At 68.6% G+C, this 54,917-nt stretch carries 53 protein-coding genes and 3 pseudogenes; 24 read left to right on the top strand and 32 right to left on the bottom strand.

Features of this window, described 5'->3' with window-relative positions:
- The 4 genes from C1I89_RS00850 to C1I89_RS00835 form a co-directional block, all read left to right on the top strand.
- On the top strand, positions 1 to 159 hold a 159-nt coding region (locus C1I89_RS00850; RefSeq protein WP_146196868.1), incomplete at its 5' end, for a flagellar protein FliT.
- A complete protein-coding gene (gene fliK / locus C1I89_RS00845; RefSeq protein ID WP_102770927.1) occupies positions 156 to 1,463 on the top strand; it encodes a flagellar hook-length control protein FliK in 1,308 nt (435 codons plus the stop codon). The genes C1I89_RS00850 and fliK, both read left to right, overlap by 4 nt.
- Positions 1,463 to 1,783: an EscU/YscU/HrcU family type III secretion system export apparatus switch protein gene (locus tag C1I89_RS00840; RefSeq protein ID WP_102770926.1), complete on the top strand. Its 321-nt coding sequence runs from the start codon at positions 1,463 to 1,465 to the stop codon at positions 1,781 to 1,783. Before fliK ends, C1I89_RS00840 begins: the two co-directional genes overlap by 1 nt.
- A gap of 23 nt (positions 1,784 to 1,806) precedes the next feature.
- Positions 1,807 to 2,604: a flagellar brake protein gene (locus C1I89_RS00835; protein WP_258231298.1), complete on the top strand. Its 798-nt coding sequence runs from the start codon at positions 1,807 to 1,809 to the stop codon at positions 2,602 to 2,604.
- A 26-nt stretch (positions 2,605 to 2,630) separates the two neighbouring features.
- Here C1I89_RS00835 and fliE read toward each other — a convergent pair whose 3' ends face one another.
- On the bottom strand, positions 2,631 to 2,963 hold the full coding sequence (gene fliE / locus C1I89_RS00830; protein ID WP_102770924.1) for a flagellar hook-basal body complex protein FliE: 333 nt from the start codon (positions 2,961 to 2,963) through the stop codon (positions 2,631 to 2,633).
- Between the two features lie 329 nt (positions 2,964 to 3,292).
- Here fliE and fliF point away from each other — a divergent pair, with 329 nt between their 5' ends.
- The 16 genes and pseudogenes from fliF to fliR all read left to right on the top strand — a co-directional run bounded on the left by fliF (position 3,293) and on the right by fliR (position 16,694).
- A complete protein-coding gene (fliF, locus tag C1I89_RS00825) occupies positions 3,293 to 4,969 on the top strand; it encodes a flagellar basal-body MS-ring/collar protein FliF (RefSeq protein WP_102770923.1) in 1,677 nt (558 codons plus the stop codon).
- The gene (gene fliG / locus C1I89_RS00820) at positions 4,959 to 5,969 is read left to right on the top strand and encodes a flagellar motor switch protein FliG (RefSeq protein WP_102770922.1); all 1,011 of its coding nucleotides are present in this window, start codon (positions 4,959 to 4,961) and stop codon (positions 5,967 to 5,969) included. The genes fliF and fliG overlap by 11 nt, the downstream gene beginning before the upstream one ends.
- Entirely contained in the window at positions 5,962 to 6,705 is a 744-nt protein-coding gene (gene fliH / locus C1I89_RS00815; protein WP_102770921.1) for a flagellar assembly protein FliH, read from the top strand. The genes fliG and fliH overlap by 8 nt, the downstream gene beginning before the upstream one ends.
- Positions 6,702 to 8,180: a flagellar protein export ATPase FliI gene (gene fliI, locus C1I89_RS00810; RefSeq protein WP_102770920.1), complete on the top strand. Its 1,479-nt coding sequence runs from the start codon at positions 6,702 to 6,704 to the stop codon at positions 8,178 to 8,180. Before fliH ends, fliI begins: the two co-directional genes overlap by 4 nt.
- Positions 8,173 to 8,622, top strand: coding sequence for a flagellar export protein FliJ (gene fliJ / locus C1I89_RS00805; RefSeq protein ID WP_102770919.1), 450 nt, complete (start codon positions 8,173 to 8,175; stop codon positions 8,620 to 8,622). The genes fliI and fliJ (C1I89_RS00805) overlap by 8 nt, the downstream gene beginning before the upstream one ends.
- A 24-nt stretch (positions 8,623 to 8,646) precedes the next feature.
- Positions 8,647 to 9,495, top strand: a pseudogene (locus C1I89_RS35705) (flagellar hook-length control protein FliK); the annotation flags it as partial.
- A 64-nt stretch (positions 9,496 to 9,559) separates the two neighbouring features.
- Positions 9,560 to 10,252 (top strand): annotated as a pseudogene (locus C1I89_RS00795) (flagellum-specific ATP synthase FliI); the annotation flags it as partial.
- On the top strand, positions 10,245 to 10,694 hold the full coding sequence (gene fliJ / locus C1I89_RS00790; protein WP_102770919.1) for a flagellar export protein FliJ: 450 nt from the start codon (positions 10,245 to 10,247) through the stop codon (positions 10,692 to 10,694). The pseudogene C1I89_RS00795 and the gene fliJ (C1I89_RS00790), both read left to right, overlap by 8 nt.
- Before the next feature lie 24 nt (positions 10,695 to 10,718).
- Positions 10,719 to 12,080: a flagellar hook-length control protein FliK gene (locus C1I89_RS00785; RefSeq protein WP_102770918.1), complete on the top strand. Its 1,362-nt coding sequence runs from the start codon at positions 10,719 to 10,721 to the stop codon at positions 12,078 to 12,080.
- 170 nt (positions 12,081 to 12,250) lie between these two features.
- The gene (fliL, locus tag C1I89_RS00780; protein ID WP_168202123.1) at positions 12,251 to 12,877 is read left to right on the top strand and encodes a flagellar basal body-associated protein FliL; all 627 of its coding nucleotides are present in this window, start codon (positions 12,251 to 12,253) and stop codon (positions 12,875 to 12,877) included.
- A 2-nt stretch (positions 12,878 to 12,879) separates the two neighbouring features.
- Positions 12,880 to 13,887: a flagellar motor switch protein FliM gene (fliM, locus tag C1I89_RS00775; RefSeq protein WP_102770916.1), complete on the top strand. Its 1,008-nt coding sequence runs from the start codon at positions 12,880 to 12,882 to the stop codon at positions 13,885 to 13,887.
- On the top strand, positions 13,880 to 14,425 hold the full coding sequence (fliN, locus tag C1I89_RS00770; RefSeq protein ID WP_102770915.1) for a flagellar motor switch protein FliN: 546 nt from the start codon (positions 13,880 to 13,882) through the stop codon (positions 14,423 to 14,425). The genes fliM and fliN overlap by 8 nt, the downstream gene beginning before the upstream one ends.
- Positions 14,426 to 14,435: 10 nt before the next feature.
- The gene (gene fliO / locus C1I89_RS00765; RefSeq protein ID WP_102770914.1) at positions 14,436 to 14,759 is read left to right on the top strand and encodes a flagellar biosynthetic protein FliO; all 324 of its coding nucleotides are present in this window, start codon (positions 14,436 to 14,438) and stop codon (positions 14,757 to 14,759) included.
- 66 nt (positions 14,760 to 14,825) lie between these two features.
- Complete coding sequence (gene fliP / locus C1I89_RS00760; protein WP_102770913.1) at positions 14,826 to 15,578, top strand: flagellar type III secretion system pore protein FliP; 753 nt, start codon at positions 14,826 to 14,828, stop codon at positions 15,576 to 15,578.
- Positions 15,579 to 15,595: 17 nt separating this feature from the next.
- Positions 15,596 to 15,865 carry a flagellar biosynthesis protein FliQ gene (fliQ, locus tag C1I89_RS00755; RefSeq protein ID WP_008163193.1) on the top strand — a complete coding sequence of 90 codons (270 nt, stop codon included), beginning with the start codon at positions 15,596 to 15,598 and terminating at the stop codon, positions 15,863 to 15,865.
- Between the two features lie 40 nt (positions 15,866 to 15,905).
- Positions 15,906 to 16,694 carry a flagellar biosynthetic protein FliR gene (gene fliR / locus C1I89_RS00750; protein ID WP_102770912.1) on the top strand — a complete coding sequence of 263 codons (789 nt, stop codon included), beginning with the start codon at positions 15,906 to 15,908 and terminating at the stop codon, positions 16,692 to 16,694.
- Positions 16,695 to 16,755: 61 nt separating this feature from the next.
- Here fliR and C1I89_RS00745 read toward each other — a convergent pair whose 3' ends face one another.
- The 16 genes and pseudogenes from C1I89_RS00745 to flgB all read right to left on the bottom strand — a co-directional run bounded on the left by C1I89_RS00745 (position 16,756) and on the right by flgB (position 35,658).
- On the bottom strand, positions 16,756 to 18,351 hold the full coding sequence (locus tag C1I89_RS00745; protein WP_102770911.1) for a methyl-accepting chemotaxis protein: 1,596 nt from the start codon (positions 18,349 to 18,351) through the stop codon (positions 16,756 to 16,758).
- 274 nt (positions 18,352 to 18,625) lie between these two features.
- On the bottom strand, positions 18,626 to 20,353 hold the full coding sequence (locus C1I89_RS00740) for a methyl-accepting chemotaxis protein (protein WP_146196857.1): 1,728 nt from the start codon (positions 20,351 to 20,353) through the stop codon (positions 18,626 to 18,628).
- 136 nt (positions 20,354 to 20,489) lie between these two features.
- Entirely contained in the window at positions 20,490 to 20,957 is a 468-nt protein-coding gene (locus C1I89_RS35055; protein ID WP_111825286.1) for a hypothetical protein, read from the bottom strand.
- Positions 20,958 to 20,966: 9 nt separating this feature from the next.
- Positions 20,967 to 22,791: pseudogene (locus C1I89_RS00735) on the bottom strand (methyl-accepting chemotaxis protein).
- 87 nt (positions 22,792 to 22,878) lie between these two features.
- Positions 22,879 to 24,756 carry a methyl-accepting chemotaxis protein gene (locus C1I89_RS00730; RefSeq protein ID WP_102770910.1) on the bottom strand — a complete coding sequence of 626 codons (1,878 nt, stop codon included), beginning with the start codon at positions 24,754 to 24,756 and terminating at the stop codon, positions 22,879 to 22,881.
- 138 nt (positions 24,757 to 24,894) lie between these two features.
- Positions 24,895 to 26,139, bottom strand: coding sequence for a flagellar hook-associated protein FlgL (gene flgL, locus C1I89_RS00725; protein ID WP_102770909.1), 1,245 nt, complete (start codon positions 26,137 to 26,139; stop codon positions 24,895 to 24,897).
- Between the two features lie 42 nt (positions 26,140 to 26,181).
- The gene (flgK, locus tag C1I89_RS00720; protein ID WP_102770908.1) at positions 26,182 to 27,849 is read right to left on the bottom strand and encodes a flagellar hook-associated protein FlgK; all 1,668 of its coding nucleotides are present in this window, start codon (positions 27,847 to 27,849) and stop codon (positions 26,182 to 26,184) included.
- Between the two features lie 73 nt (positions 27,850 to 27,922).
- Complete coding sequence (gene flgJ / locus C1I89_RS00715; protein ID WP_102770907.1) at positions 27,923 to 28,900, bottom strand: flagellar assembly peptidoglycan hydrolase FlgJ; 978 nt, start codon at positions 28,898 to 28,900, stop codon at positions 27,923 to 27,925.
- 5 nt (positions 28,901 to 28,905) lie between these two features.
- On the bottom strand, positions 28,906 to 30,030 hold the full coding sequence (locus C1I89_RS00710) for a flagellar basal body P-ring protein FlgI (protein ID WP_102770906.1): 1,125 nt from the start codon (positions 30,028 to 30,030) through the stop codon (positions 28,906 to 28,908).
- A 32-nt stretch (positions 30,031 to 30,062) separates the two neighbouring features.
- Positions 30,063 to 30,752: a flagellar basal body L-ring protein FlgH gene (locus tag C1I89_RS00705; RefSeq protein WP_102770905.1), complete on the bottom strand. Its 690-nt coding sequence runs from the start codon at positions 30,750 to 30,752 to the stop codon at positions 30,063 to 30,065.
- A complete protein-coding gene (gene flgG / locus C1I89_RS00700; RefSeq protein ID WP_102770904.1) occupies positions 30,752 to 31,537 on the bottom strand; it encodes a flagellar basal-body rod protein FlgG in 786 nt (261 codons plus the stop codon). The genes C1I89_RS00705 and flgG overlap by 1 nt, the downstream gene beginning before the upstream one ends.
- Positions 31,538 to 31,607: 70 nt before the next feature.
- Entirely contained in the window at positions 31,608 to 32,372 is a 765-nt protein-coding gene (locus C1I89_RS00695; RefSeq protein WP_102770903.1) for a flagellar basal body rod protein FlgF, read from the bottom strand.
- Between the two features lie 162 nt (positions 32,373 to 32,534).
- The gene (locus C1I89_RS00690; RefSeq protein ID WP_102770902.1) at positions 32,535 to 34,019 is read right to left on the bottom strand and encodes a flagellar hook-basal body complex protein; all 1,485 of its coding nucleotides are present in this window, start codon (positions 34,017 to 34,019) and stop codon (positions 32,535 to 32,537) included.
- 72 nt (positions 34,020 to 34,091) lie between these two features.
- Positions 34,092 to 34,790, bottom strand: a complete 699-nt coding sequence (locus tag C1I89_RS00685) for a flagellar hook capping FlgD N-terminal domain-containing protein (protein ID WP_102770901.1) — start codon at positions 34,788 to 34,790, stop codon at positions 34,092 to 34,094.
- A gap of 18 nt (positions 34,791 to 34,808) precedes the next feature.
- Positions 34,809 to 35,228: a flagellar basal body rod protein FlgC gene (gene flgC / locus C1I89_RS00680; RefSeq protein WP_102770900.1), complete on the bottom strand. Its 420-nt coding sequence runs from the start codon at positions 35,226 to 35,228 to the stop codon at positions 34,809 to 34,811.
- 22 nt (positions 35,229 to 35,250) lie between these two features.
- Positions 35,251 to 35,658, bottom strand: coding sequence for a flagellar basal body rod protein FlgB (gene flgB, locus C1I89_RS00675; RefSeq protein WP_102771803.1), 408 nt, complete (start codon positions 35,656 to 35,658; stop codon positions 35,251 to 35,253).
- Between the two features lie 176 nt (positions 35,659 to 35,834).
- Here flgB and flgA point away from each other — a divergent pair, with 176 nt between their 5' ends.
- From flgA to C1I89_RS00660, 3 genes are all read left to right on the top strand, one after another.
- Complete coding sequence (flgA, locus tag C1I89_RS00670) at positions 35,835 to 36,554, top strand: flagellar basal body P-ring formation chaperone FlgA (protein ID WP_102771802.1); 720 nt, start codon at positions 35,835 to 35,837, stop codon at positions 36,552 to 36,554.
- Positions 36,555 to 36,665: 111 nt separating this feature from the next.
- Positions 36,666 to 36,959 (top strand): flagellar biosynthesis anti-sigma factor FlgM, encoded by a 294-nt coding sequence (gene flgM / locus C1I89_RS00665; protein ID WP_102770899.1) that lies wholly within the window; start codon positions 36,666 to 36,668, stop codon positions 36,957 to 36,959.
- 35 nt (positions 36,960 to 36,994) lie between these two features.
- Positions 36,995 to 37,477, top strand: a complete 483-nt coding sequence (locus C1I89_RS00660) for a flagella synthesis protein FlgN (RefSeq protein WP_102770898.1) — start codon at positions 36,995 to 36,997, stop codon at positions 37,475 to 37,477.
- A gap of 280 nt (positions 37,478 to 37,757) precedes the next feature.
- On the opposite strand, the gene flhF is transcribed toward C1I89_RS00660, so the two are convergent.
- The 15 genes from flhF to flhD form a co-directional block, all read right to left on the bottom strand.
- A complete protein-coding gene (gene flhF, locus C1I89_RS00655; RefSeq protein WP_102770897.1) occupies positions 37,758 to 40,268 on the bottom strand; it encodes a flagellar biosynthesis protein FlhF in 2,511 nt (836 codons plus the stop codon).
- Complete coding sequence (flhA, locus tag C1I89_RS00650; RefSeq protein WP_102770896.1) at positions 40,265 to 42,385, bottom strand: flagellar biosynthesis protein FlhA; 2,121 nt, start codon at positions 42,383 to 42,385, stop codon at positions 40,265 to 40,267. The genes flhF and flhA overlap by 4 nt, the downstream gene beginning before the upstream one ends.
- Before the next feature lie 3 nt (positions 42,386 to 42,388).
- On the bottom strand, positions 42,389 to 43,543 hold the full coding sequence (flhB, locus tag C1I89_RS00645) for a flagellar biosynthesis protein FlhB (RefSeq protein WP_102770895.1): 1,155 nt from the start codon (positions 43,541 to 43,543) through the stop codon (positions 42,389 to 42,391).
- Between the two features lie 159 nt (positions 43,544 to 43,702).
- Positions 43,703 to 44,332, bottom strand: a complete 630-nt coding sequence (gene cheZ, locus C1I89_RS00640; protein WP_102770894.1) for a protein phosphatase CheZ — start codon at positions 44,330 to 44,332, stop codon at positions 43,703 to 43,705.
- Positions 44,333 to 44,340: 8 nt separating this feature from the next.
- Complete coding sequence (gene cheY, locus C1I89_RS00635; protein WP_054425971.1) at positions 44,341 to 44,730, bottom strand: chemotaxis response regulator CheY; 390 nt, start codon at positions 44,728 to 44,730, stop codon at positions 44,341 to 44,343.
- A gap of 45 nt (positions 44,731 to 44,775) precedes the next feature.
- The gene (locus C1I89_RS00630) at positions 44,776 to 45,834 is read right to left on the bottom strand and encodes a protein-glutamate methylesterase/protein-glutamine glutaminase (RefSeq protein WP_102770893.1); all 1,059 of its coding nucleotides are present in this window, start codon (positions 45,832 to 45,834) and stop codon (positions 44,776 to 44,778) included.
- A gap of 14 nt (positions 45,835 to 45,848) precedes the next feature.
- A complete protein-coding gene (locus C1I89_RS00625; RefSeq protein WP_102770892.1) occupies positions 45,849 to 46,709 on the bottom strand; it encodes a CheR family methyltransferase in 861 nt (286 codons plus the stop codon).
- A gap of 2 nt (positions 46,710 to 46,711) precedes the next feature.
- Complete coding sequence (locus C1I89_RS00620; RefSeq protein ID WP_102770891.1) at positions 46,712 to 48,415, bottom strand: methyl-accepting chemotaxis protein; 1,704 nt, start codon at positions 48,413 to 48,415, stop codon at positions 46,712 to 46,714.
- Between the two features lie 103 nt (positions 48,416 to 48,518).
- Complete coding sequence (gene cheW, locus C1I89_RS00615) at positions 48,519 to 49,019, bottom strand: chemotaxis protein CheW (protein WP_102770890.1); 501 nt, start codon at positions 49,017 to 49,019, stop codon at positions 48,519 to 48,521.
- A 15-nt stretch (positions 49,020 to 49,034) separates the two neighbouring features.
- The gene (gene cheA, locus C1I89_RS00610; protein WP_102770889.1) at positions 49,035 to 51,128 is read right to left on the bottom strand and encodes a chemotaxis protein CheA; all 2,094 of its coding nucleotides are present in this window, start codon (positions 51,126 to 51,128) and stop codon (positions 49,035 to 49,037) included.
- 66 nt (positions 51,129 to 51,194) lie between these two features.
- Entirely contained in the window at positions 51,195 to 51,575 is a 381-nt protein-coding gene (locus C1I89_RS00605) for a response regulator (RefSeq protein ID WP_102770888.1), read from the bottom strand.
- Between the two features lie 2 nt (positions 51,576 to 51,577).
- On the bottom strand, positions 51,578 to 52,567 hold the full coding sequence (gene motB, locus C1I89_RS00600; protein ID WP_102770887.1) for a flagellar motor protein MotB: 990 nt from the start codon (positions 52,565 to 52,567) through the stop codon (positions 51,578 to 51,580).
- An 11-nt stretch (positions 52,568 to 52,578) separates the two neighbouring features.
- Positions 52,579 to 53,454 carry a flagellar motor stator protein MotA gene (motA, locus tag C1I89_RS00595; protein WP_102770886.1) on the bottom strand — a complete coding sequence of 292 codons (876 nt, stop codon included), beginning with the start codon at positions 53,452 to 53,454 and terminating at the stop codon, positions 52,579 to 52,581.
- Between the two features lie 129 nt (positions 53,455 to 53,583).
- Positions 53,584 to 54,165, bottom strand: coding sequence for a flagellar transcriptional regulator FlhC (gene flhC, locus C1I89_RS00590; protein ID WP_102770885.1), 582 nt, complete (start codon positions 54,163 to 54,165; stop codon positions 53,584 to 53,586).
- A 28-nt stretch (positions 54,166 to 54,193) separates the two neighbouring features.
- Positions 54,194 to 54,517, bottom strand: a complete 324-nt coding sequence (gene flhD, locus C1I89_RS00585; RefSeq protein WP_006219025.1) for a flagellar transcriptional regulator FlhD — start codon at positions 54,515 to 54,517, stop codon at positions 54,194 to 54,196.
- Between the two features lie 113 nt (positions 54,518 to 54,630).
- On the opposite strand from flhD, the gene C1I89_RS00580 reads away from it, so the two are divergent.
- A partial coding sequence (locus C1I89_RS00580) for a transposase (protein ID WP_146196867.1) occupies positions 54,631 to 54,917 on the top strand: 287 nt, incomplete at its 3' end.

Raw genomic sequence — 54,917 nt, 5'->3', positions numbered from 1 at the left:
GCCATCAAGTACGACCTGCTGGTGCGCATCCTGGAAAACGACGCGCAGACGCGCGACCTGGCGTTGCCGCAGCTGGCGCGGCTGGGCGAACTGCTGGGCCGCATGAAGCGCCAGCAGACCCTGCTTTCCGCCTACGGCCACCAGGCGCCTGAAGAATGAGCGTAGGCCCCGCCGCACTCGGCAACGTCCTGGTGCAGCGGCTGGACGCCGTGCTCGGCACGACGATGTCCGCCGCCAACGCGAACCTGGCTTCCGGCGCGCGGCCGGACGCGGTCAGCCAGCCCGGCAGCCTGGACCGATCCGGCTCCGCCGACGGCTCGGCGCGCGATCCGCGCCAGGGCGTGCAAGGCGGCGGCGCCCGCGGCGAACGCCAGAATCCGGTCGTGGACGCCAAGACCGCCGCCGCGCTGGCCCTGGCGGCCCGCGGGCTGGTCACCAGCAGCGACACCACGGCCTCGGCCCCGACCACGCTGGGCACGACCGCGCGCACCATACTCGCCCTGCTGGCCCAATATCCCGAGGCCGCGCCCGCGCTGCAGGGCCGCGCGCCGCTGTGGACCGCCGGCGCGCCCGCCGGGCAGGCCAGCGGCCAGGCCCCGGGCGCACCTGCCCAGGCGCCCGCGGGCCAGCCGGCGCAACCCGCCCAAGCCGCCCCATCGGGACAGCCGGCGCCGCCCGCGGCCCAGGTTCCCGCTCCCCCCGCCGGCAAGCCCGAGCTGCCCGCCGTGCCAACCGCCGCGCTGCGCGGCGCCGATGCCGCGGTCCAGGCGCATGCGGCCGCCGCCCCCAGCGCGCGCGTGCTGGGCCAGGCCTTGCGCCAGGCGCTGCAGACCAGCGGCCTCTTCTATGAATCGCACTTGACCGACATGGTCTACGGCCGGACCTCTCCCGCCCAGTTGCGCGAAGAACCGCAAGCCCGGCTGGACCCGAACGCGGCGGCGAACAACACCGCAAACGCCCCGGCGCCGGCGCGTGCACGCGGCGAAACGCCCGCCCCGGCGCGCGCCAGCGGAGCGGACCCCGCGTCCCCGGCCCCCGCCGGCGGTTCGTCCTCCGCGCCGGGCGCGCCCATCGCCGGCATCCACCAGGACCTCACCGTGCTGGTTCGCCAGCAGCTCGACGTGCTGGCCAACCAGGCGCTGGCCTGGCAGGGCGAGGCCTGGCCCGGCACGCCCATGGAATGGGAAGTCGAACGCGAGCCCTATGGCGGCGACCCCGAAGCCGCCACGTCCACCTGGGCCACCCGAGTGAAGCTGGACCTGCCGCGCCTGGGCCTGGTCGACGCCCGCCTGAACCTGGCCGGCGACCAGCTGGTGCTGCAGCTCGTCGCCCCCCACAGCGCGTCCGAACTCCAGGACGACTCGGACACGCTGCGTTCGCGCCTGCTGGCCGCGGGCCTTACCCTGAGCAATCTGTCGGTGAGCGTGGTCGAGCCGCGCCCCGTGATTCCGGCTGATATCTGATGCGCACGCCCGCCGATCCCGGCCCCAATCCCGATCCGAACGCCAACCGCAACGCCGCGGTCGCCATTTCCTACGAGGAAAAGGACGGCGCGCCGCGCGTGGTGGCCAAGGGCTACGGCCAGCTGGCCGACACCATCGTCCGCGCCGCGCGCGACAACGGCCTTTATGTCCACGAGTCGCGCGAACTCGTCGGCCTGCTGATGCAGGTGGACCTGGACGCCCAGATTCCGCCCCAACTCTACGTAGCAGTGGCAGAATTGCTGGCCTGGCTGTATCGCCTGGAATCGCGCGACATGCCCGAGACCGCGCCCACGGCCTGACCCTCAAATCAAGGACGATCATCGTGTTGGACGCCAGCGATCCGGAATTCCTGCTGACCCGCCCGGAAGACATGCGCGCAGCCCTGTTCGAGCTGACGCACCCCGACAGCCACATCCTGGTGCGCGACGCCGCGGATCGCGAAATGGCCGTGCTCATCCTCGGCGCGGACAAGCAGAGCCTGCAGTTCTTCTGGCGGCCGCGCGACTACGCCGGCGCCGATTTCCAGCAGTCCGACAGCATGGGCCTGTTGAGCGGCACCAATTTCTATTTCCACGCCACGGCCTACGGCGGCGTGCAGATCCGCTTCCGCGTGGCGCGGCCCGACGTGATCCAGTTCGACGACGGCAGCGCCGCCCTGGTGTCGCCGTTTCCCGAGCGCCTGGCCCGCATCCAGCGCCGCAAGATGTTCCGCGCCTCGCTGATCGCCAACGCCGCCATGTGCCATGCGAGCTGGCAGGCCGAACCCGGCAGGCCAGCCTGTCGCTTCACGGTGCGCGACATCTCGGTCGATGGCGTGGGCCTGCGCGCCGTCATGGAAGTCGGCGCCCTGCCCGCGCGCGGCACGGTGATGAAGAACGTGGAACTGGATTTCGGCCAGCTGGGCAAGATCAGCGCCGACCTGGAAGTGCGCAATGTGTATCCGGTGTCGGGACAGCCCATGGCGCAGGATGCCGACGGCGCCGCGCCGCGCCATGTGTCGCTGACCGGCGAACCGGCCGTCAGCCACCTGGGCGCCATGTTCCTGGACCTGAGCGCGCGCCAGGAGAACTGGCTGCAGCAGGTCGTGTGGCGCCTGGAGCGAGGCGCGCAGCGCACTTGAAACCGGGGCCGCCCGGCCCCGCGGAATCAGACGGACATCGAGGAGATTTCCTTGTAGGCCGCAACCAGCTTGTTGCGCACCTGCACCGCCGTCTGGAAGCCGATGCTGGCTTTCTGCATATCGATGATGACGTCGTTGAGCGAGATGTCGGGCGCGCCCAGCTCGAAAGCCTTGGCCTGGGCCGTGGCCGCGTTCTGCGCGCCCGTGACGCGGCGGATGGAGCGCTGCAGCTCGGCGGCGAAGCCGTCCGGCTGGGCGACGCTTTCGCCGGCGGAGAGATTGCCGGTCTGCGCCTTGCTGACGACCGCGCGCATCTGCTGGAGCATGCTTTCGATGCCGGACAAGCCTGATACAGCCATTACTGGTTCCTTGCTGGTGGGGATTACGCCGAATATGCGCACAGCGTAACGCCGGACGCGCGCGGCCATAGCCCACAAGAAGCGCCAAAAACCCCGACATTTCCGCGAATGCGCCCGACTCGGTCCGGCGGCGCGGCCGGCCTGCGCGCCCGGCCGCCGACATAGGGGATAAGTAACGCCAAAAACCCGTCGTTTTCGACGATTGGGATTGCCGTCTCAGGGGCAATAATCCACGCTCTCCCCAGACCAGAAGCACGTTGCATGTGTAATCTGCCCTACCAAGACATGAAGCTCCATTCCCAGCTCCGCGTAGCCAGCGGGAGCCGTCGATGACCCAGCAGGCCACCCTGAGCTCGTCGCTGCTGACCCGGTTTCCCGTGCTGGAAAAGGTGCGCGCGCTGCCCAAGCCCCTCCTGCTCGGCGCGGCGGCCGGCCTCGTCGCAGTCGTCGTCGCCGTGGCGATGTGGAGCAGCGAGCCCAATTACAAAGTCCTGTTCTCCAACCTGGACGACCGCGACGGCGGCGCCATCGTGACGGCGCTGGGCGCGATGAACGTGCCCTACCGCTATAACGACGCCGGCACCGCCGTGCTGGTGCCGGCCGACCGTGTCTACGACGCCCGCCTGCAGCTGGCCTCCCAGGGGCTGCCGCGCGGCGGCAACGTCGGCTTCGAACTGATGGACAACGCCCGCTTCGGCGCCAGCCAGTTCGCCGAGCAGATCAACTACCAGCGCGGCCTCGAAGGCGAGCTGGCGCGCTCGATCGAAGCCATGCACACCGTGCAGCAGGCCCGCGTGCACCTGGCCATGCCGCGCCAGTCGCTGTTCGTGCGCGAGCGCCAGGCGCCCACCGCCTCGGTGCTGCTCAACGTCTACCCCGGCCGCAGCCTGAGCGACGCCCAGGTCTCCGCGATCTCCTGGCTGGTGGCCTCCAGCGTTCCCGAACTGACCGCCGAAAACGTCTCCATCGTCGACCAGAACGGCCGCCTGCTGTCGGCTCCGCTGGGCGAAGGCCGCGGCATGGACGCCGACCAGATGCGCTTCGTGCGCGAACTGGAACAGCGCACGGTCGAACGCATCCTCACCATCCTGAATCCGCTGGTCGGCCCGGGCAACGTGCACGCGCAGGCCAGCGCCGACGTCGACTTCGCGCGCCGCGAGGAAACCTCGGAGGTCTACCGCCCCAACCAGGAGCCCGGCCAGGCCGCCGTGCGCAGCCAGCAGACCAGCGACTCCACCCAGCGCGGCGTCAACCCCGCCCAGGGCGTGCCCGGCGCGCTGTCGAACCAGGCCCCGGCCAACGCCCAGGCGCCCATCGTCAACCCGCCCCAGCCGCAGCGTCCGGGCCAGCCGCCGCAGCAAGCGGCCAACGCCCAGGGCCAGGCGCAGGGCGCGCAGCAGACCGGCACGCAGACGGCCGCCGCCAACCTCAACGAACGCCGCGACGCGACCACCAACTACGAAGTCGATCGCACCATCAGCCACATCAAGCAGCCGGTGGGCATGCTCAAGCGCCTGTCGGTCGCCGTGGTCGTCAACTACATCCGCGACAAGGACGGCGAGCCGCAGGCCCTGCCGCCCGAAGAGCTCACCAAGCTCACCAACCTGGTGCGCGAAGCCATGGGCTACTCCGAAGCGCGCGGCGATTCGCTGAACCTGGTCAACAGCCAGTTCAACGACGGCCCGCCGCCGGTGCCGGTGTGGCGCGATCCGGAAATGATCGCCCTGTTCAAGACGATCCTGGCCTGGCTGGTCGGCGGCGTGCTGGCGCTGTGGCTGTACCGCGTGCTGCGCCGCACGGTGGGCAACTACCTGTACCCGCCGGTCGATCCCGAGCAGGCCGAGGCCGAACGCATCGAGGCGGCCCGCGAGGCCCAGGAAACGGCCCGCGCCAAGGAAGTCGACCGCTACCAGGACAACCTGCAGCGCGCCCGCACGATGGCCGAGAAAGACCCGCGCGCCGTCGCGATGGTGCTGCGCACTTGGATAAGCAAAGATGAAAAATGATTCCACGCCGCTCGACGGCATGACGCGCAGCGCCGTCCTGATGATGTCGCTGGGCGAGGACGCCGCCGCCGAAGTGTTCAAGTACCTCACCGCCCGTGAGGTCCAGCAGGTCGGCGCGGCCATGGCCACCCTCAAGCAGGTCACCCGCAACGACGTGGCCGTGGTGCTGGAAGAATTCCGCCAGGAGGCCGACCAGTTCATGGCCGTCACGCTGGGCTCGGACGACTACATCCGCACCGTGCTGACCAAGGCGCTGGGCAGCGACCGCGCCGCCGGCCTGATCGAGGACATCCTGGAAGCCGGCGAAGGCGGCAGCGGCATCGACGCGCTGAACTGGCTGGACCCGACCACCGTGGCCGAACTCATCGGCGACGAGCATCCGCAGATCATCGCCACCATCCTGGTGCACCTGGAGCGCGACCGCGCCGCCGGCGTGCTGGCGCTGCTGACCGACCGCCTGCGCAACGACGTGATGCTGCGCATCGCCACCTTCGGCGGCGTGCAGCCCGCGGCCCTGTCGGAACTGACCGAGGTGCTGAATTCCGTGCTCGCCGGCCAGGGCGCCAAGCGCAGCAAGATGGGCGGCGTGCGCACCGCGGCCGAAATCCTGAACATGATGAACTCGGCCGAAGAGGAAACCGTGGTCGCCAGCCTGCGCGAGCGCGACAACGACCTGGCGCAGAAGATCATCGACGAGATGTTCGTGTTCGACAACCTGCTCGACGTCGAAGACCGCGCCATCCAGCTCATCCTCAAGGAAATCGACAACGACACCCTCATGGTCGCGCTCAAGGGCGCGCCCGAAGAGCTGCGCGCCAAGTTCCTGCGCAACATGTCCAGCCGCGCCGCCGAAATGCTGCGCGAGGACCTCGAGGCGCAGGGCCCGATCCGCATGTCCAAGGTCGAGGCCGAACAGAAGAAGATCCTGCAGATCGCGCGCCGCCTGGCCGAAAGCGGCCAGATCGTCCTGGGCAACCAGGGGGACGACACCTATGTCTGACGCGGACAGCCTCGCCGCTGCGCCGATCTCGCGCAGCGCCGCCTGGCGGCGCTGGCAGATGCTGTCGTTCGACGAGCCCGCGGCCGTCGAGGCCGAGCCCGAGCCGCAGCCCGATCCCGGCCCCGACCCCGAAGTCGTCATGGCGCAGCTGCGCGCCCAGGCGATGGCCGAGGGCCGCGAGGCCGGCCACGCCGAAGGCCATGCCGCCGGCCTGGAAGCCGGCCGCCAGGCGGGCTTCGAAGCCGGGCTGGCCGCCGGCCGCGAACAGGGCTACGCCGAAGGCCTGGCCCAGGCGCGCGAACAGGCCGCCGCCGAGGCGCAGCAGCTGCACGCGCTGATGCAGTCCTGCGCGGCCTCGCTCGGCGCGCTCGAGGAAAAAATGGGCCAGGGCCTGCTGACCCTGGCGCTGGACATCGCGCAGCAGGTCGTGCGCACCACGCTGGCCGAACAGCCCGAGGCCGTCGCCGCCGCCGTGCGCGAAGTGCTGCACATCAACCCCTCGGCCGGCGGCCAGATGCGGTTGTGGGCCAACCCGCAAGACATCGAACTCATCCGCCTGCACCTGGCCGACGAGCTGAAAGAAGGCCACTGGCGCGTGCTGGCCGACGAGTCCATCACGCGCGGCGGCTGCCGCGCCGAGACGCCGTTCGGTGACATCGACGCCACGCTGCAGACGCGCTGGCGCCGGGTCGCGGCCTCGCTCGGACGCAACGTGGCCTGGGAGGACCCGGCGTGAACGGCAAGCCGCAGCCTGCGCCGGCCCCACCTAAGCCGGCCGCACCGGTGATCGACCGCTGGCAGACCCAGCTGCAGATCGGCTCGATCCGCGCCTCCTCGACCGACCCCTGGCTGGTCAGCGGCAAGATCACGCGCGCCACCGGACTGGTGCTGCACGCCACCGGGCTGCGCCTGCCGGTGGGCGCGGCCGCGCGCATCGAAATCGCGCGCGGCCACGACCACTGGGCCGACGCCGAAGTCGTGGGTTTCGACGGCCACACGCTGTACCTGATGCCCCAGGCCGACATCTCCGGCCTGCCGCCCGGCGCCCGCGTGGTGCCCGGCGAGCCGCCGGTGCAGCGCCAGATTCCCCTGCCGCGCAAGGCCGAACTCAACGGCAACGCCAAGCCCCAACTGGGCCGCCACCTGCCCGTGGGCAACGCGCTGCTGGGCCGGGTGCTCGACGGCGCCGGCCGGCCGCTGGACGGCCTGGGCCCGCTGACCGGCGCCGAACTCGCGCCGCTGTCGGCCCAGCCCATCAATCCCTTGTCGCGCGCGCCCATCGACACCGTGCTCGACACCGGCGTGCGCGCCATCAACGGCCTGCTCACGGTGGGCCGCGGCCAGCGCATGGGCCTGTTCGCCGGCTCCGGCGTGGGCAAGAGCGTGCTGCTGGGCATGATGGCCCGCTACACCAAGGCCGACGTGATCGTGGTGGGCCTAATCGGCGAGCGCGGCCGCGAAGTCAAGGAATTCATCGAACACAACCTGGGTCCGGAAGGCCTGGCCCGCTCGGTCGTGGTGGCCGCGCCGGCCGACGTGTCGGCGCTGCTGCGGCTGCAGGGCGCGGCCTACGCCACCCGGCTGGCCGAACACTTCCGCGACCAGGGCCTGGACGTGCTGCTCATCATGGACTCGCTGACCCGCTACGCCATGGCGCAGCGCGAGATCGCGCTGGCCATCGGCGAGCCGCCGGCCACCAAGGGCTATCCGCCCTCGGTCTTCGCCAAGCTGCCCACGCTGGTCGAACGCGCCGGCATGGGCGCGCCCGGCCCGTCCGGCAAGGCCGGCTCCATCACGGCCTTCTATACCGTGCTGGCCGAAGGCGACGACCAGCAGGACCCCATCGCCGACTCGGCGCGCGCCATCCTGGACGGCCACGTGGTGCTGTCGCGCCACCTGGCCGAGGCCGGCCACTACCCCGCCATCGACATCGAGGCGTCGATCTCTCGCGCCATGACCGCGCTGATCCCGCCGGAACAGTTCGCCGTGGTGCGCCGCTTCAAGCAAACCCTGTCGCGCTACCAGCGCAACCGCGACCTGATCGCCGTGGGCGCCTACGCCGCCGGCAACGATCCGCAGCTCGACGACGCCATCGCCCGCTATCCGCGGCTGGAAGCCTTCCTGCAGCAGGACATCGGCGAAAACATCGGCTACGAAGACGCCATCGGCCAGTTGCGCGCAACCTTCGAGATGAGAGCGACCTATGCCTAGCCAACTGCCCCTGGACATGCTCATCAACCTGGCCAAGGAAAGCACGGACGAAGCCGCCCGCCTGCTGGGCCGGCTCAACGCCGAGCGCGGCAACGCCGAGCGCCAGCTCGGCATGCTGCACGACTACCGCCAGGACTACCTGACGCGCCTGCAGCAGGCGATGGTCAGCGGCATGTCGGCCAGCGACTGCCACAACTACCAGCGCTTCATCGGCACCCTGGACGACGCCATCGGCCAGCAGCAGGCGGTGCTGCGCCAGGCCGACGAAAACCTGGCCAAGGGCCGCCAGCACTGGCAGCAGGAAAAGCGCAAGCTCAACTCCTACGACGCGCTGGCCCAGCGCGAAGTGCGCGCCCGGGCGGTGGCCGAATCCCGCCGCGAACAGCGCGCCAACGACGAATACTCGGCCCGCCTGGTCCAGCGCCAGGCCGGCATGCATTAAGCGATATCCCACAGGAAGCCCCAGATGAACGCTCCCCTGCCCCTGCCCTCCGTCGCGCCCGGCGCCAAGGCCTCGATCGCCGATGCGCTCGGCGCCCGGCCGACTCCCGCCAACCAGAAGGGCCCCAGCTTTTCCGAAGTGATGGCGCGCCAGCGCTCCGACCAGGGAGCTGGCTCGCGCCCCGCCGAGAGCCAGTCCAAGCCGCCGGCCAAGACGCCGGCCCGGAACCCGAACCCGGCCGAGCCCGCCGCGCATGCGGAAAACGCCGCCGCCGGCGCCATCGACGAAGCGGTGCAGACCGCCGCCCAGGGCGAGGCCGGCGCGCTGGCCGTGGCCGCGCAGACGACCGTGGTGTTGCCGCAGCAGGCGCTGGAAATCGCCGCCCAGGCNCGCCGTCATAGCCCAGGCGCGCAGCAGGCGGCTCCGGCCGTTCCGGCAGCCGTCCAGGCGCCGGCAGGCCGCCCCGCCGCGCCGCGCACGGAAACGCCGCGCCTGGCGCCCGAGGCCGTGCTGCCCCAGGCCGCCCGCCAGCCGCAAGACGACGCCGCCCAGGCCCAGACGCCGCTGCGCGACGAAGTGCAGGCCGCCATCGCCGCGGCCGACCCGCAGTTCCAGACACCGCAAGCCGGCACCGCGCCCCACGAAGGCGTGGCCCAGGCCCTGGCCGCCGCCCAGCGTCCTGCCGCGCCCATCGCCAACCCCGCCGCCTTCGCCGCGCCCGCCATACCGCTGGTGATGCAGGTCTCCACCCCCGTGGGCGGCACGCACTGGGGCACCGAGCTCGGCCAGCAGATGGTCGTGATGAGCCACAACGTCCGCCAGGGCGTGCAGACCGCCGAACTGCGGCTCGATCCCCCCGACCTGGGCCCGCTGCGCGTCAGCCTGAACCTGGCCGACGGCGTGGCCAGCGCCTCGTTCGTGTCGGCCCATGCCTCNGGTGGCCGCGCCGGCCGACGTGTCGGCGCTGCTGCGGCTGCAGGGCGCGGCCTACGCCACCCGGCTGGCCGAACACTTCCGCGACCAGGGCCTGGACGTGCTGCTCATCATGGACTCGCTGACCCGCTACGCCATGGCGCAGCGCGAGATCGCGCTGGCCATCGGCGAGCCGCCGGCCACCAAGGGCTATCCGCCCTCGGTCTTCGCCAAGCTGCCCACGCTGGTCGAACGCGCCGGCATGGGCGCGCCCGGCCCGTCCGGCAAGGCCGGCTCCATCACGGCCTTCTATACCGTGCTGGCCGAAGGCGACGACCAGCAGGACCCCATCGCCGACTCGGCGCGCGCCATCCTGGACGGCCACGTGGTGCTGTCGCGCCACCTGGCCGAGGCCGGCCACTACCCCGCCATCGACATCGAGGCGTCGATCTCTCGCGCCATGACCGCGCTGATCCCGCCGGAACAGTTCGCCGTGGTGCGCCGCTTCAAGCAAACCCTGTCGCGCTACCAGCGCAACCGCGACCTGATCGCCGTGGGCGCCTACGCCGCCGGCAACGATCCGCAGCTCGACGACGCCATCGCCCGCTATCCGCGGCTGGAAGCCTTCCTGCAGCAGGACATCGGCGAAAACATCGGCTACGAAGACGCCATCGGCCAGTTGCGCGCAACCTTCGAGATGAGAGCGACCTATGCCTAGCCAACTGCCCCTGGACATGCTCATCAACCTGGCCAAGGAAAGCACGGACGAAGCCGCCCGCCTGCTGGGCCGGCTCAACGCCGAGCGCGGCAACGCCGAGCGCCAGCTCGGCATGCTGCACGACTACCGCCAGGACTACCTGACGCGCCTGCAGCAGGCGATGGTCAGCGGCATGTCGGCCAGCGACTGCCACAACTACCAGCGCTTCATCGGCACCCTGGACGACGCCATCGGCCAGCAGCAGGCGGTGCTGCGCCAGGCCGACGAAAACCTGGCCAAGGGCCGCCAGCACTGGCAGCAGGAAAAGCGCAAGCTCAACTCCTACGACGCGCTGGCCCAGCGCGAAGTGCGCGCCCGGGCGGTGGCCGAATCCCGCCGCGAACAGCGCGCCAACGACGAATACTCGGCCCGCCTGGTCCAGCGCCAGGCCGGCATGCATTAAGCGATATCCCACAGGAAGCCCCAGATGAACGCTCCCCTGCCCCTGCCCTCCGTCGCGCCCGGCGCCAAGGCCTCGATCGCCGATGCGCTCGGCGCCCGGCCGACTCCCGCCAACCAGAAGGGCCCCAGCTTTTCCGAAGTGATGGCGCGCCAGCGCTCCGACCAGGGAGCTGGCTCGCGCCCCGCCGAGAGCCAGTCCAAGCCGCCGGCCAAGACGCCGGCCCGGAACCCGAACCCGGCCGAGCCCGCCGCGCATGCGGAAAACGCCGCCGCCGGCGCCATCGACGAAGCGGTGCAGACCGCCGCCCAGGGCGAGGCCGGCGCGCTGGCCGTGGCCGCGCAGACGACCGTGGTGTTGCCGCAGCAGGCGCTGGAAATCGCCGCCCAGGCCGCGCAACAGGTGCAGCTGGCGCGCGGCGACGCCGCGGCCGCCGCCAGCGCCATGGGCGCCGGCGCAGCCGTGCTGACCTCGGCGCTGGGCGCCGCGGACGCCGCCCTGGTCGTGGGCGCGCCGGTCGCGGCCAGCGCCCAGCAGGCCCAGGCCGCCGCGGCGCAGATCGCGCGCGACGCCGAAGCCGCGCTGCCGGTGCTGACCGCCGCGGCCAAGCCCGGCAGCGCGCAGCAGGCGGCTCCGGCCGTTCCGGCAGCCGTCCAGGCGCCGGCAGGCCGCCCCGCCGCGCCGCGCACGGAAACGCCGCGCCTGGCGCCCGAGGCCGTGCTGCCCCAGGCCGCCCGCCAGCCGCAAGACGACGCCGCCCAGGCCCAGACGCCGCTGCGCGACGAAGTGCAGGCCGCCATCGCCGCGGCCGACCCGCAGTTCCAGACACCGCAAGCCGGCACCGCGCCCCACGAAGGCGTGGCCCAGGCCCTGGCCGCCGCCCAGCGTCCTGCCGCGCCCATCGCCAACCCCGCCGCCTTCGCCGCGCCCGCCATACCGCTGGTGATGCAGGTCTCCACCCCCGTGGGCGGCACGCACTGGGGCACCGAGCTCGGCCAGCAGATGGTCGTGATGAGCCACAACGTCCGCCAGGGCGTGCAGACCGCCGAACTGCGGCTCGATCCCCCCGACCTGGGCCCGCTGCGCGTCAGCCTGAACCTGGCCGACGGCGTGGCCAGCGCCTCGTTCGTGTCGGCCCATGCCTCCGTGCGCCACGCGGTCGAAGCCGCCATGCCGCAACTGCAGCAGGCGCTGGCCCAGGCCGGCATCTCGCTGGGCCAGACCAGCGTGGGCGAACAATCCGCCCAGCAGGAGTTCGCCCAGCAAGGCGGCAACGGCTCGCAGCGCGGCGCGGGCGGCGCCGCCGCGGGCGCCGTGGCGGTGGCCGATGCGCCCGCCGCGGCCCTGCCTGCGCGCAACGCCAATGCGCTGGTCGACACCTTCGCCTGAACTGCCGGCGGCCCGCCGCCGGCAAGGCTGGCGGGCAGTGCAGCAATAGCTTGAGATACGCGGCTTTCGCCCTGTTTTTCGCCCCCAAGCCGGGGCGGCATTTGGGGCAGAATGCTTTCATCCACTAAGAACCCGTTTTCATCAGCGGCAAAATAAGCTTCGACACCGAGATGGCGACTACCAAAACCACACCCATGCCTGCGCGCGGCGCATCTACCCCCCGCCCGGGCGGCCTGGGCCGCATCCTGCGTCCGCTGCTGGCGCTACTGGTCCTGCTGCTCGTGGCCGCGGCCAGCGCCGGCGCCACCTGGTACATCTCCCAACGCCTGCAGCAGCAAGGCGCCGCGCCGGTCCAGCTGGGCGTCGGCCAGGTTCCCGCGGGCCAGCCCGGCCAGCCCGGAGCCGCCGGCCATGCCGGGCAAGGCCCGCAGGCCACGCCGGCCAACTTCGTCGCGCCGCCGGCCGCGCCCATCGCCGTGCCCGCCCCGATCTTCGTGCCGCTCGAACCCTTTACCGTCACGCTGCAGAACCCGGACACCGAACGCATCATGCACGTCGGCCTGACCCTGCGCGTCAGCGACGAGCAAAGCCGCAGCCGGCTCGAAAAGTACATGCCCGAAGTGCGCAGCCGCATCCTGATGGTGCTGTCTTCGCAATCGCCCGTCGGCGTCCAGACGCAGCAGGGCAAGACCGACATGGCCGAAGCCATCAAGCAGAGCGTCAACCGCCCGTTCTCGCCCCTGCCTGACGGCCAGTACGTCACCGACGTGCTCTTCACGGCGTTCGTGGTGCAATAAGCATGGCCTACGAGGCATTTCTTTCGCAGGACGAAGTCGACGCGCTGCTCGCCGGGGTCACCGGCGAAAGCGACGACAAGACCCAGGCGGCCGGCCAGAACGCCGGCGCGCGCGCCTACGACCTGAGCTCGCCCGAGCGCGTCGTGCGCCGCCGCATGCAGACCCTGGAGCTCATCAACGAGCGCTTCGCCCGCCAGATGCGCAGCGTGCTGCTGAACTTCATGCGGCGCAGCGCCGACATCACCGTCGGCTCCATCAAGATCCAGAAGTACGCGGACTTCGAACGCAACCTGCCGGTGCCGAGCAACCTGAACATGGTCCAGATGAAGCCGCTGCGCGGCACGGCCCTGTTCACGTACGATCCGAACCTGGTGTTCCTGGTCATCGACAGCCTGTTCGGCGGCGACGGCCGCTACCACACGCGCGTCGAGGGCCGCGACTTCACCACCACCGAACAGCGCATCATCCGGCGCCTGCTCAACCTGACCCTGGAAAGCTACGGCAAGTCCTGGGACCCGGTCTACCCGATCGAATTCGAGTACGTGCGCTCGGAGATGCACACCAAGTTCGCCAGCATCACCGGCAACAACGAAGTGGTGGTCGTCACCTCCTTCCACATCGAATTCGGCGCCACCGGCGGCGACCTGAACATCTGCCTGCCCTATTCCATGATCGAGCCGGTGCGCGACCTGCTCACGCGCCCACTGCAGGAAACCACGCTGGACGAAGTGGACCAGCGCTGGTCGCAGCAGCTCTCGCGCCAGGTGCGCAGCGCCGACATCGACGTGGTCGCGGAATTCGCCCGCATCCCGTCGTCGATCCGCGAGCTGATGCACCTGAAGGTCGGCGACGTGCTGCCGGTGGAAGTGCCCGAAACCGTCATCGCCAGCGTCGACGGCGTACCGCTGATGGAATGCGGCTACGGCGTCTTCAACGGCCGCTACGCCCTGCGCGTGCAAAACATGTTTACCCACGATACAGAACCCAACGAGGCCTCTGACCATGACTGACAAGAACGAGCCCGGCACCGGCTCGTCCCCGGCCGACGACTGGGCCGACGCGCTCGCCGAACAATCCCGCGCCACCCCGCCCACGCAGGCCGACGGCCTCAAGCCGCAGGACGACTGGGCCGCCGCGATGGCCGAACAGGCCGCCGCGGCGCCGGCTCCGGCCGCCGCTCCCGCGCCTGCGCCCGCCGCCGCCCCCGCGGCCGCGCCGGCCGCGCAATCCGCCGCGCACTCGGTGTTCAAGCCGCTGGCCGGCGCCAGCGGCGGCACGGGCACCGACATCGACCTGATCATGGACGTGCCCGTCCAGCTCACGGTAGAACTGGGCCGCACCCGCCTGACCATCAAGAACCTGCTCCAGCTGGGCCAGGGCTCGGTGGTCGAGCTCGACGGCCTGGCCGGCGAACCGATGGACATCTTCGTCAACGGCTACCTGATCGCCCAGGGCGAAGTGGTGGTGGTCGAGGACAAGTACGGCATCCGCCTGACCGACATCATCACCCCGTCCGAGCGGATCAACCGCTTGAACAACCGCCGCTGATTCTGGCGCCATGACCGAAGCCGCCCTCGCCCGCGTCATTCTCGGCCTGCTGCTGGTGGTGGCCGCCATCCTGGCCGCGGCCTGGCTGGCGCGCCGCGCCGGCCTGGCCCAGCGCGGCGGCGGCAACCTGCTGCGCCAGGTCGCCAGCCTGCCGGTGGGTCCGCGCCAGAGCATCGTGGTCGTCGAAATCGAAAACACCTGGCTGGTGGTGGGCGTAGGCCCGAACCAGCTCAATACCCTGCATACCCTGCCCGCCGGCCAGTTGCCGCAGGCATCGCCCCTGCCCGCGGCCGCCTTCGCGGCCAAGCTGGGCCAGGCGCTCAAGCGCCGCTAGCGCTCTCGCGCGCGACACGCCATACCCATGAGTTTGCCCTCCCGCACGCCTCTCGCCCGCGCCCGCATGCTTGCGCCGTCCCTGCTCGGGGCGGCCGCGCTGCTCGGCCTGGCCCTGTTCCCGGCGGGCGTCGTCGCCCAGGCCACGCTGCCCGCCCTGACGGCCACGCCCGGCCCCAACGGCTCCGAGACCTATTCGCTCAGCATGCAGACCCTGCTGCTGATGACCTCGCTGTCGTTCCTGCCGGCGGCCCTGCTCATGATGACGGGCTTCACCCGCATCATCATCGTGCTGGGCCTGCTGCGCAGCGCCATGGGCACCGCCATGTCGCCGCCCAACCACGTGCTGATCGGCCTGGCCCTGTTCCTGACCTTCTACACGATGTCGCCGGTGTTCGACAAAATCTACACCGACGCCTACAAACCGCTGGCCGAAGGCTCCATCCAGTTCGAGGCCGCGGTCGAACGCGCCGCCGCGCCGCTGCGCACCTTCATGCTGCACCAGACGCGCGAGAACGACCTGTCGCTGTTCGCCAACCTGGCCAACCAGCCCGCCATGGAAGAACCGGCCCAGGTGCCGATGCGCATCCTGGTGCCGGCCTTCATCACCAGCGAACTCAAGACCGCCTTCCAGATCGGCTTCACCATCTTCATCCCGTTCCTCATCATCGACCTGGTGATCGCCAGCGTGCTGATGGCGCTGGGCATGATGATGGTGCCCCCGGTCACGGTGGCGCTGCCCTTCAAGCTCATGCTCTTCGTGCTGGCCGACGGCTGGAACCTGCTCATGGGCTCGCTGGCCCAGAGCTTCTACCAATAACGCCGCAAGGAGCCGCCATGACCGCCGAAACCGTCATGACCATGACCTACCAGGCGATGAAGATCGTCCTGGCCATGGCCGGCCCGCTGCTGCTGGTCACGCTGGTCGTGGGCCTGGTCATCAGCATCTTCCAGGCCGCCACGCAGATCAACGAAATGACGCTGTCGTTCATTCCGAAGCTGCTGGCCATGTGCGGCGTGCTGGTGCTGCTGGGCCCCTGGCTGATCGGCGTGATGGTCGACTACATCCGGCAACTGATCGGCCAGATCCCCATGCTGGTGTCCTGAGCGGCCGGCAATCGCAGACCCGCCGCAACAGCGCCCCGCCATGATCGCCTTCACGCTCGAACAGCTCAACGGCTGGATCGGCCAGTTCCTCTGGCCGTTCGTGCGCATCCTGGCCCTGGTCGGCACCGCCCCGCTGTTCTCGGAATCGCTCATCCCCATCAAGGTCAAGGTGGGCCTGGCCTTCGTCCTCGCCGTCGCGGTCGGCCCGGCCCTGGACCCCATGCCCCCGGTCTCGCCGGGCTCCTACGCCGGCCTCTGGATGGTGATGCAGCAGGTCCTGATCGGCGTCGCGCTGGGCTTCACCATGCGCCTGGTGTTCGCCGCCGTCCAGACCGCCGGCGAATTCGTCGGCCTGCAGATGGGCCTGTCCTTCGCCTCGTTCTTCGACCCCGGCTCCGGCGCCAACACGGCCGTGCTCTCGCGCCTGTTCAACATCATCGCCATGCTGACCTTCCTGGCGCTGGACGGCCACCTCCTGGTCCTGGCCGCGCTGGTGCGCTCATTCGACACCCTGCCCATCGCCATGATCCAGCTGCACCAGAACGGCTGGGGCGTGATCGTCGAATGGGGCAAGACCGTCTTCATCTCCGGCCTGCTCCTGGCCCTGCCGCTCATCTGCGCCCTGCTCACCATCAACCTGGCCATGGGCATCCTCAACCGCGCCGCCCAACAGCTGTCGGTCTTCTCCATCGGCTTCCCGGTCACCCTGATCGTGGGCGTCACCGTCCTGACCGTGGTCCTGCCGCACGCCGGCCCATTCCTGGAATCCCTGTTCGAATCCGGCCTGACCGCCATGAGCCGCGTCGCCGACGCCCTGGCGGGCAAGTAGGCAAAGACAACATCGCGGCCGGAACGCCAAGCGCTCCGGCCGCGAACGGCGTCATCGACAGCTACTGGTGCCCGGTAAGGCGAAAAACCCGGATCGTATCCCGCAGCGCCGCCGACTGCCCGCCCAGCTCGCGCACGGCTCCCCCCAGCTCCTGCACCAGCTGCGTGTTCTGCGCCGTCATCACGTCCATCTGCGACACCGCCGTATCCACCTGCTCGATCCCGCTGGACTGCTCCTGCGACGCCCGCGCGATCCCGGCGATGATATCGGTCACCCGATGCACGGCCGCCACGATTTCCTGCATCGTCGCGCCCGCCTGCTCGGCCTGCTGCGACCCCTCGGTCACGCGGTCCGCGGAATCCTCGATCAGCCCCTTGATCTCCTTGGCGGCCTGCGCGCTTTTCTGCGCCAGCGTGCGCACCTCGCCCGCCACCACCGCGAACCCCTTGCCGGACTCGCCGGCCCGCGCCGCCTCGACCGCCGCGTTCAGCGCCAAAATATTCGTCTGGAACGCAATCCCTTCGATGATGCTCACGATATCGGCGATCCGGCGCGAACTGTCCGAAATCCCGTGCATGGTCTCCACCACCTGGCCCACCGCGACTCCGCCGCGCCGCGCCACGTCCATGCTGCTCGCGGCCAGCTCATTGGCCTGCCGCGCATTGTCGGCGTTCTGCCGCACCGTGGCGGTCAGCTGCGCCATGCTCGTCGCGGTCTGCTGCAGGGACGCCGCCTGGCCCTCCGTGCGGCCGGCCAGCTCCTGATTGCCGCGCGCGATATGCGAGGCCGCCTGCGTCGTGCCCTCGATGCCCCGGTACACATCCTGCGCAATCCCGATCAGGCTCTTGCGCATCACGTCGAGCGAAAACATCAGGCTGCCGATCTCGTCATCCGATTCCGGCACGATCTGCGTCGTCAGGTTCCCCGCCGCCACCTGCCGCGCCATGTTGGCCGCATCCACCATCGGATCCAGCACGAACCGCGACAGGCGCCAGCTCATTGCGAACAGCGCCAGCACGCCGGCGCCCAAGGCGGCGCACGCCAGCCCCACCTGCTGCGCATCCATGCGTTCCCAGCCGGCATACATCCCATAGGCCCCCGCCGCCGTCACGATGCCCGCCGACAGCAGCGCATGGCGCAGCATGCGGCTGCGCACGCATTGCCTGAACGGAAACGCCAGCGCGTCCAGGCCGCGCCGCCAGCCGGCCCGCACCGGACGCCCGCGCCGGATGCGCACGCCGCGGGCCGTGCCCTCGCGCATGCGCGCATACAGCTCCTCGGCCATCTGGATCTGCTCTTCCGAGGCCTGCACCCGCACCGACGAATAAGCCACCACCTCGCCGTGCTCGACGATGGGCGTGGCGTTGGCCAGCACCCAATAGAAACCGCCGTCCTTGCGCCGGTTCTTGACCAGGCCCAGCCACGAGCCGCCGGCCTGCAGCGTGGCCCACAGGTCCTCGTAGGCTTGCGGCGGCATGTCCGGGTGGCGCACGATGTTGTGGGCCTTGCCGATCAGTTCCTCGCGCGAAAAGCCGCTCACCTCGATAAAGGCCGGATTCGCATACACGATCCGGCCTTTGGTGTCGGTGCGCGAGATCAGGTACTGATCGGCGCGCAGCTTGGTTTCCACGTTATGGACGGGTAGATTGACACGCACAGCTTGCCTCCGGTTTCGTCAAAGAACAGCAAATGAACAACGGCGGACAAACTGGACCTGACGCCCCGCGTATACGTTTCCGCCCGGTTCGTAAGGCCAGGCGCACGCTGGTGCGTGACGGCCGTCGAACACTTCATTGCCCGATTCGGGCGCTATTTTTTTCGTTAACGGTCATATTTTCGAAAACTTAACCGTCAATAACCTGTTGGCGGAAAAAACGAAAACCGCAGCCGCGCTTGTGCGCGGCCGCGGTTCTTTGTTCAAGCCCCGGGCGTCAGGCCTGGGTCAGCGTGGGCGCGGCATAGCCGCTCAACTGGTGCGCCGGCACCTCGATCACTTCGCCGGCGTTGATCTTGAACACCGCCACGGCTTCGGCCAGGCGCTGCGCCTGTTCCTGCAGCGAACCGGCCGCGGCCGCCGCTTCTTCGACCAGCGCCGCGTTCTGCTGCGTCACCTCGTCCATCTGCGACACCGCGCGGTTGACCTGGTCGATGCCGCTGGACTGCTCTTCGGACGCCGCCGAGATCTCACCCATGATGTCGGTCACGCGCTTGACCGAGGCCACGATCTCCTGCATGGTCGCGCCCGCGCGTTCCACCTGCTGCGAACCGGCGCCCACCTTGGCCACCGAATCCTCGATCAGACCCTTGATCTCCTTGGCGGCCTGCGCGCTGCGCTGGGCCAGCGAACGGACTTCGCCCGCCACCACCGCGAAACCCTTGCCCTGTTCGCCGGCGCGCGCGGCTTCCACCGCCGCGTTCAGCGCCAGGATGTTGGTCTGGAACGCGATGCCGTCGATCACCGAAACGATTTCCGAGATCTTGCGCGAGCTGGCGGAAATGCCCTGCATCGTGCCCACCACTTCGGACACCGCGGAGCCGCCGCGCTCGGCCACGTCGGACGCGCTGGCCGCCAGCTGGTTGGCCTGGCGCGCGTTGTCGGCGTTCTGCTTGACGGTCGAGGCCAGCTCTTCCATGGACGCCGCGGTTTCCTCCAGCGAGGCGGCCTGCTCTTCCGTACGGCTGGACAGGTCGGTGTTGCCCGCCGAGATCTCGCGCGAACCCACGGTGATCTCGTCCACGCCGCGGCGCACCGAAGCCACGGTGCGCGTCAGGCTTTCCTGCATGCGCTTGAGCGCCGCGAACAGCTGGCCGATTTCATTGTGCGAGCGCACCTCGACGCGGCTGGTCAGGTCGCCCGAGGCGATCTTGTCGAAATGCTGGCCGGCTTCCACCAGCGGGCGGACCACCAGGCGGCCGAACAGCACGCGGGCCAGCACCATCAGCACCAGCGCCAGCGCGACCGCCACGCCCACCGCCATCATGGCGCGGTTGAAGTTGGCCTCGGCCTGTTCGATCAGGGCGTTCTGCTGGTCATTGATGTACTTGCCGAATTCGCTGAGCGCCGCGATGAAGGCGGCGCTGCGCGGCGTGCCGTATTCGTTGTTCACCATGTAGAACGTCGAATAGTCTTCGCTGCGCAGGGCCTCGACCATGGTGTCCACGCCGTCGTCGATGTACGAGCGATAGCGCCGCACCAGATTCATGGACAGCTGGCGGCCGGTGTCGTCCTGCAGCATGTTCTTCTGGAACTCCGCGAAGCTGCTGCGCACGCCGGTCAGCAGGTCGGTGGCGTCCTTGAGCGAGGCCGCGGCGTCGCGCGCCGAATTCTCGCCGCTGCCCCAGCCGGACTCCTGCAGGTGGCGCGCGGCCACCATCAGCCCCACGCGGGCGCGCAGCATGTCGCTATTGATCACCTCGACCTGGCGCGCCCTTTCGGTCAGGCCGTTGATCTCGCGGATCGATTCGTAGTTGTGCTGCAGGAAATACGCGGCCAGACCGCCCACCGCCGCGATCAGCACGGCGAAGAACGCCATGACCCACAGCAGCATCGTGCCCACGCGCGCATCGCGCAGGCGCAGCTTCTTCTTCACCTTGGGCGCGCGCGCCTTTCTTTTGCCTGCCTTGCCGGACTTGATACCGGATTCGAGACTCGCTTCCATATTATTTCCCCATGCCTCCAGGAACTGCATGATCAAACAAAAAGCACCCTGTTGACATGCCCTGTTACACAGGGCATGCATTCAGGGCGACGGACATCGCGGTCTGCGCCGCGACGCTCTGTGCCGCCCGGCGGAGTTACCCGCCTTGCGGCCGCGATCCGGCCGATTCTCCCGGACCGGGTATGTAGATGTAGGACTCTCCGGGCTCGACCTTGGGCAGCGCCCAGTCCGGCAGCGGCTCGGACGCGGGCGCCGGCCCCAGCAGATTGCGGCGCTCCCAGGGTTCGAGCAGGATATTGGTGCTGTCCACGAGGTTCGCCAGCCGGCCGTCAGGGCCGAAGCGCAGCAGCGCTTCCTTGCGGCCGTACAGGCCGTCGGTGACGACCGTGACCTTGTACGACCAGAGCGCCAGCAGGCTGCCGTCGGGCTGCGGATAGATCTTGTCGGGCGCGGCGCCCAGCGCGTGCGTGGCATCCGCAAGCGTGGAACGGCCCGGGTTCAGGCTGGACAGCCCGTCCGGGTCGAAATTGCGTCCGGTCGCCGTGCAACCGGCGAGCGTGGCGGCCAGGACAGCCGCCGCAAGTAGGTGTAGATAGGCTCGCATACCCGCCTGTCAGAAAGATTCCCAGTCGTCGTCCGCGGGCGGCGTCCGCCGGCTGGCCGGTGGCCTGCTCGCGGGCCTGCCTTCGGCCGCCGCGCTGGCCGCGGGCCGGCGCGGACCGCGCGTGGCCGTGGCNGCGAGGCGCATGCGTCAGGCGCGCGGCAGGCGCCGCCTGGACGGGCGCCTCCGCTTGCGCCGCGGGCGCTTCGGGCGCCGGCGCGGCCACGCGCGGCGCGGGCCGTGCGTGCGCCAGTTGCTGGGCCGGCACTTCGATCACTTCGCCGGCGTTGATCTTGAACACCGCCACGGCTTCGGCCAGACGCTGCGCCTGGTCCTGCAGCGAGCCGGCGGCCGCCGCGGCTTCTTCGACCAGCGCCGCGTTCTGCTGCGTCACCTCGTCCATCTGCGACACGGCGCGGTTGACCTGATCGATGCCGCTGGACTGCTCCTCGGACGCCGCCGAGATCTCGCCCATGATGTCGGTCACGCGCTTGACCGAGGCCACGATCTCCTGCATGGTCGCGCCCGCGCGTTCCACCTGCTGCGAACCGGCGCCCACCTTGCTGACCGAATCCTCGATCAAGCCCTTGATTTCCTTGGCCGCCTGGGCGCTGCGCTGCGCCAGCGCGCGCACCTCGCCCGCCACCACGGCAAAGCCCTTGCCCTGTTCGCCGGCGCGCGCGGCTTCCACCGCGGCGTTCAGCGCCAGGATGTTGGTCTGGAACGCGATGCCGTCGATCACCGACACGATTTCCGAAATCTTGCGCGAGCTGGCCGAAATCTGCTCCATCGTGCCCACCACTTCGGACACCGCGGAGCCGCCGCGCTCGGCCACGTCGGACGCGCTGGCCGCCAGCTGGTTGGCCTGGCGCGCGTTGTCGGCGTTCTGCTTGACCGTCGAAGCCAGCTGCTCCATGGAGGCGGCGGTTTCTTCCAGCGAGGCCGCCTGCTGCTCGGTGCGGCTGGACAGGTCCGTGTTGCCCGCCGAGATTTCGCGCGAGCCCACGTTGATCTCGTCCACGCCGCGACGCACCGCCGCCACCGTGCGCGTCAGGCTTTCCTGCATGCGCTTGACCGCCGCCATCAGCGTGCCGATTTCGTTGGTGGAGGTGGCTTCCACCCGCACGGTCAGGTCGCCCGCGGCGATCTTGTCGAAGCTCTCGCTGACCGAGCGCAAGGGGCGCAGCACCGCCCGGTTGATGAACAGGAACGCGGCCAGCCACACCACGAGGATCAGCACCGCCAGCACGGGGTAGACGATGGCCATGGTCGCCGACTGGGACCGCGCAGCCTCCACCGCCGCCACGCTATAGGCGTTGATGTTCTCCATGAACGCGGCCAGGCGTTGGGAAAATGCCTGGCTGGCGGCCGCGCCGGTGGTGTTCTTCTCTTTGAGATAGGCCTCCATGTCGCCGCGCTCCAGGGCCAGCACCATGGCCTGCAGCGCATCGGCGAAGCGCTGGAACGAGGACAGCAGTTCGGACTCGGCGGCCTTGCCCTGCTCGGTAACCTTGGGAATGGCCTTGAACGCCTCCATCTTGGTCCTGGCCTCGGCCAGTTGCTGCTTCAGGGTGCGCGTGTTCTCGGCCACGCCGGCGGTATCGCCGGCATTGCGCAATCCCACCACGATATCGGCGCGTATCGTGCCGCGCAGCATCAGCGCATAGGCGTCCTTGAGCAGATCCGCCTGCTGGACGCCCAGCGTATTGAGGGCGTTGATCGACTCGCTGCTCGATCGCATGCTGTTCCAGCCCAGCACGATCGCGGCAAGCGCGGCCAGGGCGACCACCAGTTGGGCCAGCATGAGGCCCGTGCGCACCTTCAGATTGCTAAACACTTCGATATATTCCGGTAAGCGCCCCGGCGGCGACGCCGCCGATGCGAAAAGTGAAATAACAGGTCAAAGCAGCAACGGATTACGCCGTCAGAAAGACTCCCAATCGTCGTCCGACGGCGGCGGCCGGCGGGCGGCGGGCTTGGCGTCGGTGGCGTTCGCCGTCCGGCTGGCCGCGCGCCGCGGCGCCCGGGCGGCCGACATGGCCGGTTTGGCCGCCGCCGGCCGGGCCGGCCTGGATGCGGCGGGTTTGGGTTCTGCCTGCGCCAGCGCAGCCAGCTTGGGCGCGGGCGCCTCGGCCTGCTGCGCGGGCGCCTCGGCCGCCTCGGCATGGTCGCCGGCGGCCGGCCGCGGCGCCGGCATGCGCGGCGCGCTGCGTTCGCGCGCCAACTGCTGGGCCGGCACTTCGATCACTTCGCCGGCGTTGATCTTGAACACCGCCACGACTTCGGCCAGACGCTGCGCCTGTTCCTGCAGCGAACCGGCCGCGGCCGCCGCTTCTTCGACCAGCGCCGCGTTCTGCTGCGTCACCTCGTCCATCTGCGACACGGCGCGGTTGACCTGATCGATGCCGCTGGACTGCTCCTCGGACGCCGCCGAGATCTCGCCCATGATGTCGGTCACGCGCTTGACCGAGGCCACGATCTCCTGCATGGTCGCGCCCGCGCGTTCCACCTGCTGCGAACCGGCGCCCACCTTGCTGACCGAATCCTCGATCAAGCCCTTGATTTCCTTGGCCGCCTGGGCGCTGCGCTGTGCCAGCGCGCGCACCTCGCCCGCCACCACGGCAAAGCCCTTACCCTGCTCGCCGGCGCGCGCGGCTTCCACCGCGGCGTTCAGCGCCAGGATGTTGGTCTGGAACGCAATGCCGTCGATCACCGAAACGATTTCGGAAATCTTGCGCGAACTGGCCGAAATCTGCTCCATGGTGCCGACCACTTCCGACACCGCCGCGCCGCCGCGCTCGGCCACTTCGGAAGCGCTGGCCGCCAGCTGGTTGGCCTGGCGCGCGTTGTCGGCGTTCTGCTTGACCGTCGAAGCCAGCTCTTCCATGGACGCCGCGGTTTCTTCCAGCGAGGCGGCCTGCTCTTCCGTGCGGCTGGACAGGTCGGTGTTGCCCGCCGAGATCTCGCGCGAGCCCACGTTGATCTCGTCCACGCCACGGCGCACCGAGGCCACCGTGCGCGTCAGGCTTTCCTGCATGCGCTTGATCGCGGCGAACAGCTGGCCGATTTCGTTGCTGCTGCGGACTTCGACGCGGCCGGTGAAGTCGCCGCCGGCGATCTTCTCGAAATGATTGCCGGCCTCGCGCAGCGGACGCAGCACCGTGCGGTTGATGAAAACCCAACAGCCCAGGGACAGCGCCAGCGCGATCGCCAGCAGGACGATGGTGACGACGCGCGCGGCCGCGTGTTCGGCCTCGGCCTCTTCCACCAGCTTGTCGGTGGACTTGTCCACGAAGTCCTGGACCGCGCCCACCGCTTCGCGCAGCGCCGTATTGGCGGCGCCGCCGGCGTCGTTGAGGTCCAGGAATGTCTGCACCTCCATCGCCGCCAGGGCCGCGGCCTGGCGCTTGGAGATGTCGTCGAACTGCCGGAAGGCGGCGTCCAGCTTGGCGTTGAGCGCCTCGGCGCCCGGCATGGCCGGCGCCTTGCGGTAGGCCTCCAGCGCCTTGGCGCCCTCCTGCATCTGGACCTGCGCGCGCTGCGCCTGGGAGCCCGCCTGCTCGGTCTTGCCCTGCTGCATGTCCAGCAGGGAGTTCGCCAGCAGCAGCCGGCCGCGCAGCAGCAAGGTGTAGGCGCGGTCGAGCTGCAGGGCCTGCGTGGAATAGGCGCTATTGACCTGCACCATCTTCTGGTTGCTCGAATCCAGCCCCAGCCACGCCACGCCGTTGGAGATGAACATGGCCGCCGTGAACAGCAGCAGCACTAGGATGATGCAGGTGCGGACTTTCAGATTGACAAGCATGGGACTTCCGAGTGTTGAGCTACATGAACCGACTGTTTCCTACCCTGCACATGAACACGGACGCCCCGGCCCGGGCCGGCGGCGTCCGCGTGCACGCTATGGCGCGCCCAGAGGCGCGCGTTGCGCTACGCCGCGGCGTCAATTGCGGCTGAACAGGCTCGAACCCTGGATGGTCATGAAGGCCGCCGAGGCCGCCTGCAGCGCCACCTGGCGCAACGCGAGCTGGCTGGCGCCCTGGTAATAATCCAGGTCTTCCAGGTCCGACAGCGATTTGGCGTACGACAGTCCTTTCTGCGTGCCGCTCGCATCCAGGGCTTCCAGCTCGTTCATGCGCGCGCCCACGGAAGCGTTCACCGTCAGCACGTTGTCGTAGTTGGAAGCCAGTTTCTTGTTGGCCGTGGCCAGCGCGTTGTTCAGCCTGGCCGTCGCCACCGGGTCGCCGGCGCTGGGCGCGTCCAGCGCCGCGATCAGGTTGTCCAGGGTGGCGAACACGTCCATGTCGGCCGACTGGACGTTCTCGACCTCGATCACGTCGCCGACGGCCGGCGTGCCCTTGATCGAGGTGGACACGCCGCCGAAATCGATGGTCGCGCCGTCCACGTAAGGGGTCGGCGGCTGCGAGAGATCCGGCACCACCTGCTCGGTGCCGTCGGCCGCCGTCGCGGTGACGCGGTAGCCCAGTTCGCCGGTAGCGTTATCGGTCACGAACTCGACCGAATACTTCCGGGCCAGGTTCGCGCTGCCCGGGGTCACCGAGACCGAGCCGAACTCCGCCGTGCCGGCGTTGTCCTGGCCGGCCGAGGCCACATAGGCCTGCGAGCCGGGGTTGGCGCGGCCGAAGATGTCCTTGCCCAGGTCGCTGGTGGAAATCTGGCGGCTCTGGTCGACCTGCACGGTGCGCTCGCCGACCGAGCCGCTATAGGAAATCTTGCCCGAGGTGTCCTTGGCGTAGGGCGCCTTGGTGCCGTCGTTGCCCGAGAACAGGTACTGGCCGTTGCCGTCGGTGGCGTTGGCCAGCCCCAGCAGCGCCTCGCGCGTGCTCTTGAGCGCGGTCGAAAGCGCCTGCCGGTCGCTGTCGGACAGCACGCCGCCGGCCTGAATGATGCGGGTGCGGGCCTCTTGCAGCGCGTTGGTGACCGCGTCCAGGGTGTTGCTTTCCTGGCCCAGATAGGTGTTGGCGGTCTGGCGGTTCATGGCGTAGGCCGCGTTCATGCTTTGCGTCTGCGCCACGCCGATGGCCAGCGAGGCCGCCAGCGGGTCGTCGGCCGGGGTCAGGTTCTTGCGGCCGCTGCCGATCTGCTCGACCAGCCGGTTCATGTCGGATTCCTGGCCCAGAATTCCGTTCAGGCCGTTGGTGTACATCATCGAGGTGCTCAGGCGCATGGCGCAACTCCGAAAATCTGTTTATTCATCACAACCAAGCGCTCAACCGCGCAGGCCCAGCAAGGTGTCGAATATGGTGCTGGCCACGTCGATGATGCGGGCGCTGGCCTGGTACTGTTCCTGGTACAGCGACAGGCTGACGTATTCCTCGTTCAGGTTCACGCCCGACACCGCCTGCTGGGCGGCCGTGGCCTGCTTGATCAGGTTGCCCTGCGCCGTGGCGGCGGCCTTGATCTGCGCGGTCTGCACGCCCACGGTGTTGACCACCTGGGCGAACATGTCGGTGGTGCTCATGGTGCCGTGGCCCAGCACCTTGGCGTTTTCGAGCTGGGCGAGCTTGAGCGCGTTCTTGCCGTTGGCGTCGCCGCCCTCGGCGTCGGCCGCGGCGATCTTTTCCGGATCGCGGATCAGCACTTCGATGTCGCGGGCCGCGTCGCGGGTGGGCGACAGCGTCCATTTGTCGCCGGCGCGCGGCGGCTCGCTGATGGTCAGCGTCACGCCCATTTCCTTTTCCAGGTTGAGCGTGGGCGGCGTGCCGCTGGCCGGGCCGTTATAGACCTGCGTGCCTTCCGGCTGGCGCAGTACCCGGTAATTCGCGCCGTCGAACGAGATCTCGTAGTCCTTGGCGTTGATGTTGTCCAGGTTCGTGAATTTTCCCGAGATCTGGGCGTTGCTCTTGTTCTGGGCGTTGGGCACGCCCTGCGGATCGCTGATGCCGAAGAAGTCGCCGCCGGGGTTGCCGTTCTGGTCCAGGCCCTGACGGTGCTGCGCGTTGAACGACAGCGCCAGCCCGACCGCCATCTGGCCCAGCTGGTTCTGCATCACGTCCAGCGACTGGCTGCGGAACTGCAGCAGGCCGCCCAGCTTGCCGCCGGTGACCTCGCTGTCGTCGAGTTCGACGGCGACCGTCTTGCCCGCGCCGGCCGGCAGGGTATAGGCCAGCACCGTGCGGCCGGCGTCCTTGGACGAGGCCACGGCCTGCAGGGGATAGATGGTGTTGCCCGACAGCAGCGCCTGGCCGCCGTTGGCCAGCGAAATATTGATCTTGTCGCCCTGCTGGTACGTGGTGATGCCGACCAGCTGGTTCAGCTCCATCACGGCCAGGTCGCGCTGGTCCAGCAGGTCGTTCGGGGGGCTGCCGCCGGCCTTGCCCGAAGCCAGCGAAATCTGGGTGTTCAGGTCGTCGATGCGGGCCAGGTAGCTGTTGACCTGCTCCACCGTGGTGGTGATCTGCGTGTTCAGCCCGACGCGCTGGTTCTGCATCTCGGTGTAGGCCGAACGGATCTGCGTGGCCAGGCTGTTGGCCTTGCCCAGCAGGTCGGCGCGCGCGGCCGGATCGCCCGGCTTGCTGGCGACCATGTTCATGCTGGTGAAGAAGTTGTTCAGCCCCGGCGCGATGCCGACGGTGCGGTCGGCGAACAGGTTGTTGATCTGCGAGACCTGGTCGAACTGGGCCTGCAGCTGGGCGCCGCTGCCCTGCGCGCCGACGAGCTGCCGGTACAGGAAGCTGTCGTAGCTGCGCACGACGGTGTCGACCTGCACGCCGCGGCCGATGAAGCCGTTGCTGGTGGCCTGGGCGCCGGCCGTGGAGGTCATGACGCGCTGGCGGTTGTAGCCGGCCGTGGTGGCATTGTTGATGTTGTGGCTGGTGGTGGCCAAACCTGCCTGGGCTGCGTTCAGCCCGCCCAACGCCGAGTTATACAAATTCATACTGACAATGCCCCGTGTTTAACCGCAACCGATATGTCTGGATACTCCATTAACGGCAGCAGATGGTCCGAATTTAGAGTCCTTCCAACATCTGGCGGGAAATTTCCACCCTGGACGCCGCGCCCCGCAGCTGGCCCATCACGCCGATCAGCTTCTGGGCGTACTGCGGATCGGTGGCGTAGCCGGCGTCCTGGATCTTGCGGGCGGCCTCGATCTCGTTGCGCGCCTGCGTCACGGCCTCGTAGCGCGGGCTGTTGCCGATCAGGCGGGCGTAGTCGGCGAACGACTCCTCGTAGGAGGCGTAGGCGCGGAAGGGTTGCGTCACCTTTTTGGCCACGCCGTTCTCGTACTCCGTGGTGAGCACGTGCACCACCTTGCCCTTCCAGCTGGCGCCGGCCTTGATGCCGAACAGGTTGTAGCTGGTGCTGCCGTCGTCGAACTTGATCTCGCGCTTGCCCCAGCCGGATTCCAGCGCCGCCTGGCCCATGATGAGGCGCGCCGGCACCCCGCTTTGCTGCGCGGCCAGGTTGGCCGCGCGCGACATCCTGGAGACGAAATCCACCACGTGATCGGGCGCGCCCTCGGCGGCCGCCAGCGCCCGGTCGCTCGGGCGGTTGTTGCGCATCACGTTGAGCAGCGCCGACACCTCGCGCGAGTTGCCGCTGCGGAAATCCAGTCCGCCGCCCTGCCCCAGCCGTTCGACCGACTGGGCCGGCAGCTCGCCCGGCTTGCCTTCCTGCATCTGCGCCAGGATGGCCGCCGACAGGCCGATCCCGGGCGAAGCCAGGTGCAGCGCCAGCTGCTCGTCGGCCATGGACTGCAGCATCTGCGTCTGCTGCGAATCGAACAGGCCCTCCTTGGGCGTGGCCTCGCGCATGCGCTTGAGCATCATCTGCAGGAACAGGGCCTCGAACTGCCTGGCCACCTGCTTCTGCTGGTCGGTGCCGGCCGGATCGGTCTTGACCTCGCGCTTCAGGTCCGACAGCCGGCCCAGGTCGAAGACCGAATCCTGGCGTTGGGCGCCGCGCGCCGCGTCATGCGTGTATGCCATGGCCGTCAGATGATTTCCAGTTCGGCGCGCAGCGCGCCGGCCGACTTCATGGCCTGCAGGATGGACAGCAGGTCCTGCGGCGTGGCGCCCAGGGCGTTCAGGCCCTTGACTACGTCGGCCAGGTTGGCGCTGGTGCGCACGCGCTGCAGCGAGCCGTTTTCCTGGCGCACTTCGATCTGGGTGTTGGGCACCACCACCGTCTGCCCTTCGGTGAACGGGGTGTCGGGCTGCGACACCTGGTTCTGGCGGTTGATGATGACCGACAGGTTGCCGTGCGCCACCGCAGCCTCTTCGATCATGACCGTGCGGTTCATGACCACTGAGCCGGTGCGGGCGTTGATGATGACCTTGGCCACCGTGGGCGCGCGCGTAACCTGCAGGTCTTCCACCAGCGACAGGAAGCGCGCCTGCGAGGCCTGCTCCATCGGGGTGCGCACCTGCACGACGCGCCCGTCCAGCGCCGTGGCCGTGCCCTGGCCGAACTTCTTGTTCAGCGCCGCCGCCACGTTCTGGGCCGTGCCGAAATCGGTGTTGTTCAGTTCGACGTGGATGTAGCCGTCGCGCGCGAACGTGGTGGGCACGCCGCGCTCGACGATGGCGCCGGCGCTGATGCGCCCGCCGTTCAACTGGTTGATCTGCACGCTGGAGCCGCCGGCCGACGCGCCCGCGCCGCCCACCAGGATGTTGCCCTGGGCGATGGCGTAGACCTGGCTGTCGGCGCCCTTGAGCGGCGTCATCAGCAGCGTGCCGCCGCGCAGGCTCTTGGCGTTGCCCATCGAGGACACCACCACGTCCAGCGTCTGGCCGGGCCGCGCGAACGCCGGCAAGGTCGCCGTGACCATCACGGCCGCCACGTTCTTGAGCTGCATATTGCTGCCGGCCGGCACGGTGATGCCGAGCTGGGACAGCATATTGGTCAGGCTCTGCTGCGTGAACGGCGTCTGGCGCACCTGGTCGCCGCTGCCGTCCAGGCCCACGACCAGGCCGTAGCCGATCAGCTGGTTGCCGCGCACGCCCTGGATCGAGGCCAGGTCCTTGAGCCGCTCGGCCTGCGCCGCGCCGGTCCCGGCCAACAGGCCGGCGGCGACGCAGACGTGCGCCAGCAGGCGGAAGAAGATGGAATGCTTCATTTCAGTTGTCCAAAGCGCCCGCGCATAAAACATTAGAACGGCGATGCCATCAGGAAAAAGCGTTGCAGCCAGCCCATGGTCTGGACTTCGTCCATGACGCCCTTGCTGCGGTATTCGATGCGGGCGTCGGCCACCTGGGTGGACGACACGGTGTTGGTGCCGGTGATCGAGCGCGGGTCCACCACGCCCGAGAAGCGCACGTACTCGCTGCCGCGGTTGATGGCGATCTGCTTCTCGCCGGCCACCTGCAGGTTGCCGTTGGACATCACGCCCACCACCGTGGTGGTGATGGTGCCGGTGAAGGCGTTGTTGGCCGTGCTGTCGCCCTTGCCCTGCAACACGTTGCCGCCCTTGGCGTCGGTATTCAGGTTGGCGTTGGCCCAGCTGTCCATGAACGACGGCGCGGCGGCGATGCCCAGCGTGGCGCTGCCGCTGCGATTGGTGTTGGTGGCGACGTTCTTGGAGGCGTTCGTCTTCTCGTTGAGCACGATGGTGACGATGTCTCCGACGTTGCGCGGACGGCGGTCCTCGAACAGCGGATAGTTGCCGTAGGCGGTGGGCTGGTAGATCGAGCCCGTGGGTTGCGCCGCGGGCATGGGCGGCGCCGGCGGCACGGCCGTGGTCGGCCCGGTCACGATGGGTTCGGGCGGAATCATGGCGCAGCCGGCCACCAGCGTGGCCAGGGCCGCGACGCTCGCCAGGCGCAGGACGGAGATGGACATCACAGTTGGGTCAGGCGGGCCAGCATTTCATCCGACGTCTTGACGGCCTTGCTGTTCATTTCGTAGGCGCGCTGCGTGGTGATCATGTTGACCAGCTCTTCGGCGACGTTGACGTTGGAGGTTTCGACGTAGTTCTGCATGATGGAGCCGGCGCCGTCCACGCCCGGCTGCAGCAGGTTGGCCGGACCCGAGGAATCGGTTTCCAGGTACAGGTTCTCGCCGATGCTCTGCAGGCCGGTGGGATTGATGAACGTGGCGATCTGCAGCTGCCCGATCTGCACGTTGACGCCGGCCGCGCCCGGCTGGGTCACCGAGACCATGCCATCGTTGCCGATGGTGATGGACAGGGCGTTGTCGGGCACGTTGATGGGCGGCTGGATCACGTAGCCGCTGACGGTGGTCAGCTGGCCGTTCTGGTCGCGCTGCAGCGCACCGTCGCGGGTGTAGGCCTGGGTGCCGTCGGGCAGCTCCACCTGCAGGAAGCCGCGGCCGTTGATGGCCACGTCCATTTCGCTGCCGGTGTTGTTCAGGTTGCCCGTGGTGTGGATGCGCTCGGTCGCGGCCACGCGCGCGCCGGTGCCCAGCTGCAGCCCGGAGGGCAGCTGGGTGGCGTCGCCGACCTGGGCGCCGGGCTGGCGCAGCGTCTGGTACATGAGGTCCTGGAACACCGCGCGGCCGCGCTTGAAGCCGTTGGTCGAGACGTTGGCCAGGTTGTTGGAAATCACGTCCATGGAGGTCTGCTGACCTTCCAGGCCCGTCTTGGCGATCCACAGCGAACGCATCATGATGTAGTACTCCTGGTGGCGCGGCCCGGCCGCGCGCGTATTGGGTATTGGTTTTGAATCGGGCGCCGGGTCAGGCGCTTATCGACAGAATGCCGTTGGCGCGCTCGGCGTTGCGGTCGGACTGCTGGATCACCTGCATCTGCTGCTCGAAACGGCGGGCGTTGGCGATCATGCCGACCATCGCCGCCATCGGATTGGTGTTGCTGCCCTCGAGCACCCCGGCCAGCAGCCGCAGGCTGGGATCGGCCGGCAGCGGCGGCGCGGGCTGGCCGTCGACCGGCGCCCGGCGGAACACGCCGTCGTCGCCATGCACCAGCTGCTCGCGCGGCGGGTTCACCAGCTTGAGCCGGCCCAGGTTGAGGATATTGTTGGGCGCGTCGCCCGCGCCGATCGCGGTGATCGTGCCGTCCGAGGTGATCGTCAGCGCGGCCTGGTCGGGCACGTCGATGGGCCCGCCCTGGTCCGACAGCACCGGCTGGCCCAGCGAGGTCTGCAACAGTCCGTTGACGCCGACCTGCAGGCTGCCGGCCCGAGTATAGGCCTCGCCCTGCGGCGTCTGCACCGCCAGCCAGCCGCGCTCGTCGGCCAGCGCCACGTCCAGGTCGCGGCCGGTGGTCTGCATGGTTCCCATCTGGAAACTGTTGCCCGGCGTCGAAGCCACCGTCGACACGCGCGTGGGCAGGCTGACCCCGTCGGCGACCGGCACCGACCGGTACAGCGCGATCTGCTCGCGAAAACCCGGGGTGTTCACGTTGGCCATATTGTTCGACAGCACGGCCTGATGCTCCGTGATGCGCGCCGCGCCATTCATCGCGGTGTAGATAATCCGATCCATTTCCTGTTCCGTCGGTGGTCCAGCAGCACGCGTTCGCCGCGCCGCAACCTGTTCCCCGCCCTGCGCCGGCCTCCCCGAGCAGGGCGCCGCGGATCCGGCTCCGCCGGTCCGCAGGCGCGCCCCCTTGAGGGGGAAGCGCCGCAGGCGCTCCGGGGGTGGGCTCTACTTGAGATTCATGAGCACCTGCATGATTTCGTCCTGGGTCTTGATCGTCTGCGAGTTCGCCTGGTAGGTGCGCTGCGCGATGATCATGTTGACCAGTTCCTTGCTCATGTCGACGTTGGACGATTCCGTCGCCTGGCCCACCACCGTGGACATGCCGTTGGTGCCCGGCTGGCCCAGGATGGGCTGGCCGGAAGCGGCGGTTTCGGTCCAGGCGTTGTTGCCCACCGGCTGCAGGCCCTGCAGGTTCGAGAAGTCCGCCAGCACGATGGTGCCGACCACCTGGGTCTGGCCGTTGGTGTAGCTGGCCACCAGGCTGCCGTCGCCGCCGATGTTGATGCCGCTGAATTCGCCGGAGCTGTAGCCGTCGGGCTTGGCGACCAGCTTGTAGTCGCTGCCGTACTGGGTGGTGCCGGTGTAGTTCATGGCGATCGTCAGCGGATCGGCGGGCGTGGTGTTGCCGCCGGGCTGCTCGAAGCGCAGGTTCACCACCGGCGCGCTGGTCAGCGTGCCGGCGTTGTTGAAGGTGAGCTTGGTGGCGTTGCTGTTCCAGGCGCCGTCGGTGCCCTGCGTGGTCGGCTGCATGGCCTTGCCGTCCATCGTGTAATAGACCTCGTACACGCTGGCGCCGCCTTCGGACGGGCGCTTGACGAAGTACTGCATCACCTGGTGCGAATTGCCCAGGGAGTCGTACACGGTCATGGGCGAGGCGCTGGTGTAGCTGCTGGAGATCGTCGGGTCGAACGGGCGGCCGGGTTCGATGACCGCCGCGGTGTATTCCTCGAAACCGGGAATGGCGGACAGGTCTTGGTTTTGGGTAACCACGCCGCCCGCGCCGATGGTGATCGTGGTCGAGCCTTCGGTCACGGGGCCGGCAGGCGCCGGGTCCCCGTTGGCGTCGACCAGCTTGGCGTCGCCGTTGTCGTCGCGCGTGAACGTGTAATCCACCCCCCCTAGCCTGACCTTGCCCGGCACGGGGCCTGCAGTCTCCGTATCCGTCTGGTAAACCACCTTGGCGTTGGCGTCCAGGTTGGCCACGGTGGTGCTCGAACCAGTCGCCTTGGGCGCCACGTTGGCGGTGGGCAGCTGCAGCTCGACCGGGTTGGCGCCGACCGCGCCGGCCGGGTAGCCGGTCAGGCGGTAGCCCTGGGCGTTGACGATGAAGTTGTTCTTGTCGACCAGGAATTCGCCGTTGCGGGTGTACATGACCGCGCCGCTCTGGTCGGTGACGCGGAACATGCCCTTGGCGCCGTCGATGGCGATGTCGTATTCACCGCCGCCGCCGTTGACCGTGCCCACCGTGAAGCGCTGGCTGATGCCGGCGACCTTCACGCCCAGGCCGACGCGCGAACTGGCGTAGACGTCCGCGAACGAGGCGGCCGACGACTTGAAGCCGACGGTGCCCGAGTTGGCGATGTTGTTGCCGATCACGTCCAGGTTCTGCGCCGCGGCGTTCAAGCCGCTCAATCCTTGTCCGAAGCCCATGTTTTCTCTCGCTAATCCTTAAACTGAGTGAAGCCGCCGCGCGTGCGCCGGCACCGATACGCCGCGCCCGCCTCAGGCGCCGATCACCTTGCGCACATCCAGCATGCTGGTCTGGCCGTCCAGGCCCAGGTCCAGGCGCAGGCCATTGGTGGAATACCCCACGCTCTTGACCTGGCCGTAGCTCAACACTTCCGAATTCACCTTCTTGCCGTCGGCGTCCGTGGCCAGGATGGACACGTTGTAGGCGCCCGGCTCCAGCGCCACGCCGCTGTCGTTCTTGCCGTCCCAGTTGAGCGTGTAGACGCCGGTTTCCTGCTCGCCCAGCTCGATGGTGCGCACCACCACGCCGTTGGAGTCCGAAATCCGCACCTGGACCTTGGCGGCGTCGCCCTGCAGGTCCACGCCGTAGGGCGTGACCACGCGCTCGGCGCCGTTGTCGCCGTCCACGCCGACCTTGACCTTGGTGCCCGGGATCAGCACGCCCTTGCCGATCATCGCCACGGCGTTCATCGACTGCGACACGTCGATCTGGCCGCTGATGGCCAGCATGGTGTTCTTCAGGTTGGTGATGCCTTCCACCGTGGAGATCTGCGCAAGCTGGGAAGTCAGCTCGGCGTTCTGCATGGGGTTGAGCGGGTCCTGGTTCTGCAGCTGCGTCACCAGCAGCGTCAGGAACTGGTCCTGCAGGCCTTGCGCCGCGCTGTTGGAGTTGGCGCCGGTCTGGGCGAGCCCCAGGCCGGTCTGGCTGGTGGTTTGGTCGATAGTGGACATGAATTCACTTGCTCAAAATTAGGACTGGCCGATGGTCAGCGTTTTCTGCATCAGCGCCTTGGCGGTGTTCAGCACCTCGACGTTGGCCTGGTACGAACGCGAGGCCGCGATCATGTTGACCGTCTCGGCCACCGGATCGACGTTGGGCATGCTGACGTAGCCCTGCTCGTCGGCCATGGGGTGCTGCGGGTCGTAGACGCGCTTGAGCGGCGACGGGTCCTGGACCACGCCCGCCACGCGCACGCCGCCGATTTCCTGGCCCAGCGCCTGGCCGGCGGCCGGATTGACCTGGAACACGACCTGGCGCGCCCGGTAGGGCTGGCCGTCGGGGCCGACCACGCTGTCGGCGTTGGCCATGTTGCTGGCGGCGACGTTCATGCGCTGCGACTGCGCGCTCAGCGCCGAACCGGCGATATCGAAAATGCTCAACAGGGACATTGCCTGGCGCTCCGTTCAGTAATCATTCCTGGATGGCGGCCATCATGGTCCGGATACGGCCTGACAGCAGCTGCATGGTGCTCTGGTAATGCAAGGTGTTATCGGCGAACTGCACGCGCTCGATGTCCATGTCCACCGTGTTGCCGTCCAGGCTGGGCTGGTACGGCAGGCGGTACAGGAGTTCGGTCGGGCCTTGCGACACGGCCTTGGCCGGGATGTGGCGCGCCGAGGTCAGCGTGAGCGAGGTGTCGGCCAGGCGCTTGCTGCCTTCCATGGCGTTGGCCATCGCCGTCTTGAAGTCGAAATCGCGCGCCTTGTAGTTGGGCGTGTCGGCGTTGGCGATGTTCGACGACAGCACTTCCTGGCGTTGCGCGCGCAGCCCCAGGGACTGCTGGAAGAAGCGGAAATCTTCGTTAAGCCTGTCTAGCATCGTGGCGCCTTGGTGCATTGCAATTCGGGTGGGCACGGGAGGCCGGACGCGCCGGTATCCCATTGGATGACGGCATGATAGGGGTCCGCGGCGCGCCACAATCAGCCAAATAAACCGTTATTTCTCATCCAATTCAGGTCTTGCCGGGCGCGGCGCACTTCTACAATTCATGCATCATGAAAAGCACCGCAAGACGCCTACACGCGGGCGCCGCCTGCCTGGCCGCCGTGCTGCTGCCCCTGGCGGGCGCGCAGGCCCAGCAGGTCCAGCCCCAGCTCCAGCCCGCCGAGGCCATCGCGCAGGCCGCGCAGGCCTATCTGCTGGATCAGCTGGCCGCGCTGCCCGGCCAGCCGGTAATCGCCATCGATCCGCCGCGGGCGCAGGGCCTGACGCCATGCGATGCCATGTCCCCATTTCTGCCGTCCGGCATGAAGCTGCGCCCGCGCATGACCGTCGGGGTGCGCTGTAACGCGCCGGCGCCCTGGACCACCTACGTGCAGGCCACGGTCAGCGTGCCCGGCCAGTATTACGTCGCCGCCCGCCCGATCGCCGCCGGCCAGCCCCTGAGCCCGGACGACCTGGCCCCGCGCGACGGCGACCTGGTCGCCCTGCCCCGCGGCGCCATCACCGACCCGCAGGCCGTGGCCGGCATGAGCGCCGCCTACCGGATCAACGCCGGGCAGACGATCCGCAGCGCTTCGCTGCGCAGCGCCCAGTCGGTGCTGCGCGGCTCCAACGTGCGCATCAACGCCCGCGGCAACGGCTTCGTGGTCAGCAGCGAAGGCGAGGCGCTGGAAAACGCCGCGCCCGGCTCCATGGTGCAGGTGCGCACCGCCAACGGCCAGGTGGTCAGCGGCATCGTGCGCAATGCCGGCCTGGTTGAAATGCAGCTGTAGAAGTTGTTACATGTCGCGTTGCGCCAAAGCCCCGCCTGCCCTAAAGTTCGTCCCGGCCCTGTCGTTACCCAGGCATAAGTAGGCGGATCTGGACGCCCTGCGGAGATAATCTTGAAAATCACAACCACCACCAACCGGCCCCTCTCGGCGGAAGCCCTGGGCAACCGCCCCGAGTCCGCGGTCGCCCAGGCCTATGGCGCCGGCAGCGCCAGCGGCAGCAGCAGCTCGCAGGTGGCGCTGAGCTCGGCCTCGCGCAAGATGCTTGCGCTGCAGGACGGCTCCAACGACATCAACGTCGAGCGCGTGGCCGCCATCCGCGCCGCCATCGCCTCGGGCCAGCTCAAAATCGACACCGGCCGCATCGCCGACAGCCTGATCGCCAGCGCCCGCGACCTGCTCAAATAGGCCGCCCCGCAACCCTTCCCTACCCGAGTCCCAGCATGACCGCGCACACCGTCGACTCCCTGCAATCCTGCATGCGGCAGGAAGACGCCCTGATCACCGAGTTCTCCGCCATCCTGGAAGAAGAGACCGAGGTGCTGGTGGGCCCGGCCAATATCGGCGGGCTGCAGGAGATCACCGAACGCAAGAGCAGCGTGGCGCGCAAGCTCGTGGACCTCAGCCAGACGCGCGACGGCCTGCTGGCCGAAATCGGCCTGCCCGCCGGCCACGCCGGCACCGAACAGGCAGCCGTGCTGCACCCGCAACTGGCGGAAGTCTGGCAGGCCCTGCTGGCAAAATCGGCCAGCGCCAATGAAATCAATCTGCGCAACGGCGCCCTGATCGACGTGCACCTGCGCTACACCCAGCAATCGCTGGACGCCCTGCGCAACCTCGGCGCCGCCGGCGCTCCCGCCACCTACGACGCCCGCGGCCGCGGCGCCCGCAGCGCCCCGGGCCGCAAGCCTATTGTGGCGGGTTAAGGATTCGTGGATCGCGGGTCTGCGGGATTCTTTGAATCCGTAGGATGGGTGCAGCGCGAGAATGCTCTACACAAGAACTCAAGTGTCGAGCGCGCGTAACCCATCAGGCGGCGAAAGCCGCCGCTTTTCGTAGCGCCAAGAATATTTTTGCCCAGAAAAAAGCCGGCTTTCGCCGGCCGATGGGTTACGCGCGCTGCACGCCTCTTTCTTACGTGAATCATTCTCGCGCTGCACCCATCCTACGCCATTGCGCCGTCATCGCGCCATCATTCCCCCGCCATTACGCCGTCATCTCCAGCAGCGCGTACATCTTCAGCAGCGCCACCGGCAGCAGGCGGGCGGGTAGCTTGCGCTCGGTGCCCATGATGCCCGACAGGGGCTGTTGCACCATGACGGCGGCCGGGGAATGCGCCAGCTGCCAGGACGCGGCGGCCAGCTGGCCGGCCATCAGGGCCTGGCGCGCCAGCGCGTGCGGGCCGTCGACGGCGGGCAGCGCCTGCCATGCGGCGGGCATGAAGCGGAACGCGGCGCGGGCTTCATTCTGCAGCACCAGCCAGCGCGCCACCGTGGCGGCGTCGGCCTGGGAGGCCGGCAGGTTGGTCATGCCGAACAGTTGCCCGGCCACCTCGCCGCTGACCGTGTCGATCAGGCGGGCGCAGACCAGCCGCAGCGGCGCGCGCTCGCCGCGGCCGGGCAGCGCGACTTCCGTGCCCGAGGCCCACAGCGCCAGCGGCACGCGTCCGTTTCCGGACGCGGCGTACAGGCCCGGCATGTCGCCGGGCTGGCCCACGGGCAGATAGCCCAGGCTTTTGCCCACGGCGTTCAGATTGGTGGGGCAGTCGTCCTGGATCACGCGCTGGCCGCCGGCGCAGCGCGCCACCCACGACACGCCCTGCCCGCTCAACGCCGGCCAAAGGGCCGCCGTGCCGGACTCCAGCATATGCACCACCGGCAGGCGCTCCAGCTTGCCGCCCAGCCATTCCACCCGCGCCTGCAGCGCCACGGCCGCGTCGGCCTGGGCCGGCTGCGCCGGCGCGAACGAGGCCAGCGTGCCGTGCGCCAGCGCCAGCTGCTGCGCGGGCGCGGCCAGCGCCGCGCCGCGGTCGCTCATGAGCAGCGTGCCCAGCAGCGCGCCGCCGGGCAGGCCTTCGCCCTGCATGGCGGCCTTGCCGTGCACGGCCAGCAGGTGGCGGCCGCAGACGGCCGAAAATTCGCGGCGCACCATGGCCGCCGGCTCGTCGCCCAGCGCCGCCAGCGTGGCGCCGTCGCCCACGTACTCGCGCCAGGCGGCGCGCGCCTGCACGCAGGCCGCGTCGTTCTCCAGCCAGGCGATGGTGTCGTCCAGGTTCTGCGCGGCGTCGACCGAGGCCGCCGCGCCCTGCGGGCGCAGGATGGCCGAGGCCAGCAGTTGGCGGCGGCGCGCCGGGTCGGCGCTTTCGGCCTCGCGCGCGGCCGGCACTAGCGAGGCCAGGTCGGCTTCGCTGGGCGTGTACAGCGCGCGCGCCCGCTCGACCATGGAGAACGTCCGGTCCACCAGCGCGTCGGCGCGGGCCAGCTCCATGTGCTCGGGCACCTTCTGCCCGACCGAGACGTAATGGATCGGCAGGCGGTGGCGGATGGCCGTGTCCAGCGCCGCGCCCAGGCGGGTGGCCTCGTCCAGCTTGGTGATGATGCAGCCGGCCACGTCCTCGCCCACGCCGTTGCGATAGGCGTGCGCGACCTCGTCCAGCGTATCGCCCTGGCTGGCGGCGTTGAGCACCAGCAGCCGGCGCACTGGCTTGCCGGCGTTGCACAGCATCGCCGCCTGCTCGGCCACCTGGCGGTCGCGCTGGCTGATGCCGGTGGTGTCGATCAGCACGATCTTGCGGCTGCCCAGCTCGCCCAGGATGCGGCGCAGCTCGCCCGCGTCGCGCACCGAATGGGCCGGCACGCCCATCAGGCGGCCGTAGATCTGCAACTGCTCCAGCGCGCCGATCCGGAAATTGTCGGTGGTCAGCATCGCCACCTGGTCGCGGCCCTCGCGCGCCACGCAGCGCGCGGCCAGTTTGGCCAGCGTGGTGGTCTTGCCCACGCCGGTGGGGCCGACCAGGGCATAGACCCCGCCGCCCAGGAATTCGTCTTCCGAGCGCAGCACCGGCAGGTGCGTGACCAGTTCGTTGCGCGCCCAGTCCAGCGCGGACTGCGGCGTCATGCCCTCGGGCAGGCGCTCGACCAGCGTGCGTACCAGCTTGGTGCTGAAGCCGGCGTCCAGCAGGCTGCGGAACAGCGCCGCGGCGGCGGGCTCGCGGCCCGGCCCCTGGCGCGAACCCCAGATCAGGCCGTCCATGCGGCTTTCCAGCACGCCGCGCAAGGCGCTGATGGCGTCCTGCAGGCCGGCCGCGGCGTCGCCGGACAAGGCCGGTTGCGGCATGGCCGGAGGCTGGCGCAGCGGGGCGTCGGGCATGCGCGCCATCGACGGCGCGGGCGTGGGCATGGGCGTGGGAATCGCGCTGGCTGCCGGGCTGGGCGCAGGGATGGGACTGGGAATGGGATCGGGCATGGCCTGCGGCTGGGCCGGCGCCTCGTACGCCGAGCGGTAGGCGGCGATGGAGCGCGCCGGCGCGGGCGCCGGAGCCGCCGCCGGGGCGGTGTGCGCCGGCGTCTCGTCATGGGCCTCGTCCACCGTCGCCAGCACCTCGACGCCGCCTTCCACGCTGCGGTTCGACACGATCAGCGCGTCCGGGCCCAGGGCCTGACGCGCCTGGCGCATCACTTCGCGGCTGTTGATCCCAAAGAAACGGCTTATCTTCATGCCCCATTACCTCCGCCGATCAGCGCGGTCACGCGGACCATGCGCTCATCGGGTATTTCAGTGTTCGACAGCACGCCCAGCTGCGGCAGATGATGGCGCAGGAAGCGCGACAGCGGCGCGCGCAGCACGGGCGACACCAGCAGCACCGGCGCGTTGCCCTGCGATTCCTGGCGCTCGACGGCGGCCTGCGTTTCGCGCAGCAGCGTGTCGGCCAGGCCCGGCTCCAGGCCGCCGCTGGTCGTCATGGCCTGCGACAGCACGCGTTCGAGCTTGACGTCCAGGCCGATGACCCGCAGTTCGCCCTCTCCCGGGAACCACTGCTGCGTGATGGCGCGGCCCAGCGACCGGCGCGTGAGCGCGATGAGTTCGTTGATGTCGGGCTGGCTGCCGGCGCCGGCGGCCTGCGCCGCCAGGCGCGGGCCGTGCTCGGACAGGGTGTCGATGATGGTGCGCATGTCGCGGATCGGCACTTCTTCGGCCAGCAGGCCCTGCAGGACCTTCTGCAGCACGGTGAGCGACAGGGTCTTGGGCACCAGGTCCTCGACCAGCTTGGGCGCGTCGCGGCCGATGCGGTCGAGCAGCTGCTGCACTTCCTGGCGGCCCAGCAGGTTGGAGCCGTGGCGGTGCATCAGGTGGTTCAGGTGGGTGGCGACCACGGTGCCGGCGTCGACCACGGTGTAGCCGGCCACCTGGGCCTGGTCGCGCAGGCTGCCGTCGATCCACAGCGCCGGCAGGCCGAAGGCCGGATCGGTGGTCGGGGTGCCCTTGATCTGCATGGTCACGCCGCCCGGGTCGATGGCCAGCCACTGGCCCGGCATGGCCACGCCGTGGCCCACTTCCACGCCCGAGAGCAGGATGCGGTAGTCGTTGGGCTTGAGTTCGAGGTTGTCGCGGATGTGCACCACCGGCGGCAGAAAGCCCACGTCCTGCGCGAATTTCTTGCGCAGACTGCGGATGCGGTGCAGCAGTTCGCCGTTCTGGGCGTGGTCCACCAGCGGGATCAGGCGGTAGCCGACCTCCAGCCCGAGCTGGTCCACCATGGAGACGTCGTCCCAGCTGGCCTCGGCCGCGGCGGCCTGGGCCTGGGTGATGGCCTGCGGGGGAACCTCGGCGGCGGCGGCCGCGGCGGCGGTCTTGCGCTTGTGCAGCATCCAGCCGCCCCAGGCCAGCGCACCGGCCAGGGTCAGGAAGGCCACGTGCGGCATGTTGGGGATCAGCCCCATGATGCCGATGATGCCGGCCGTCAGGAACAGCACGCTGGGGTTGGAGAACAGCTGGCTGATCATCTGCTGGCCGATGTCCTGGTCGGTCGAGACCCGCGACACCACCACGCCGGCCGCGGTGGAAATCACCAGCGCCGGGATCTGCGCCACCAGGCCGTCGCCGATGGTCAGCAACGTATAGACGCGCGCCGATTCGCCCATCGACATGTCGTGCTGCGCCACGCCCACGACCAGGCCGCCGATGACGTTGATCGCCATGATGAGCAGGCCGGCGATGGCGTCGCCGCGCACGAACTTGCTGGCGCCGTCCATCGAGCCGAAGAAGTCCGACTCCTGGGCCACCTCCGCGCGGCGCTTGCGCGCCTCGTCCTCGCCGATCAGGCCGGCGTTCAGGTCGGCGTCGATGGCCATCTGCTTGCCGGGCATGGCGTCCAGGGTGAAGCGCGCTCCCACTTCGGCGATACGCCCCGCGCCCTTGGTGATGACGATGAAGTTGATGATGGTCAGGATCACGAAAACGATGATGCCCACGGCGAAGTTGCCGCCCACCAGGAAGTGGCCGAAGGCCTCGATCACCTTGCCGGCCGCGTCCGGGCCGGTGTGGCCGTTGAGCAGCACCACGCGGGTGGAGGCCACGTTCAGCGACAGGCGCAGCAGCGTGGCGAACAGCAGCACGGCCGGGAACGCGGCGAAGTCCAGCGGCTTGCGCGTGAACATGGCCACCAGCAGGATCATCACGGACAAGGCGATGTTGAAGGTGAACAGCAGGTCCAGCAGGAAGGTGGGCAGCGGCAGCACCATCATGCCCAGCACCATCACGATCAGGATGGGGCCGGCCAGCAGCCGCGCATGCACGGCTCCGTTACTTTTCAACATGGTGAGCAAAGCGCTCATTCCTCAAGCTCCTTGTGCTGCGGTGTCGGACAGCGGGTCCAGCTCGGCGGGCACGGCCAGCCGGGTCGGGGCGACCGGTTCGGCTCCCCATCCGGAGCGCCAGGAACGCAGCTGGAAAACCCACGCCAGCACTTCTGCCACCGCGGTATATAGCTCGGCCGGGATTTCCTGTCCCAGCTCGACGTGTTGATGCAGGGCGCGCGCCAGCGGCGGGGCCTCCAGAGTGGGGATGCGGTGCTCGGCCGCCAGTTCCCGGATCTTGGCGGCGATCAGGCCGGTGCCCTTGGCCAGCACGCGGGGCGCGCCGTTCTTGCCTTCTTCGTAGCGCAGCGCGACGGCGTAATGGGTGGGGTTGGTGACCACCACGTCGGCCTTGGGCACCTCGGCCATCATGCGCCGGCGCGCCGCCTGGCGCTGCTGCTGGCGGATGCGGGCCTTGACGTGGGGGTCGCCCTCGCTTTCCTTGTGTTCCTGGCGCACGTCCTCCTTGGACATGCGCAGCTTTTTCAGGTGGCTCCAGATCTGCCAGGGCACGTCCAGCAGCACGATGACCAGCAGCGAGGCCACGATGAAGGCGCAGCACATGGCCACCAGCGTCAGCGCGCGGGTCAGCGCCGCCGACGGCGCCACGTGCATCAGGCTCAGCATGTCGTCGTGGTAGCGCCAGATCACCCATACCGCGACCCCGCCAACCAGGCCGGCCTTGGCCAGCGCCTTGATGAGCTCCACCACGGTCTGCGAGGAGAACATGCGCTTGAAGCCCGACAGCGGGCTGAGCTTGGAAAAATTGAATTGCAGCGGCTTGCCCGAGATGACGATGCCGCCCAGCAGCACGCTCGACAGCACCGCGACCACCGCCAGCAGCCCGAAGATCGGCAAGAGCACCAGCAGGATCTGGCCGAAGCCGTCGACCGCCCCCTGCACCATGGCGCCCGGGTCCGAGACCACGCGCCGGTCGAATCCCAGACCGTTACGCAGCACGCCGGTCAGCGACCGGTACAGCGCCCCGCTTCCGGCCCAGATCGCGCCCACGCCCGCAGCCAGCATCATGAACGTGCCCAGCTCGCGGGAACGCGCAATCTGCCCCTCCTCGCGCGCCTTTTCCAGGCGCCTGGGAGAGGCGGCTTCGGTTTTTTCGAGGTCGCTTTCTTCGGCCATGCTCTGCGGTGTCGTCGCCGCTCGCGGATTCGGGGATTGCGAGCGGCCCGCGGAGATTCTAGGAGGCCCGGGGCTTTAGCGATCAGCCAAGAAACGGGGGGAAAGCGGCGCTATTCCCGGATGCGCCGCGCACCGGGCCGCCCCTCCCCCTTGCAGGCATCAGAATCCCAGGCTGGCCAGCAGGTCGTCGACCTGGTCCTGGCTGGTGACCACGTCGGCCTTGCCCTGCGGGCTGATCTGCGGGCCGTTGAGCAGGCTGTTGGCCTCCTCGCGGCGCTCCTGCGGCACGTTGTCCAGCAGCACCTGCAGCAGCTCGCGCTCGATCGCGCCGACCACGTCCATCATGCGCATGATCACCTGGCCCGTCAGGTCCTGGAAATCCTGCGCCATGATGATTTCCATCAGGTGCGACTGCGTCTGCTGCGCCTGCTTGGGCACGTCCTGGAGGTAGGCGCGGGTGTCCTGCACCAGCTCGCGCGCCTGCGGCAGCTCCAGCGGCTGGTCGAACCATTGCTGCCAGCGCGCGTCCAGGGCCTGCGCCGAGCGCGTCAGGCCGTCCTGGATGGGACCGGCCTGCTCGGTCGCGTTCAGCACCCGGTTGGCGGCCTGCTCGGTCATCTGCGCCACGTAGCGCAGGCGGTCGCGGGCGTCGGGAATGGCGTTGGCGGCGTCCTTGATGGCCTGGTCCAGGCCCAGCTCGCGCATGCTGTCGCGCAGCATGCGCGTCAGCGAGGCGATGCGGTGGATCAGGTCGGGGGAATCGCCCGGGTTAATCGTTTCCGTGCTCATCGCGCACCTCAGCCGGCAATTTTCTCGAAGATCTTGGTGAGCTTCTCTTCCAGCGTCGCCGCGGTGAAAGGCTTGACCACGTAACCGTTGGCGCCGGCCTGGGCCGCCGCCACGATGTTCTCCTTCTTGGCCTCGGCCGTGACCATCAGCACCGGCAGCGAGGCCAGCGCGGCGTCGGCGCGGATCTGCTTGAGCATTTCCAGGCCGTCGAGATTGGGCATGTTCCAGTCCGACACCACGAACTGGAAGCCGCCGTTGCGCAGCTTCTCCAGCCCGATCGCGCCGTCCTCGGCCTCGTCCACGTTCTCGAAACCCAGCTCTTTCAGCAGGTTGCGGATGATCCGCCGCATGGTGGGGAAATCATCCACCACCAGAATCTTTATGCCCTTGTCTACCATCTTCTACTCCAGAAAAGTTTGCTTGGGAACGACCGTGCGCGCGCGTCATACGCGGTGGCCGCGGTCTCCCAGGCGAGTCAGAATGCGTTCGCTCATCGCGGACAACGAAACCACTTCTTCCGCCGCGCCGATGGCGATGGCCTCGCGGGGCATGCCGAACACCACGCAGCTGGCCTCGTCCTGCGCGATCGTGTGGGCCCCGGCGCGGCGCATGGCCAGCATGCCCGCGGCGCCGTCCTTGCCCATGCCGGTCAGGATGACGCCGATGGCGTTCTTGCCGGCGGCCGCCGCCGCGGAATTGAACAGCACGTCCACCGACGGGCGGTGGCGGTTCACGGGTTCGCTGGCCTCCAGTTCGATCACGTAGTTGGCGCCGCTGCGCCCCAGCCGCATGTGGGTCTCGCCGCCGGGGGCCAGGTACACGTGGCCGGGCAGCACCCGGTCGCCGTGCACGGCCTCGCGCACCGTGACCGCACAGAGCGCGTCCAGCCGCTGCGCGAACGAGCGCGTGAAGCCGGCGGGCATGTGCTGGGTGATGAGGATGGCCGGGCTGTCCGGCGGCAGCGGCTGCAGGACTTCGCGGATGGCCTCGGTGCCGCCGGTGGACGCGCCGACGATGACCAGTTTCTCCGAGCTGGCCAGCGGCCGGCGCAGCATGGGCGCCGGCGACGCCGGGGCCGCGTGCGGCGCGGGCGCGCGCAGCCGCGCGCGCGAGGCCGCGCGGATCTTGTCGGCGATGATTTCGGTGTATTCGAGCAGCCCGTCGCGGATGCCCAGCTTGGGCTTGGTGACGAAGTCGATGGCGCCAAGCTCCAGCGCGCGCAGCGTGATTTCGCCGCCGCGCTCGGTCAGCGAGGACACCATCACCACCGGCATGGGCCGCAGCCGCATCAGCTTTTCGAGGAAATCCAGCCCGTCCATGCGCGGCATTTCCACGTCAAGGGTCAGCACGTCGGGGTTGTGGCGCTTGATCAGCTCGCGCGCCACCAGCGGGTCCGGCGCGGTCGCGACGACTTCCATGTCCGGCTGGCTGTTGATGATCTCGGTCATCAAGCCGCGCACCAGGGCCGAATCGTCCACGCACAAAACGCTAATTTTCTTCATGGTTACTGCCCCGTTCAGGCCTGGCCCGCACATTCGTAGACCGTCTGCCCTCGCAGGCGAAAGTCCCGGCTGATGTAGGTGAAATTCTCGGAATGGCCCGCAAACAGCAGTCCGCCGGGTTTGAGCAGCGGCACGAACCGTTCCAGTATCCTGGCCTGGGTGGGTTTATCGAAATAAATCATTACGTTGCGGCAGAAGATGGCGTCGAACCGCTCCTCCAGCCCCCAGTTCGGCGCCAGCAGGTTCAGGGTCTCGTAGCGCACCATGTCCACGATTTCCGGCCGCACCCTCACCTGCCCGGCGTTGGCGCCGCGGCCCTTCAGGAAGAAGCGCCGCAGCCGTTCCACGTCCATCTTGGCCACGCGTTCCTCGGGATAGACGGCGGTGCGCGCGCGCGCCAGCACATTGGTGTCGATGTCGGTGGCCAGCACCGTGCTGGAGCCGGCCCGCGGGCCCAGCGCCTCGACCAGCGTCATGGCGATGGAGTACGGTTCCTCGCCGGTGGACGCGGCACAGCACCAGACCGACACCGGCCCGCTGCGGCGCCTGGCGAAATCGGCCAGGATCGGAAAATGATGCGACTCGCGGAAGAAAGCGGTCAGGTTGGTGGTGAGCGCGTTGACGAAATCTTCCCATTCGGGCGCGCCGGGCGAATTCTCGAGCTGGTCCAGATAGCTGCCGAAATCCTGCAGGCCCAGGGCGCGCAGGCGCCGCGCCAGCCGGCTGTAGACCATTTCGCGCTTGTGCGTGCCCAGGGAGATCCCCGCATGGGCGTGGATCATCCTGCGCACGCGCGAAAAATCGGCGTCGCGGAAATCGAACTGGCGGTCCACCGACAGGGACGGGGCCGCGTAAGCCGGACTTGCCACGGCCATCCTCAGTGCCCGAGCGCAAGCGCGTCGGGCGCCTGCAGGCGTGAATCGTCATCGCCGCGCCGCGCCGACGACAGGCGCTGGGCCGGCACTTCGATGACTTCGCCCGCGTTGATCTTGAACACCGCCACCGCATCGGCCAGGCGCAGCGCCTGCTCCTGCAGCGAGCCGGCGGCCGCCGCGGCTTCTTCGACCAGCGCCGCGTTCTGCTGCGTCACCTCGTCCATCTGCGACACCGCGCGGTTGACCTGCTCGATGCCGCTGGACTGCTCTTCGGACGCCGCCGAAATCTCTCCCATGATGTCGGTCACGCGCTTGACCGAGGCCACGATCTCCTGCATGGTCGCGCCGGCGCGTTCCACCTGCTCGGAGCCGGCGCCCACCTTGGTCACCGAATCCTCGATCAAACCCTTGATTTCCTTGGCCGCCTGGGCGCTGCGCTGCGCCAGCGCGCGCACCTCGCCCGCCACCACGGCAAAGCCCTTGCCCTGTTCGCCGGCGCGCGCCGCTTCCACTGCCGCGTTCAGCGCCAGGATGTTGGTCTGGAACGCGATGCCGTCGATCACCGACACGATTTCCGAAATCTTGCGCGAGCTGGCCGAAATCTGCTCCATCGTGCCCACCACCTCGGACACCGCGGAGCCGCCGCGCTCGGCCACGTCGGACGCGCTGGCCGCCAGCTGGTTGGCCTGGCGCGCGTTGTCGGCGTTCTGCTTGACCGTCGAAGCCAGCTGCTCCATGGAGGCGGCGGTTTCTTCCAGCGAGGCCGCCTGCTGCTCGGTGCGGCTGGACAGGTCGGTATTGCCGGCCGCGATCTCCTGCGAACCCACGGTGATCTCGTCCACGCCGCGGCGCACCGACGCCACCGTGCGCGTCAGGCTTTCCTGCATGCGCTTGAGCGCCGCGAACAGCTGGCCGATTTCGTTGGTATTGCGCACTTCGACGCGGGCCGTCAGGTCGCCGCCGGCGATGCGGTCGAAGTGGCTGCCCGCCTCCTTCAGCGGCTGCAGCACGCGGCGGCGCAGGAATATGTAGGTGGCGAACACCAGCAAGGCGGCGATCGCGCCGCCCACGCCGACGGCCACCAGCACGAACTGGTAGCGGACCTGGGCGACCTCGTGGGCGTCCATCATCTTGCTGGCGCGCCAGAAGTCGAAGCTCTCGATCGCGCGCGCGAAACGCCCTTCCAGGGCGTCCTGCACGGTCTGCACCTGCTTCTGGTAGGCCGGCATGTCGGCTTTTTCGAGCGCCGCGACCAGCGGGTTCAGGCCCTGCTGCACCAGCGCGCCGTAGGACTCGTCGATTTCCTTGAGCGATTCGGCGGCCTCATCGGGACGCGCCAGGCTCTTGTAGTACTCGAACTCGGCCTGGCCCTTGTTCATCGAGGCCTTGGCGCGCTCCAGCAGCCCGCTGGCCTCCGACGACAGGCCGCTGCTGAGCAAGGTGGCCTGGCCGACGTTGCGCACGATGTCCGCATAGTTGGAGGTGGCCGCCCGGCCCAGGCCATGCAGCGTGTCCTTGTAGCTGGACACCACGCGCGAGACGGCGTCGTCGAGTTCCTGCGACTGCTTGATGTCCGCCAGCGTTCCGTTGCTGATGCGCAGGGACAGGACGCCGAGCGCCGCCCCTATCACCAACATGAATGAGAAAAACCCCAGCACCCACAACAGGCTGCTGCGTATCGTCATGTTCGCGAAAAACTTGCGCATCACAAGCACCACTCCTAGACTGCAATCGTTAAAGGAAAGCGCCACATCGATCGGATATGGCGCCTCTGCCCTGCTTGCGGCCGGGTCCCGACCACGCTTCCGATCAGGAAGCGGCCTTCTCCACCAGCGCCATTTCATCGCTGGTCATGAGCTTCTCGATATCCACCAGGATCAGCATGCGTTCGTCCACGGTGCCCAGGCCGGTCAGGTATTCCGTGGACAGCGTGGCGCCGAATTCCGGCGCCGGGCGGACCTGGCCGGCGTTTAGCATCAGCACGTCAGACACGCCGTCGACCACGATGCCGACCACGCGGCGATCCAGGTTGAGGATGATGACCACGGTCTGCTCGGTGTAGTCCACGCGGCCCAGGTTGAACTTGATGCGCAGGTCCACGATGGGCACGATGATGCCGCGCAGGTTCGTCACGCCCTTGATGAAAGGCGGCACGTTGGCGATGCGCGTGACCGTGTCGGCGTCGTAGCCGCGGATCTCCTGCACCTTCAGGATATCGATCCCGTATTCTTCGTCGCCCAGCGTGAACACCAGGAATTCGCTGCCGACATCTTCATTGCGCGCGGCGGGCGCTTGCGGTTTAGCTGCCATGAGCTTGGTTCTCCATCAATTCAGAATGGCTTCGGGCTGCGACCAACGCTCGCGGTTGGCGCGCGCAAGCGCAAAAACGTCGACGATCAGGGCCACGCTGCCGTCGCCCAGGATGGTGGCGGCGGAAATGCCCGGCACCTTGCGGTAGTTGGATTCCAGGTTCTTGACCACCACCTGGTGCTGGCCGATCAGGTGGTCCACCAGCAGCGCGAAGCGGCGGTCCTCGGCCTGCATGATGACGGCGATCGCCTGGGTGGGATCGGCCTGCGCGCCGTCCACCGAGAACACGCGGTGCATCTCGACCAGCGGCAGGTATTCGCCGCGCACGTGCATCACGCGCTCATTGCCCGCCACCGAATAGATCTGGTCATTGGTGGGCTGTAGCGATTCGGTCACGTGGTTCAGCGGCAGGATGAAGGTTTCCTCGCCCACCCGCACCGACATGCCGTCCAGGATCGCCAGCGTCAGCGGCAGCACGATGCGCGTGGTGGTGCCGTTGCCCGGCTCGCACGACAGCTGCACGTGGCCGCCCATGTCCTGGATGTTGCGGCGCACCACGTCCATGCCGACCCCGCGGCCGGAAATGTCCGTGACCTTCTCGGCGGTGGAGAAACCCGGCGCGAAGATCAGCTGCCAGATTTCGTCGTCGGGCGAGTTTTCGTTCACGGCCAGGCCCTGGGCGATGGCCTTCTTGAGGATCTTGTCGCGGTTCAGCCCGGCGCCGTCGTCGCTCACCTCGATCACGATGTTGCCGCCGTTGTGCTGGGCCGACAGCACCAGCTGCCCGACCGGGTCCTTGCCGGCGGCGACCCGCTGCTCCGGGGTCTCGATCCCGTGGTCCAGGCTGTTGCGCACCAGGTGCGTGAGCGGGTCGATGATGCGCTCGATCAGGCTCTTGTCCAGTTCGGTGGCGCGGCCGTAGGTCTGCAGCTCGATCTGCTTGCCCATCTTGCTGGCGATGTCGCGCACCAGCCGCGGGAAGCGGCTGAACACGTAGTCCATCGGCATCATGCGGATCGACATGACCGCTTCCTGCAGGTCGCGCGCGTTGCGCTCGAGCTGCTCCATGCCGTTGAGCAGGCGGTCGTGCAGCACCGGGTCCAGCGTGGACGCCGTCTGCGCCAGCATCGCCTGCGTAATGACCAGTTCGCCCACCAGGTTGATCACCTGGTCGACCTTCTCGACGCCGACGCGGATCGAGGTGGATTCCTTGTCCGCGTGCGCGGGCGCGGCCGGCCGGGCCACGCGCGCGGCCTGGGTGATGGCCTCGGCTGCGGCGGCCGACTCCGCGACCACGGGCGGCGCGGCCGCAGCGGCCGATGCCGGAGCCGGCGCCGCGGCGGGCGCGGGCTGGGCGGCCGGCGCGCTGGCCGCCGGGGCGGCCTCGCGCGCGATGCTGAGCTGGTCGCCGTCGACGATGAAGCAGCACACCGCCTCGATATCGTCCGGCGTGCAGGTGCTGTCCATCCAGACCGTCAGGGCGCCGTCGGCGCGCTCGCTGGCGGTGACCGTGCCCAGGTTGCCCATCTCTTCGAGCAGCGCCGCCGCGTCCTTGTCGGACACCTTGGTGATCCGCACTCGCAACGGCACGCTGGCGCCTTCGGCGGCAGGTTCGGCCGACGCGGCGGGCTCGGCCGGCGCGGGAGCCGGCGCAGGCGGGGCTACGGGCGCCGGGGCCGCGGCCGGGGCTGGCGCGGCGCCGGGGTCCTTATGCTCCAGCGCAAGCTGCCTCAGGACGGCGCAGATACGCTCAAACACGGCTTCATCGGGCTCTTCGGACGCTCGGTATGCATCCAGCTGGCTTTTGAGCACGTCTTTCGTTTCCAAGAAAATATCAATCATGTCCGTGCGCAGCGCCATTTCGCCGCGCCGGATCGCGTCCAGCAGGTTTTCGAGCAGATGGGTGGTGCCCGCCAGCTGCTGAAAGCAGCCGAAGGTCGCCGCGCCGCCCTTGATCGAATGGGCTGCGCGGAAGATGGCGTTCAGCTGCTCGATGTCGGGCGCGCCGACGTCCAGTTCGAGCAGCAGCTGCTCCATCTGCGCCAGCAGCTCGTCCGCCTCGTCGAAAAAGGTCTCGTAAAACTGACTGAGGTCCAATCCAGAACTCATAGTCCGCACGCCTTCATAAATGAACCCGCCCAGGGCCTGTTAACCATAAAAAGCCTCGCACGGGCGCTAAGCGCCGGCTTGCTCGTCGAGCAGTTCGGCCGCCAGTTCCACCAGCACGTCCGGGTCCACCGGCTTGGACAGCCAGCCGCAGACGCCCAGGTCGCGCGCCGCCATCTTGCTGTCCACGTCGTCCTCGGTGGTCAGCACCAGCACCGGCACGTCCTGGTAGCGATCGTCCTCGCGCAGGCCCTTGATGAGGCCCAGGCCGCCCAGCACGGGCATGTTCCAGTCGCTCACCACCAGGTCCACCGGCTGGCGCTTGGCCAGATCCAGCGCTTCCTGGCCGTTGCCGGCCGTCACCACCGTCCATCCCGCGCCCGTCAGCGTCGCCTGGACGATCATGCGCATCGTCGCCGAGTCATCCGCCACCAGTATCGTTGCCGCCATTGCTATCGAACCCCTTCGGCGGGCGGGTTGCTCTGCGCCGCGCCTGGTTTGGTTGCCGTCGTGGCGCGGACGGCGGCCTGGGCCGCCTCCACCGCCGTTCCCACCTCGCGGGCGTCGCGAGCGGTGATTTCCGCTGCCGCGGCGTTCTCGCTTTCGATGCGCCGCTGGGTGCTCTGATTGAGCACCACGAGGCTGATACGCCTATTAACGGCGGCATACGGATCATCTTTAACCAGGCTCATGCTGGACGACAGCCCCTGGATGCGCATGACCTTGCTTTCGTTCATGCCGCCGGCCACCAGCTCCTGGCGCGAAGCGTTGGCGCGGTCGGCCGACAGCTCCCAGTTGCTGTAGGCGCGCTCGCCGCGGGCGTACTGCGCCGCGTCGGTATGGCCCGAGATGCTGACCTTGTTGGGCAGCTCGTTCAGAACCGGCCCCAGTTCGCGCAGGATGTCGCGCATATAGGGCTGCACCTCGGCGCGCCCGGTGGCGAACATGGGACGGTTCTGGTTGTCGATGATCTGGATGCGCAGGCCTTCGGTGGTCAGGTCGATCAGCACCTGCGGCCGGAAGGTCTGCAGCACCGGGCTGGTTTCGATCAGGTTCTCGAGGCGCTTCTTGAGGTTTTCCAGGCGGTGCTGCTCGCGGCGCTCGGCATCGCCCATGGGCTGGGACTCGACCCGGTTGCCCTGGCCGCGGCGCACGTCGCCGTCGCTGCGCAGCGGGTCCTGCCCGCCGCCCGGCACGGCGCTGGTCTCGGCCGAACTGCTGGGCCCGCCCGTGATCGCCACGCGCAGCGGCATGCGGAAGTACTCCGCGATGCCCTTCAGCTCTTCGCGCGGGACCACGCTGATCAGCCACATCACCAGGAAGAACGCCATCATCGCCGTGATGAAGTCGGCGTATGCGATCTTCCAGCTGCCGCCGTGGTGCCCGCCGCCCTTGCTCTTCTTGCGGCGGATCACCACACGGTGGTTGTTTACCGTGCTCATGGACGGCTCCGTCAGGCGCGGCCGGTCGTCGCCGACTTGGCCTGCCGCACGTGCTCTTCCAGCTCACCGAAGGTCGGGCGCACGGCCGAGAACAGCACCTTGCGGCCGAATTCCACGGCCAGCTGCGGCGGATAGCCGTTCATGCTGGCCAGCAGCGTGGTCTTGATGCACTCCAGCACCTTGGTGGCCTCGTCGCTGCGGCGCTCGATGCGCGAGGCCAGCGGCCCGACGAAGCCATAGGCCAGCAGAATGCCCAGGAACGTGCCCACCATGGCCTTGGAGATCAGGTCGCCCAGGATGGCCGGCGGCTGGTCCACGGCGGCCAGTGCCTTGATCACGCCCAGCACCGCGGCCACGATGCCGAAGGCCGGCAGGCCGTCGGCCATCTGGTGCAGCGCCCGCGCCGGCACTTCGCGCTCGTGGCGGTAGGTCTCGATTTCCTCGTCCATGAGGGTCTCGATCTCGAACGAGCTCATGTTGCCGCTGATCATGATGCGCAGGTAGTCCGTGATGAACTCCATGAGTTTCGCGTCCTTGGCGATGCGGGGATACTCGCTGAAAATCGGACTGGATTCGGGGTCCTCGATATGCGATTCGATCGCCATCAGGCCCTCGCGGCGCGCCTTGTTCAGCAGCACGTACAGTAGCGCCATCAGCTCCATGTACACGTCCTTGCCGTAGCGCGAACTCTTGAGCGCGTCGGGCAGCGCCGACTTCACCAGCGCCAGCGACTTCTTGCTGTTGCTGGCCAGGAACGCTCCGAACGCCGCGCCGAAGATGAGCGTCAGTTCGAAGGGCTGGTAGAGCGCGCCCAGATGGCCGCCCAGCGCGATGAAGCTGCCGACGACCGACACGGCCACCACAAGAAAACCGATAACAATCAACACATCAGGCCCCTGCCAACGTAGTCTAAAACCGGCGTCAATGATCCCCTGTCCCCCCCGCTCCAAAAACGTGGGTTACGGGGGGTTTTCCAGGGCTTTTGACGTATTTGGAAACAGCCCGCCGGGCCGCCTTCAGGACTGCGCGGCGTCCGCCGCGGGCGCGCACCGGGCACCGGCGCGCGCTCGGGCCGCGGCGCGCGTCTTGCCGGCGCGGGGCGGCGGCCGGCAGATCGCGCACACGAAATCCGACTGCGGATCGTGGGCATGGGCAATGAAATGGCCGCCGCACTGGCGGCAGGCCGACAGCTGCAGCATGCCGCCATCGAAAAACCGCACCAGCATCCAGGCGCGGGTAAAGCTGAGCACGGGCTCGGCGGCCTCGGCGTTGTCCAGGCTGGCGTTCTCCAGATACAGCCGGTAGGCGTCGATGATGGCGCGTATGCCCTTGCTGCTGGTGCGCGTATTCAGGAAGGAATACACGTTGTAGAACAGCGACGAATGGATGTTCGGCAGCCAGGTCATGAACCAGTCCACCGAGAACGGCAGCATGCCCTTGGGCGGCGAGCAGCCGCGGATCTCGCGATACAACCGGGCCAGGCGGTCGTGGCTGAGGCTGGTTTCAGCCTCCAGCACCTGCAGCCGGGCTCCCAGGGTGATCATGGAACTGGCAAGCAGGATGTCGTCCGCTTCCTGGGATACGCTCTTCGAGGCCATTACAATATTTCCGGATCGCGGCAGGCCGTCAGGCCAGTTCTTCGACAGGCTGCTTGGCCAGCAGGATCGTGGCGTGCGCCTGTTGCAGCGCACCACCCAGCACGTCGTGGGTCAGCGCCGACAGCAGGCTGTAGTCATCGAACCGGAAACGGCACAGCAGCGAGCTGGAACTGGCCAGTTTGACCAGCTGGGCCGGCGACAGCCGCATCAGGATATCGGCCACCTCGTTGCTGAAACCGAGGCGAAACATCGACGCCGCATAGTCGTCGCGCAGCATGCGCTGAGCTAGTAACAAATATGACAAATTGACTTCGCGAATGTCTGCCAGCAATGAATTTTCGACTTGTTGCACGCCCAAACTCCTAGTTCCGATCCCGCCCGCGCGGACTTAGGGAACCTCTGAACAAGTCCAACGAACCTGTCAGAATATAAGTTATTGAAAACAGTCCGATCCGAGTGAACCCGATGAGCCAGTTGAGTTTTTCCGAAGCCGAGTACGTTGGCAAACGCAAGAAAACGCGCCGTGAGAAGTTTCTGGCCAAGATGGAGCGTGCGGTGCCGTGGAAGCTCTTTGCCGATCTGGTCGATCCGCATTACCCCAAACCGGGCATCGGTCGTCCACCGTATCCGCTGGAAACGATGCTGCGCATCTACTTCATGCAACTGTGGTTTTCGCTGTCGGACCCGGCCATGGAAGAGACGCTGTACGACAGCTTTTCGATGCGCCAGTTTGCCAAACTGCCTGGAGGTCG

Source organism: Achromobacter pulmonis (assembly GCF_002885955.2).
Classification (GTDB): Bacteria; Pseudomonadota; Gammaproteobacteria; order Burkholderiales; family Burkholderiaceae_B; genus Achromobacter; species Achromobacter pulmonis_A.
Note: the sequence above shows the minus strand (reverse complement) of the source record. Positions and strands in the feature narration are given on the sequence as shown.

What these genes read in the sequence shown, in the direction of transcription:
- fliK (WP_102770927.1), top strand. Translation starts at nt 156, where the DNA reads ATGAGCGTAGGCCCCGCCGCACTCGGCAACGTCCTGGTGCAGCGGCTG.
- C1I89_RS00840 (WP_102770926.1), top strand. Translation starts at nt 1,463, where the DNA reads ATGCGCACGCCCGCCGATCCCGGCCCCAATCCCGATCCGAACGCCAAC.
- fliE (WP_102770924.1), bottom strand. Translation starts at nt 2,963, where the DNA reads ATGGCTGTATCAGGCTTGTCCGGCATCGAAAGCATGCTCCAGCAGATG.
- fliF (WP_102770923.1), top strand. Translation starts at nt 3,293, where the DNA reads ATGACCCAGCAGGCCACCCTGAGCTCGTCGCTGCTGACCCGGTTTCCC.
- fliG (WP_102770922.1), top strand. Translation starts at nt 4,959, where the DNA reads ATGAAAAATGATTCCACGCCGCTCGACGGCATGACGCGCAGCGCCGTC.
- fliH (WP_102770921.1), top strand. Translation starts at nt 5,962, where the DNA reads ATGTCTGACGCGGACAGCCTCGCCGCTGCGCCGATCTCGCGCAGCGCC.
- fliJ (WP_102770919.1), top strand. Translation starts at nt 8,173, where the DNA reads ATGCCTAGCCAACTGCCCCTGGACATGCTCATCAACCTGGCCAAGGAA.
- fliJ (WP_102770919.1), top strand. Translation starts at nt 10,245, where the DNA reads ATGCCTAGCCAACTGCCCCTGGACATGCTCATCAACCTGGCCAAGGAA.
- C1I89_RS00785 (WP_102770918.1), top strand. Translation starts at nt 10,719, where the DNA reads ATGAACGCTCCCCTGCCCCTGCCCTCCGTCGCGCCCGGCGCCAAGGCC.
- fliL (WP_168202123.1), top strand. Translation starts at nt 12,251, where the DNA reads ATGGCGACTACCAAAACCACACCCATGCCTGCGCGCGGCGCATCTACC.
- fliM (WP_102770916.1), top strand. Translation starts at nt 12,880, where the DNA reads ATGGCCTACGAGGCATTTCTTTCGCAGGACGAAGTCGACGCGCTGCTC.
- fliN (WP_102770915.1), top strand. Translation starts at nt 13,880, where the DNA reads ATGACTGACAAGAACGAGCCCGGCACCGGCTCGTCCCCGGCCGACGAC.
- fliO (WP_102770914.1), top strand. Translation starts at nt 14,436, where the DNA reads ATGACCGAAGCCGCCCTCGCCCGCGTCATTCTCGGCCTGCTGCTGGTG.
- fliP (WP_102770913.1), top strand. Translation starts at nt 14,826, where the DNA reads ATGCTTGCGCCGTCCCTGCTCGGGGCGGCCGCGCTGCTCGGCCTGGCC.
- fliQ (WP_008163193.1), top strand. Translation starts at nt 15,596, where the DNA reads ATGACCGCCGAAACCGTCATGACCATGACCTACCAGGCGATGAAGATC.
- fliR (WP_102770912.1), top strand. Translation starts at nt 15,906, where the DNA reads ATGATCGCCTTCACGCTCGAACAGCTCAACGGCTGGATCGGCCAGTTC.
- C1I89_RS00740 (WP_146196857.1), bottom strand. Translation starts at nt 20,353, where the DNA reads ATGGAAGCGAGTCTCGAATCCGGTATCAAGTCCGGCAAGGCAGGCAAA.
- C1I89_RS35055 (WP_111825286.1), bottom strand. Translation starts at nt 20,957, where the DNA reads ATGCGAGCCTATCTACACCTACTTGCGGCGGCTGTCCTGGCCGCCACG.
- C1I89_RS00730 (WP_102770910.1), bottom strand. Translation starts at nt 24,756, where the DNA reads ATGCTTGTCAATCTGAAAGTCCGCACCTGCATCATCCTAGTGCTGCTG.
- flgL (WP_102770909.1), bottom strand. Translation starts at nt 26,139, where the DNA reads ATGCGCCTGAGCACCTCGATGATGTACACCAACGGCCTGAACGGAATT.
- flgK (WP_102770908.1), bottom strand. Translation starts at nt 27,849, where the DNA reads ATGAATTTGTATAACTCGGCGTTGGGCGGGCTGAACGCAGCCCAGGCA.
- flgJ (WP_102770907.1), bottom strand. Translation starts at nt 28,900, where the DNA reads ATGGCATACACGCATGACGCGGCGCGCGGCGCCCAACGCCAGGATTCG.
- C1I89_RS00710 (WP_102770906.1), bottom strand. Translation starts at nt 30,030, where the DNA reads ATGAAGCATTCCATCTTCTTCCGCCTGCTGGCGCACGTCTGCGTCGCC.
- C1I89_RS00705 (WP_102770905.1), bottom strand. Translation starts at nt 30,752, where the DNA reads ATGTCCATCTCCGTCCTGCGCCTGGCGAGCGTCGCGGCCCTGGCCACG.
- flgG (WP_102770904.1), bottom strand. Translation starts at nt 31,537, where the DNA reads ATGATGCGTTCGCTGTGGATCGCCAAGACGGGCCTGGAAGGTCAGCAG.
- C1I89_RS00695 (WP_102770903.1), bottom strand. Translation starts at nt 32,372, where the DNA reads ATGGATCGGATTATCTACACCGCGATGAATGGCGCGGCGCGCATCACG.
- C1I89_RS00690 (WP_102770902.1), bottom strand. Translation starts at nt 34,019, where the DNA reads ATGGGCTTCGGACAAGGATTGAGCGGCTTGAACGCCGCGGCGCAGAAC.
- C1I89_RS00685 (WP_102770901.1), bottom strand. Translation starts at nt 34,790, where the DNA reads ATGTCCACTATCGACCAAACCACCAGCCAGACCGGCCTGGGGCTCGCC.
- flgC (WP_102770900.1), bottom strand. Translation starts at nt 35,228, where the DNA reads ATGTCCCTGTTGAGCATTTTCGATATCGCCGGTTCGGCGCTGAGCGCG.
- flgB (WP_102771803.1), bottom strand. Translation starts at nt 35,658, where the DNA reads ATGCTAGACAGGCTTAACGAAGATTTCCGCTTCTTCCAGCAGTCCCTG.
- flgA (WP_102771802.1), top strand. Translation starts at nt 35,835, where the DNA reads ATGAAAAGCACCGCAAGACGCCTACACGCGGGCGCCGCCTGCCTGGCC.
- C1I89_RS00660 (WP_102770898.1), top strand. Translation starts at nt 36,995, where the DNA reads ATGACCGCGCACACCGTCGACTCCCTGCAATCCTGCATGCGGCAGGAA.
- flhF (WP_102770897.1), bottom strand. Translation starts at nt 40,268, where the DNA reads ATGAAGATAAGCCGTTTCTTTGGGATCAACAGCCGCGAAGTGATGCGC.
- flhA (WP_102770896.1), bottom strand. Translation starts at nt 42,385, where the DNA reads ATGAGCGCTTTGCTCACCATGTTGAAAAGTAACGGAGCCGTGCATGCG.
- flhB (WP_102770895.1), bottom strand. Translation starts at nt 43,543, where the DNA reads ATGGCCGAAGAAAGCGACCTCGAAAAAACCGAAGCCGCCTCTCCCAGG.
- cheZ (WP_102770894.1), bottom strand. Translation starts at nt 44,332, where the DNA reads ATGAGCACGGAAACGATTAACCCGGGCGATTCCCCCGACCTGATCCAC.
- cheY (WP_054425971.1), bottom strand. Translation starts at nt 44,730, where the DNA reads ATGGTAGACAAGGGCATAAAGATTCTGGTGGTGGATGATTTCCCCACC.
- C1I89_RS00630 (WP_102770893.1), bottom strand. Translation starts at nt 45,834, where the DNA reads ATGAAGAAAATTAGCGTTTTGTGCGTGGACGATTCGGCCCTGGTGCGC.
- C1I89_RS00625 (WP_102770892.1), bottom strand. Translation starts at nt 46,709, where the DNA reads ATGGCCGTGGCAAGTCCGGCTTACGCGGCCCCGTCCCTGTCGGTGGAC.
- C1I89_RS00620 (WP_102770891.1), bottom strand. Translation starts at nt 48,415, where the DNA reads ATGCGCAAGTTTTTCGCGAACATGACGATACGCAGCAGCCTGTTGTGG.
- cheW (WP_102770890.1), bottom strand. Translation starts at nt 49,019, where the DNA reads ATGGCAGCTAAACCGCAAGCGCCCGCCGCGCGCAATGAAGATGTCGGC.
- cheA (WP_102770889.1), bottom strand. Translation starts at nt 51,128, where the DNA reads ATGAGTTCTGGATTGGACCTCAGTCAGTTTTACGAGACCTTTTTCGAC.
- C1I89_RS00605 (WP_102770888.1), bottom strand. Translation starts at nt 51,575, where the DNA reads ATGGCGGCAACGATACTGGTGGCGGATGACTCGGCGACGATGCGCATG.
- motB (WP_102770887.1), bottom strand. Translation starts at nt 52,567, where the DNA reads ATGAGCACGGTAAACAACCACCGTGTGGTGATCCGCCGCAAGAAGAGC.
- flhC (WP_102770885.1), bottom strand. Translation starts at nt 54,165, where the DNA reads ATGGCCTCGAAGAGCGTATCCCAGGAAGCGGACGACATCCTGCTTGCC.